This window comes from Bradyrhizobium sp. (assembly GCF_035309285.1).
Taxonomy (GTDB): domain Bacteria; phylum Pseudomonadota; class Alphaproteobacteria; order Rhizobiales; family Xanthobacteraceae; genus Bradyrhizobium.
Genome location: NZ_DATGFH010000094.1, coordinates 1 through 55,529, shown reverse-complemented (window position 1 = coordinate 55,529; position 55,529 = coordinate 1). Strand labels below are relative to the sequence as shown.

Annotated in this window: 53 protein-coding genes and 2 pseudogenes (1 of these 55 running past the window's edge); 23 read left to right on the top strand and 32 right to left on the bottom strand. The window is 64.1% G+C overall.

Annotated elements, in window-relative coordinates; all coding sequences use genetic code 11:
• Positions 1–965: the final stretch of a molybdopterin guanine dinucleotide-containing S/N-oxide reductase gene (locus VKR55_RS18915; protein WP_324405597.1), read on the top strand. It extends 1,345 nt beyond the left edge of the window; only the last 965 of its 2,310 coding nucleotides appear in the window; its start codon lies beyond the left edge, outside the window; its stop codon occupies positions 963–965.
• Between the two features lie 61 nt (positions 966–1,026).
• Here VKR55_RS18915 and VKR55_RS18910 read toward each other — a convergent pair whose 3' ends face one another.
• The 5 genes from VKR55_RS18910 to VKR55_RS18890 all read right to left on the bottom strand — a co-directional run bounded on the left by VKR55_RS18910 (position 1,027) and on the right by VKR55_RS18890 (position 7,367).
• Positions 1,027–2,331 carry a peptidoglycan-binding domain-containing protein gene (locus VKR55_RS18910; protein WP_324405595.1) on the bottom strand — a complete coding sequence of 435 codons (1,305 nt, stop codon included), beginning with the start codon at positions 2,329–2,331 and terminating at the stop codon, positions 1,027–1,029.
• Positions 2,332–3,107: 776 nt separating this feature from the next.
• Positions 3,108–4,484 (bottom strand): MFS transporter, encoded by a 1,377-nt coding sequence (locus VKR55_RS18905; protein ID WP_324405593.1) that lies wholly within the window; start codon positions 4,482–4,484, stop codon positions 3,108–3,110.
• A gap of 42 nt (positions 4,485–4,526) precedes the next feature.
• A complete protein-coding gene (locus tag VKR55_RS18900) occupies positions 4,527–5,546 on the bottom strand; it encodes an amidohydrolase family protein (protein WP_324405592.1) in 1,020 nt (339 codons plus the stop codon).
• 28 nt (positions 5,547–5,574) lie between these two features.
• Positions 5,575–6,807, bottom strand: a complete 1,233-nt coding sequence (locus tag VKR55_RS18895; protein ID WP_324405591.1) for an acyl-CoA dehydrogenase family protein — start codon at positions 6,805–6,807, stop codon at positions 5,575–5,577.
• Positions 6,786–7,367 carry a flavin reductase family protein gene (locus VKR55_RS18890; RefSeq protein WP_324405590.1) on the bottom strand — a complete coding sequence of 194 codons (582 nt, stop codon included), beginning with the start codon at positions 7,365–7,367 and terminating at the stop codon, positions 6,786–6,788. Before VKR55_RS18890 ends, VKR55_RS18895 begins: the two co-directional genes overlap by 22 nt.
• Positions 7,368–7,529: 162 nt before the next feature.
• Here VKR55_RS18890 and VKR55_RS18885 point away from each other — a divergent pair, with 162 nt between their 5' ends.
• The gene (locus tag VKR55_RS18885) at positions 7,530–8,027 is read left to right on the top strand and encodes a MarR family winged helix-turn-helix transcriptional regulator (protein ID WP_324405588.1); all 498 of its coding nucleotides are present in this window, start codon (positions 7,530–7,532) and stop codon (positions 8,025–8,027) included.
• A 67-nt stretch (positions 8,028–8,094) separates the two neighbouring features.
• Here the strand turns inward: VKR55_RS18885 and VKR55_RS18880 are convergent, their stop codons facing one another.
• Positions 8,095–8,292 (bottom strand): hypothetical protein, encoded by a 198-nt coding sequence (locus VKR55_RS18880; protein ID WP_324405608.1) that lies wholly within the window; start codon positions 8,290–8,292, stop codon positions 8,095–8,097.
• A 191-nt stretch (positions 8,293–8,483) separates the two neighbouring features.
• On the opposite strand from VKR55_RS18880, the gene VKR55_RS18875 reads away from it, so the two are divergent.
• Entirely contained in the window at positions 8,484–9,125 is a 642-nt protein-coding gene (locus VKR55_RS18875; protein WP_324405586.1) for a glutathione S-transferase family protein, read from the top strand.
• 213 nt (positions 9,126–9,338) lie between these two features.
• Here the strand turns inward: VKR55_RS18875 and VKR55_RS18870 are convergent, their stop codons facing one another.
• From VKR55_RS18870 to VKR55_RS18855, 4 genes are all read right to left on the bottom strand, one after another.
• Positions 9,339–11,177 carry a tetratricopeptide repeat protein gene (locus tag VKR55_RS18870; protein ID WP_324405584.1) on the bottom strand — a complete coding sequence of 613 codons (1,839 nt, stop codon included), beginning with the start codon at positions 11,175–11,177 and terminating at the stop codon, positions 9,339–9,341.
• A gap of 73 nt (positions 11,178–11,250) precedes the next feature.
• Positions 11,251–11,979, bottom strand: a complete 729-nt coding sequence (locus VKR55_RS18865; RefSeq protein WP_324405582.1) for a di-trans,poly-cis-decaprenylcistransferase — start codon at positions 11,977–11,979, stop codon at positions 11,251–11,253.
• A 32-nt stretch (positions 11,980–12,011) separates the two neighbouring features.
• Positions 12,012–12,392 carry a transcriptional regulator gene (locus VKR55_RS18860; protein WP_324405581.1) on the bottom strand — a complete coding sequence of 127 codons (381 nt, stop codon included), beginning with the start codon at positions 12,390–12,392 and terminating at the stop codon, positions 12,012–12,014.
• Entirely contained in the window at positions 12,379–12,999 is a 621-nt protein-coding gene (locus VKR55_RS18855) for a hypothetical protein (protein WP_324405607.1), read from the bottom strand. Before VKR55_RS18855 ends, VKR55_RS18860 begins: the two co-directional genes overlap by 14 nt.
• Before the next feature lie 184 nt (positions 13,000–13,183).
• On the opposite strand from VKR55_RS18855, the gene VKR55_RS18850 reads away from it, so the two are divergent.
• Positions 13,184–14,416: a S1C family serine protease gene (locus VKR55_RS18850; RefSeq protein WP_324405579.1), complete on the top strand. Its 1,233-nt coding sequence runs from the start codon at positions 13,184–13,186 to the stop codon at positions 14,414–14,416.
• Positions 14,417–14,520: 104 nt separating this feature from the next.
• Here VKR55_RS18850 and VKR55_RS18845 read toward each other — a convergent pair whose 3' ends face one another.
• The 5 genes and pseudogenes from VKR55_RS18845 to VKR55_RS18825 all read right to left on the bottom strand — a co-directional run.
• Positions 14,521–15,258: a DUF899 domain-containing protein gene (locus VKR55_RS18845; protein ID WP_324405577.1), complete on the bottom strand. Its 738-nt coding sequence runs from the start codon at positions 15,256–15,258 to the stop codon at positions 14,521–14,523.
• A gap of 113 nt (positions 15,259–15,371) precedes the next feature.
• A complete protein-coding gene (locus VKR55_RS18840) occupies positions 15,372–15,833 on the bottom strand; it encodes an SRPBCC family protein (protein ID WP_324405576.1) in 462 nt (153 codons plus the stop codon).
• Entirely contained in the window at positions 15,716–16,162 is a 447-nt protein-coding gene (locus tag VKR55_RS18835) for an ArsR/SmtB family transcription factor (RefSeq protein ID WP_324405574.1), read from the bottom strand. Before VKR55_RS18835 ends, VKR55_RS18840 begins: the two co-directional genes overlap by 118 nt.
• A gap of 157 nt (positions 16,163–16,319) precedes the next feature.
• A complete protein-coding gene (locus VKR55_RS18830) occupies positions 16,320–16,622 on the bottom strand; it encodes a DUF3551 domain-containing protein (protein ID WP_324405573.1) in 303 nt (100 codons plus the stop codon).
• A 51-nt stretch (positions 16,623–16,673) separates the two neighbouring features.
• Positions 16,674–17,003, bottom strand: a pseudogene (locus tag VKR55_RS18825) (tripartite tricarboxylate transporter substrate-binding protein); the annotation flags it as partial.
• Between the two features lie 162 nt (positions 17,004–17,165).
• Between VKR55_RS18825 and VKR55_RS18820 the strand changes: the two are divergent.
• From VKR55_RS18820 to VKR55_RS18805, 4 genes are all read left to right on the top strand, one after another.
• Positions 17,166–18,296 (top strand): ABC transporter permease, encoded by a 1,131-nt coding sequence (locus VKR55_RS18820; RefSeq protein WP_324405571.1) that lies wholly within the window; start codon positions 17,166–17,168, stop codon positions 18,294–18,296.
• On the top strand, positions 18,185–19,021 hold the full coding sequence (locus VKR55_RS18815) for an ABC transporter ATP-binding protein (RefSeq protein WP_324405570.1): 837 nt from the start codon (positions 18,185–18,187) through the stop codon (positions 19,019–19,021). Before VKR55_RS18820 ends, VKR55_RS18815 begins: the two co-directional genes overlap by 112 nt.
• The gene (locus tag VKR55_RS18810) at positions 19,018–20,106 is read left to right on the top strand and encodes an HlyD family secretion protein (RefSeq protein WP_324405569.1); all 1,089 of its coding nucleotides are present in this window, start codon (positions 19,018–19,020) and stop codon (positions 20,104–20,106) included. The genes VKR55_RS18815 and VKR55_RS18810 overlap by 4 nt, the downstream gene beginning before the upstream one ends.
• 115 nt (positions 20,107–20,221) lie before the next feature.
• On the top strand, positions 20,222–20,629 hold the full coding sequence (locus tag VKR55_RS18805; RefSeq protein WP_324405567.1) for a VOC family protein: 408 nt from the start codon (positions 20,222–20,224) through the stop codon (positions 20,627–20,629).
• A 307-nt stretch (positions 20,630–20,936) separates the two neighbouring features.
• Here the strand turns inward: VKR55_RS18805 and VKR55_RS18800 are convergent, their stop codons facing one another.
• Positions 20,937–22,265, bottom strand: a complete 1,329-nt coding sequence (locus VKR55_RS18800; RefSeq protein WP_324405566.1) for a DUF2330 domain-containing protein — start codon at positions 22,263–22,265, stop codon at positions 20,937–20,939.
• 2 nt (positions 22,266–22,267) lie between these two features.
• Positions 22,268–23,077 carry an RnfABCDGE type electron transport complex subunit D gene (locus VKR55_RS18795; RefSeq protein ID WP_324405565.1) on the bottom strand — a complete coding sequence of 270 codons (810 nt, stop codon included), beginning with the start codon at positions 23,075–23,077 and terminating at the stop codon, positions 22,268–22,270.
• Positions 23,078–23,307: 230 nt separating this feature from the next.
• On the opposite strand from VKR55_RS18795, the gene VKR55_RS18790 reads away from it, so the two are divergent.
• Positions 23,308–24,885, top strand: coding sequence for an AMP-binding protein (locus tag VKR55_RS18790; RefSeq protein ID WP_324405564.1), 1,578 nt, complete (start codon positions 23,308–23,310; stop codon positions 24,883–24,885).
• A 153-nt stretch (positions 24,886–25,038) separates the two neighbouring features.
• Here VKR55_RS18790 and VKR55_RS18785 read toward each other — a convergent pair whose 3' ends face one another.
• Positions 25,039–26,133, bottom strand: coding sequence for an HD-GYP domain-containing protein (locus tag VKR55_RS18785; RefSeq protein WP_324405563.1), 1,095 nt, complete (start codon positions 26,131–26,133; stop codon positions 25,039–25,041).
• Between the two features lie 410 nt (positions 26,134–26,543).
• Between VKR55_RS18785 and VKR55_RS18780 the strand changes: the two genes are divergently transcribed.
• The gene (locus VKR55_RS18780) at positions 26,544–27,332 is read left to right on the top strand and encodes an alpha/beta fold hydrolase (RefSeq protein WP_324405561.1); all 789 of its coding nucleotides are present in this window, start codon (positions 26,544–26,546) and stop codon (positions 27,330–27,332) included.
• A gap of 108 nt (positions 27,333–27,440) precedes the next feature.
• Here VKR55_RS18780 and VKR55_RS18775 read toward each other — a convergent pair whose 3' ends face one another.
• From VKR55_RS18775 to VKR55_RS18765, 3 genes are all read right to left on the bottom strand, one after another.
• Positions 27,441–28,259, bottom strand: a complete 819-nt coding sequence (locus VKR55_RS18775; RefSeq protein ID WP_324405559.1) for a polysaccharide biosynthesis/export family protein — start codon at positions 28,257–28,259, stop codon at positions 27,441–27,443.
• Positions 28,260–28,507: 248 nt separating this feature from the next.
• On the bottom strand, positions 28,508–29,164 hold the full coding sequence (gene msrA / locus VKR55_RS18770; protein WP_324405557.1) for a peptide-methionine (S)-S-oxide reductase MsrA: 657 nt from the start codon (positions 29,162–29,164) through the stop codon (positions 28,508–28,510).
• 117 nt (positions 29,165–29,281) lie between these two features.
• On the bottom strand, positions 29,282–29,599 hold the full coding sequence (locus VKR55_RS18765; protein WP_324405555.1) for a hypothetical protein: 318 nt from the start codon (positions 29,597–29,599) through the stop codon (positions 29,282–29,284).
• Positions 29,600–30,023: 424 nt separating this feature from the next.
• On the opposite strand from VKR55_RS18765, the gene rpsT reads away from it, so the two are divergent.
• Positions 30,024–30,290, top strand: coding sequence for a 30S ribosomal protein S20 (rpsT, locus tag VKR55_RS18760; RefSeq protein ID WP_324405554.1), 267 nt, complete (start codon positions 30,024–30,026; stop codon positions 30,288–30,290).
• Between the two features lie 858 nt (positions 30,291–31,148).
• Here the strand turns inward: rpsT and VKR55_RS18755 are convergent.
• Positions 31,149–31,298, bottom strand: coding sequence for a hypothetical protein (locus VKR55_RS18755; protein ID WP_324405553.1), 150 nt, complete (start codon positions 31,296–31,298; stop codon positions 31,149–31,151).
• Positions 31,299–31,514: 216 nt separating this feature from the next.
• Between VKR55_RS18755 and dnaA the strand changes: the two genes are divergently transcribed.
• The 6 genes from dnaA to murA all read left to right on the top strand — a co-directional run bounded on the left by dnaA (position 31,515) and on the right by murA (position 40,101).
• Complete coding sequence (gene dnaA / locus VKR55_RS18750; RefSeq protein WP_324405552.1) at positions 31,515–32,945, top strand: chromosomal replication initiator protein DnaA; 1,431 nt, start codon at positions 31,515–31,517, stop codon at positions 32,943–32,945.
• A 275-nt stretch (positions 32,946–33,220) separates the two neighbouring features.
• The gene (gene dnaN / locus VKR55_RS18745; RefSeq protein ID WP_324405550.1) at positions 33,221–34,339 is read left to right on the top strand and encodes a DNA polymerase III subunit beta; all 1,119 of its coding nucleotides are present in this window, start codon (positions 33,221–33,223) and stop codon (positions 34,337–34,339) included.
• A gap of 60 nt (positions 34,340–34,399) precedes the next feature.
• Positions 34,400–34,765, top strand: a complete 366-nt coding sequence (locus tag VKR55_RS18740) for an endonuclease domain-containing protein (RefSeq protein ID WP_324405549.1) — start codon at positions 34,400–34,402, stop codon at positions 34,763–34,765.
• A gap of 106 nt (positions 34,766–34,871) precedes the next feature.
• The gene (recF, locus tag VKR55_RS18735) at positions 34,872–36,008 is read left to right on the top strand and encodes a DNA replication/repair protein RecF (protein ID WP_324405547.1); all 1,137 of its coding nucleotides are present in this window, start codon (positions 34,872–34,874) and stop codon (positions 36,006–36,008) included.
• 345 nt (positions 36,009–36,353) lie between these two features.
• The gene (gyrB, locus tag VKR55_RS18730; protein WP_324405545.1) at positions 36,354–38,789 is read left to right on the top strand and encodes a DNA topoisomerase (ATP-hydrolyzing) subunit B; all 2,436 of its coding nucleotides are present in this window, start codon (positions 36,354–36,356) and stop codon (positions 38,787–38,789) included.
• A gap of 16 nt (positions 38,790–38,805) precedes the next feature.
• Positions 38,806–40,101, top strand: coding sequence for a UDP-N-acetylglucosamine 1-carboxyvinyltransferase (gene murA, locus VKR55_RS18725; protein ID WP_324405544.1), 1,296 nt, complete (start codon positions 38,806–38,808; stop codon positions 40,099–40,101).
• A gap of 39 nt (positions 40,102–40,140) precedes the next feature.
• On the opposite strand, the gene VKR55_RS18720 is transcribed toward murA, so the two are convergent.
• The gene (locus VKR55_RS18720; RefSeq protein WP_324405543.1) at positions 40,141–41,529 is read right to left on the bottom strand and encodes an amidase; all 1,389 of its coding nucleotides are present in this window, start codon (positions 41,527–41,529) and stop codon (positions 40,141–40,143) included.
• Positions 41,526–41,705 carry a hypothetical protein gene (locus VKR55_RS18715; RefSeq protein ID WP_324405542.1) on the bottom strand — a complete coding sequence of 60 codons (180 nt, stop codon included), beginning with the start codon at positions 41,703–41,705 and terminating at the stop codon, positions 41,526–41,528. Before VKR55_RS18715 ends, VKR55_RS18720 begins: the two co-directional genes overlap by 4 nt.
• A gap of 817 nt (positions 41,706–42,522) precedes the next feature.
• On the opposite strand from VKR55_RS18715, the gene VKR55_RS18710 reads away from it, so the two are divergent.
• Positions 42,523–43,932, top strand: coding sequence for an MATE family efflux transporter (locus VKR55_RS18710; protein WP_324405540.1), 1,410 nt, complete (start codon positions 42,523–42,525; stop codon positions 43,930–43,932).
• A 230-nt stretch (positions 43,933–44,162) separates the two neighbouring features.
• Positions 44,163–45,533: an MmgE/PrpD family protein gene (locus tag VKR55_RS18705; RefSeq protein WP_324405539.1), complete on the top strand. Its 1,371-nt coding sequence runs from the start codon at positions 44,163–44,165 to the stop codon at positions 45,531–45,533.
• A gap of 8 nt (positions 45,534–45,541) precedes the next feature.
• On the opposite strand, the gene VKR55_RS18700 is transcribed toward VKR55_RS18705, so the two are convergent.
• The 3 genes from VKR55_RS18700 to VKR55_RS18690 all read right to left on the bottom strand — a co-directional run bounded on the left by VKR55_RS18700 (position 45,542) and on the right by VKR55_RS18690 (position 48,811).
• The gene (locus VKR55_RS18700; protein ID WP_324405537.1) at positions 45,542–46,978 is read right to left on the bottom strand and encodes a serine hydrolase domain-containing protein; all 1,437 of its coding nucleotides are present in this window, start codon (positions 46,976–46,978) and stop codon (positions 45,542–45,544) included.
• A 141-nt stretch (positions 46,979–47,119) separates the two neighbouring features.
• Positions 47,120–48,175, bottom strand: a complete 1,056-nt coding sequence (locus VKR55_RS18695) for a helix-turn-helix domain-containing protein (RefSeq protein ID WP_324405535.1) — start codon at positions 48,173–48,175, stop codon at positions 47,120–47,122.
• 69 nt (positions 48,176–48,244) lie between these two features.
• Entirely contained in the window at positions 48,245–48,811 is a 567-nt protein-coding gene (locus tag VKR55_RS18690) for a GNAT family N-acetyltransferase (protein ID WP_324405533.1), read from the bottom strand.
• An 80-nt stretch (positions 48,812–48,891) separates the two neighbouring features.
• On the opposite strand from VKR55_RS18690, the gene VKR55_RS18685 reads away from it, so the two are divergent.
• From VKR55_RS18685 to VKR55_RS18670, 4 genes are all read left to right on the top strand, one after another.
• On the top strand, positions 48,892–49,809 hold the full coding sequence (locus VKR55_RS18685) for a pirin family protein (protein WP_324405531.1): 918 nt from the start codon (positions 48,892–48,894) through the stop codon (positions 49,807–49,809).
• 163 nt (positions 49,810–49,972) lie between these two features.
• Positions 49,973–50,887, top strand: a complete 915-nt coding sequence (locus VKR55_RS18680; RefSeq protein ID WP_324405529.1) for a phosphoribosylaminoimidazolesuccinocarboxamide synthase — start codon at positions 49,973–49,975, stop codon at positions 50,885–50,887.
• A gap of 104 nt (positions 50,888–50,991) precedes the next feature.
• Positions 50,992–51,798, top strand: coding sequence for a crotonase/enoyl-CoA hydratase family protein (locus VKR55_RS18675; protein ID WP_324405527.1), 807 nt, complete (start codon positions 50,992–50,994; stop codon positions 51,796–51,798).
• Positions 51,798–52,841: an alpha/beta fold hydrolase gene (locus tag VKR55_RS18670; RefSeq protein WP_324405525.1), complete on the top strand. Its 1,044-nt coding sequence runs from the start codon at positions 51,798–51,800 to the stop codon at positions 52,839–52,841. The genes VKR55_RS18675 and VKR55_RS18670 overlap by 1 nt, the downstream gene beginning before the upstream one ends.
• Before the next feature lie 44 nt (positions 52,842–52,885).
• Here VKR55_RS18670 and VKR55_RS18665 read toward each other — a convergent pair whose 3' ends face one another.
• The 5 genes and pseudogenes from VKR55_RS18665 to VKR55_RS18645 all read right to left on the bottom strand — a co-directional run.
• Positions 52,886–53,206, bottom strand: coding sequence for a PilZ domain-containing protein (locus VKR55_RS18665; RefSeq protein ID WP_324405524.1), 321 nt, complete (start codon positions 53,204–53,206; stop codon positions 52,886–52,888).
• Between the two features lies 1 nt (position 53,207).
• Positions 53,208–54,086 (bottom strand): CheR family methyltransferase, encoded by an 879-nt coding sequence (locus VKR55_RS18660; RefSeq protein ID WP_324405523.1) that lies wholly within the window; start codon positions 54,084–54,086, stop codon positions 53,208–53,210.
• Positions 54,087–54,116: 30 nt separating this feature from the next.
• A complete protein-coding gene (locus VKR55_RS18655; protein ID WP_324405521.1) occupies positions 54,117–54,506 on the bottom strand; it encodes a response regulator in 390 nt (129 codons plus the stop codon).
• 367 nt (positions 54,507–54,873) lie between these two features.
• Entirely contained in the window at positions 54,874–55,254 is a 381-nt protein-coding gene (gene flbT, locus VKR55_RS18650; protein ID WP_324405519.1) for a flagellar biosynthesis repressor FlbT, read from the bottom strand.
• 149 nt (positions 55,255–55,403) lie between these two features.
• Positions 55,404–55,529, bottom strand: a pseudogene (locus VKR55_RS18645) (flagellin); the annotation flags it as partial.

Sequence of the window (55,529 nt, the reverse complement as noted above, 5' to 3'; positions counted from 1 at the left end):
ACACGCTTGTGGTGCACGAACTTGGCTGGACCGCCACCGCCCGCCATGCGGATGTGGTGCTGCCCTGCACGATGACGCTGGAGCGTTCCGATATCGGTGCGTCGTCCAACGATCCGTTGGTGGTTCCCATGCGTCCTGTGGCGAAGCCATTCGGCGAAGCCCGCGACGACTATGCGATCTTCTCCGAGCTCGCCGAGCGGCTCGGCGCGCGGCAGGCTTTCACCGAGGGGCGCACCGTGCGCCAATGGCTTGAGTTTCTCTATGAGCCTACGCGCGCAGGCCTTGTGTCACATGGCCTGGCGGCTCCGAGCTTCGACGAATTCTGGAATGGCGAGGGGCTCGACGTGCCACAGAAAATGGACGATGGCGGCCTGCTGCGGGCGTTTCGCAACGACCCCGATGGAGCGCCGCTCAGGACACCGAGCGGCCGGATCGAGATCTACTCATCGACAATCGCCGGCTTCAATGAGCCGGACTGCCCAGGTCATCCGGCCTGGCTCGTTCCAAGCGAAGCACCGACGCGCGCAGCGCCACTGCACCTGATCGCCAATCAGCCGACGACACGCCTGCACAGTCAACTCGATTTCGGCGCCCATAGCGCCGCAGCAAAGCATCGCGGCCGCGAGGTCGCGCGCATGCATCCGAAGGACGCAATGGCGCGCGGCATTGCCGACGGCGACATTGTTCGGCTCCATAACGCGCGCGGGTCATGCCTCGCCGCCGTGCGGCTGACGGAAGACATCAGGCCGGGCGTCGTTCAGCTTCCGACCGGTGCCTGGTACGACCCTGAGGATGCCGAGGAGGAGATGCCGATGTGCGTCCATGGCAATCCGAACGTCCTGACGCGCGATATTGGCACGTCCGCGCTCGCGCAGGGTTGTACAGGTCAATTGACGACGGTTCAGGCGGAACCCTTCAAGCGCAACATTCCACCGATCAAAGCGTACGATCCGCCTTTGGCCTGAACAGGAAAAGCCCCGCCGGAGCGGGGCCTTTCAATCTTGCGGACTTATTTCTTGCCAGATCTTATTTGCCGCCGGGCTTTTGAGCGGGCGCCGGCATGTTGCCGTGGCCCGAAGGCGGGGCCTGCCCGGTCGTGCTCGGCTGAGCCGGTACCGGAGCTGTGCCCTGACCCGCCTGCCCGGTCGTCGACTGGTTGTTCTGCGGCGTCTGTGCGCTCGGCTGTTGGCCGCTCGGCGCCTGCCCAGTCGTGGTCTGCGAGCCGGACGGCTGTTGCTGTTGCATCCCGGTTTGGCCGCTTTGGCCACCTTGGCCGACCGTGGATTGCTGGTTCTGATTTCCGCCCTGACCGACCGTGGACGGTCCGCTCTGGGTAGCGCTTTGGCTGATCTTGTTCGACAGTCCAAGCGCGGCAACTGTACGGGTATCGATAGAGCCGCTCGTCTGCAGACCCTGCTGTCGCTGGAACGTGATCAGCGCTTCACGCGTCCGGTCACCAAATACTCCGTCCGCCTCACCGCTGAGCAAGCCCCTTTCGATCAGAGTCTGCTGCACCACCCGGATCTCGTCGGGGCCCAGATTGAGCGCCGCGAAGCTCTCGTTACCGACAGCGCGTCGGGCGAAGTGAGTTCGCGGCCCGGCCGGGATAACGTCGACCACCCGGTGCGATCGATCGACGATGATGATCTCGTCCTCCACGACAAAGAAGCTGTCGTCGCGGTAGGCCGGGAACTCGTCGATCAGCACCGGGAAGGTCGAGACCGCCACGACTCGGAATCGCGACGGCACCACTACGCCGGTATTGATCGTGAAGTTGATGTTGTTGATGTTAACCCGCGGCACATTGCTGGCAGACAACACCGATTGCTGAATCCTGGTTTGCTGTTGCGCGGTTACGGTCGTGCGACCCGACAGGCTTTGAGCAACAGTCCCCTGAGTCCGGCTTTGGGCTGTATTCGTCTGACTCTGTGTCGCAGCACCGCTCGTCGTGCTCTGGCCCTGTGTCGTGGTGCCGGCCCGATTTTGTGGTTGCGGCTGCGTCTGCTGCGCCTGATTAGGCGCCTGCTTCGGCGTCGCCTGCCCGGTGGTTTGACCTTTCGTCGAGGCGCCGGGCCGATTTTGCGGCTGCGACTGGGTCTGCTGCGGCTGGTTGGGCGCCTGCTTCTGCTGCTTCTGCGTTGCCTGGCCGGTGGTCTGACCCTTCGTCGGAGTGCTGGGGCGGCCCTTTTGCTCCTGCTCACTCTTGCGCGTTGGAGCGACGGAAGGCGCTTTCCCGGCTTCCGATGGACGAGCCTGCTCGGTGGCACGCGGGCTTTGTCCTATGGTCTGACCTTTCTGGGCCTGCCCGTGCTCGGGCTGACCCCGGCCCATCTGCCGCTCGCTTGGGCCTTCAGGTCGCGCTCCTCCTCTCGCTCCCTCTCTTGGGCCTTCGCCTCGGCCGACGGTTTGCGACGGTTCGCCGCGGTGACCACCAGACATGCCTGGCGACATCTGGCCTCCCGCGTGACCTGCTGACGGAGCCGCAGAGGTGCCGCGTTCGCTGCCACCTCCTCCACCCATTCCGCCGCCCTCGCGCATACCTTGCGCTGACGCCACGCTGACACCGGCCAACAGCACGGCTGTCGTTAGCAGGAACCTGCCTTTCACAGTTTTGCTCTCCATAAGAGAAATTCCTCCAGTGCTTTTGCTTTCGCTGGGTGGTGTTCTCGGCGCAATAGATTCGCATCGGTGATCGAACCGTTGCGCTCGCGTCACCCGCGCCTGCGCCCATGGTCTCGTCCGTGCCATTAGCGACATCTACGAGGATATCGTCGCTGAGTCTCCTCGTGCCCGCCTGGCCCGATCGAGCGACGAGCAACGCCGCTGTCCCGAACTCGCGCTGCTCTTCACCGGAAAACGATGGCGCGGGAAACCCGTTCCTCCGGCCTCGCATTTTCAGCGCTTGTCCAACGCTTCGGAACCTTGACGATCCGGAACTCGGCGGCGCATCCGTCTATGCGTCTGACGAAGGTCTCGCATGCGAATGATCAGAACAGGATCGGAACAGGATCAATGTCTCCGCTGCTCCCTATCGTCGCGTCGCTTACTGCGCGACCGCAACATCTCCGATCAGCGGGAAGCGATCGGACGACCGCTCTCCGACTTCCTCAAGGCGCAGGCCGAACCGCCTCTCGCAACGCGCCGGCGGCGCCCGTTGCACCCGCCCGCTCGGCGGCAGGTTGCTCCGCCAGCAGGATAATCGCACCGGCGACAATCGCGGAGAGGCCGATCGAGACAAACATCGGCGTCGGGCTTCGATAGATCTGCTGCAGGCTGCCTGCGACCAGCGGACCCAGGATGGCGCCGACCCGCGCGATCGATAATTCCATCCCCACCGCCGTGGCCCGCACGCTGGTCTCGTACGAATTGGCGGTGAAATTGTTCAGCACGAATTGCGCACCGATGATGCAGAAGCCGGCGAGCGCGACGGCGGTCACGTTGAGAACATGCGTGTTGAACGCAACCAGCGCCAGCACGCTCAATCCGCCGGCCACCCACCAGGCCGCAATCAGTCCGCGGCTGGAGCCGAGCCGGTCGATCAGACGCCCGAGCAGGAGCGCGCCGAGAAAGGACATGATCTGCATCACCGCGCCGAAGCCGAAGCTTGCCGAGAACGTCTCGCCCCTCTGCATCATCACGGTCGGAATCCAGCCGGTGAGACCGAAGATGCAGAACAGGCTAAGGAACGCCGACAGCCAGATCGCAAGTGTCGTGCGCCGATATTTCGCCGTCAGCAGCACGGCAGCCGGATTGGCTGAGGGATGCTGCTGCACCTTCGAGAAGCTGGCAGCGGCGTAGAGTGCCGCACGGTCGGGACGCAGTTTGCCAAGCAGGGCGCGGATCTCGTCGGACCTGTTGCGGAGCACGAGGTATTTCGGCGACTCCGGAAGCTGGACGTGCAGGAACGGAAGCAACAGGAAGGACATCGCTCCAACCCAGTAGAGCGCCTTCCAGCCGAACGCGGGCGTTGCGAACACGCCGACGAGACCAGCGATGGTGCCGCCGAGCGCCCAGCCCAGCGCCACGCCCCACAGCGCATAGGTGTTGGCGGCCCGCCGCGGCGCGAGTTCGTTGATATAGGTCGTGGCGAGCGGCAGCAGCACGCCGAGCCCGAGGCCGGTGAGAAGACGCAAGCCGCAGAACGAGGCGAAAGAATTGGCGAAGAGCGCGGTTAGGAGCGTAAAGATGCTCGTGATCCAGAGTCCGCCCAGGAGTGTGCCGCGCCGGCCCATGCGATCGGCGATCAGGCCGTGGACGGCGGACCCGACAAGGAAGCCGACCAGGCCGCTCGAGATCAACAGGCCCGCCTGGCTGCCCTTCAGTCCCCAGGGTCCCGCCACATAGTGGATGACATAGGCGGGATTGAAGGTGTCGTAGCCGTCGAACAGGGTGAGCAATCCCATGACGAGCCCAAGCCGCCGATGGAATCCGCTGACAGTCGCGCTTGCCAGCTCCTCGTGAACGTCAATCCCGTGATCTGCCATCTCGCCCCTCCCATGTGATTTGTTTGATTTGCTGACGACCGCTTATTCCGCGGCCTGATTGATCCGCCCTCGCGCGGCCGCCGGCATATTCAGCTTGAACAGCTTTGCAGCGTTCTGCCGGCCGATCTTGACGCGATCCGTCTCGCTGATGCTCGCGCTGTTGAACCAGTCGGCGGCGTGATCGACGTTCTCGAACGGCCAGTCGACCGAGAACAGGATGCGGTCGGCGCCGATCTCGAGAATCGCGTCGATCAGCGTCTGCGTGCGGAAATTCCCCGAGGTCGTCAGGTGGAAATTCTCGTTGAAATAATCGCGGATCTTCCGCTTCGCCTTGTGCTTATGCGGCGCCTTGACCCAGGCGTTGCGATGATCGATGCGCCACATGCTGTAGGGCAATCCCTCGCCCATATGGCCGAGGATGATCTCGAGCCTTGGATGTTCATCGAACAGGCCCGACCCGATCAGGCGCAGCGCGTGGACAGCGGTTTCCTGCCCGAAAGCCCAGGTCGGTCCGAGCAGCCATGGGTGCCCGTCATAGATCCGCGAATCCTCCGGCAGCGGATTGCGCGGATGCAGATAGAAGGGAATGCCGAGGCGCTCGACGCTCGCCCAGAATGGACGGTATTGCGGCAGGTCATAATAAACCGGCGTCTTGCCATCGGCGATTTGCGAGAAGCCGTTGACCAGCGCGCCGCGGAAGCCGAGCGTCGTCACGCAGCGCTCGAGCTCGGCGACGGCGAGCTCGGGATCCTGCATGGGCAGCGCGGCAAAGGCCTGGAAACGCGAAGGACGCTTGGCGACCTGCTCGGCGAGATAATCGTTGGCGCGGCGCGCGATCTCGTCGGCGCGCGCTGTCTCCGGGATTGCCTGCACGGCCGGCGCGTTGAGCGACAGGATCATCATCTCGATCCCGTGCTTGTCCATCTCGGCGAGGCGCCGGTCCTGGATGTCGAGCAGGCGGCTTTTCAATTCGGGCCAATAGCTCTCCGGCACGAAGCCCGCCGAATCCGTCAGAGTGTCGGCAATCGCAAAATGCTCCTCGAGTGCGATCTTACCCAGCATGGCGTCCTCCCGAACATGTCCTCGTTGATCAATATTGGCCCTGCGGCGCGAGCCCGAGCGCCAACTGACCATACATGGTGCCGACGGCATCCCAGTTCATGCTGATGTGCCGGCCGACGGCGTTGGCGTCGCGCCAAGCGCGCTGCACGGGATTGGCGAGATCAAGCCCTGCGCCGCCGGTCGAGGCGTTCAGGGCTTCCACCGCGCGCAGGGCAAGGCTCACCGAGAAAGCCTGCCCTCGCCGGCTCGTGATTCTGTCCTCAATGCTGACCGTCCGGCCTGAACGCACAGCCGCCGCCCTTTCGCGCAGGTCGCGCAGCAGCACCTCGCGCGCAGCGTCGGTCGATGCCGCGGCCTCGGCGACGCGGAGCTGGATGGTCGGAAACTCCGCCATTTTGTTGTTGTGGCCGGCGACCGCCCCACGCGTTACGCGCTTGGACGTTCGCGCCAGATAGTCGTCCAGCGCGCCCGCCGCAGCGCCGACCGCGGTCGAAGCGAGGCAGGACGGGATGTTGCACAACATTGGAATCGAAAAGGCGGGATTTTGCGCGTACAGCGCCGCACCCGGCGTCCGTCCGCTCGTCGTTTCTGCAAAGCCGAGCACCCGGTGCGCAGGGACAAACACGTCATCGAGCACGAGAGTCTTGCTGCCGGTGCCGGCAAGTCCGACCACATGCCAGGTATCGTCGATGCGGAAGTCGGAGGCGGGCACCAGCAGGAAGGCCGGCGTCAACGGGCCGCCTTCCGTTTCCGGCGGCAGCAGCGCGGCGCATAGCGCCCATTGCGCGTTGTCGCAGCCGCTCGCAAACGACCATCGCCCGCTCAAGCGGTAACCGCCCTCGGAGCGGGTCGCCTTGGCGGCGGGCGCATAGGAACCGCAGGCGACAGCCGCGGGATCGGCGTCCCAGACGTCGCGCTGCGCCTGTTCCGGGAAGCTCGCGATCAACCATTGGTGCGCGGCCAATAGCCCCGCAACCCATGCCGTCGACGCGCAGGATTTGGCAAGCTCGATATTCAAATCGACCAACACGTCGAAATCGTGCTCATAGCCGCCGAAGGCCTGAGGCTTGACGATGTCGAAATAGCCGATGGCGCGTAGCGCCGCGATATTCTCCACGGGCACACGATAGGCCTTCTCGGTCGCGCCCGCGCGACCGGCAATCTCCGGCTGAACGCCCGCGAGCCGCGCCTTCAACTCGTTCAGCTCGGGGCGCGGCTGCTCGCGCCGGATCCGGTGATTCAATTGTGCCGCCAGAGCCATGTCGGTCCCCGCTGGTTAATGGTTGACGCTGCGCGCATGCAGGTGCCGCCCGGCGCGGCAGTCTCATGCGCGACAGAGAAGCAATATTTGGAGTCCTGGTAGATCAGGGGCTCGATCGGATCATGGACGTTCACGGCTTCCGCCTCGCCGATGAAGATCGTGTGAGTGCCGTAGGGCACGGCGGCAACCCTCCTGCAGAAGATATTGGCCTGCGCTTCCGCCAGATAGCTCACACCATTGGTCGAGGTGAGCCATGTCCCGAGGCTAAAGCGCGCCTCGGGCGGGATCGCGCCACTGAAAGCGGAAGACAGCTCGGCCTGGTCGCGGCGCAGCACGTTTACGCAAAAATGCCGGCCGACCTGCATGATGTCGTGAAGCAGCGTCGTGCGGTTGATGCAGGCGATCAGCGACGGGGGGTTCAATGAAAGCGAGGTAACCGCGGTCGCCGTCATGCCGTGACGGCGGCTTTGGTCGGCCGAAGTGATGACCGACACCGCGGCGGGAAAGCGCCGCATCGCGAGCCTGAAGGACGCTCCCGGACCCTCGGATGTCGCCGACATCGACCGCTCCTTCCCCCCGATTTATAACTTTCCATTACAATAGTTGCATTTGCAAATAAAAGTCAAGCAGAAATTTGCAAATGCAACTTTCTGCTTGGGGCGAGCCGGGCAAATCGGCTAGTGTCGGCGTGCAACAATTGCGACGAGACAGGCGGCAAGCACTTGTACCGATTGACAGACTCCCTGCCCTATCAGCTCAACCGGGTCGGCGTCCGGATGGGTGAATTGTTCTCGCGCCGCATCGCCGGCTACGACGTCACGCTGCCGATGTACCGGGTGATGGCCGCGCTCTGGGAGCAAGGCGATCAGCGGCTCGGCGACCTCGCGGACATGACCTCGATCGAGATCTCGACGGCGTCGCGGCTGATCGGCACCATGAAACGGAAGGGGCTGGTCTCACGCAAGCGGCTCGAGGACAACGCCCGCACCGTTGCGATCAACCTGACCGCAAAGGGCAAGGCGCTGGTCGAGGAGCTGATCCCGATCGCGATGCATTTCGAGGAGGTCGCGATCCGCGGCTTTCCGAAAAACGGCGTTTCGGATCTGAAAACCCTGCTCGCCCAGATTTACTCAAGCCTCGGCTCGATCGAGCCGGAGATCGAGGAGGTCGAAGCCCGCCGCAGAGGGAAGCGCCAATCGTCTCCGGATAAGCGGACGTGACGGACAGTCCGGTATTCACGATTGCTTAACGGCATCGCACGGGCCCATGGACCCGCGCGGTCTCCTCTCAATGATAGGTCTTAACAGCGTAGCGGTCGCGGACCTCGAAATAGGCCTCGAGCTCGGCGATTGCCATGTGCTCCCAGTGCTCGGCCTGGTCCAGCAGCGACCAGCGCTGGAGCGGACGGAAGGCGGCGGTCTGCCGGTGCAATGATGCGATCGCGCGATAGCGGCGCACGTTCTCCAGAATGGCTTCCCCGTTCATCAACATTGGTCTTCCCCGTAACTGTCCCCGTTGTGTTGCAGCGACTTTGGCGGCAACCGTTTTCGAATTGGTTAGCGGCCAGGAGGCAGCCAGGACCCGACGCACGTGTGGTTTCCGAACCCTTGAGGCCGCCCTCGCCACGCGGCATCATGGGAGGTTCCTTAACCAGCAAAGTACGAGCGGAGTCCGCCATGCTCACCGTCCATCATCTCGGCAAGTCGCAATCGGAACGCATCGTCTGGCTCTGCGAGGAACTGGGCATTCCCTATGAGCTGAAGCACACGGTGCGTGATCCGAAGACCATGCTCGCGCCAGCGGACTACAAGGCGCTGCATCCGATCGGGTCGGCGCCGGTCATCACCGACGGCGATCTCGTGCTCGCCGAGTCCGGCGCGATCGTCGAATACATCATCGCCAAATATGGCGACGGGCGGCTTGCGCTACCCGCGAGCCATCCGGATTTCGCACAGTTCCTTTACTGGTTTCATTTCGCCAACGGCACACTGCAGGCCAGCATGGGACGGCTGATGATCCTGAACCGGCTGAAGCTCACCCCCGACAATCCGATGCTGATCGCGACCAAAGCCCGCGTCGATCGCGCCTTCGATCTCATCGAGGCGCGCACGCGCGAAGCCGACTATCTTGCCGGCAAGGAGTTCACCGCCGCCGACATCATGACGGGCTTTTCGCTCACGACCATGCGTTACTTCCAGCCCTATGACCTCGGGCGCCGCCCCAACATTTTGAAGTATCTCGCGCGCATCGGCGCACGCCCGGCCTACCGCCGCGCGATGGAGAAAGGTGATCCGGGCATGGCTTTGCTTCTGACCTGACGTGAGATCAGGCCAATCAGCGCCGCACGGGGACGGTGCTCCCTCTCCCGCTTGCGGGGGAGGGTTGGGGTGGGGGTGCCGCCGCAATGCACAGCGTCCGTGTGGAGAGAGCTTCCCCCACCCGCATCGCATCATTCGATGCGATGCGACCTCCCCCGCTAGCGGGAGAGGTGAAGCGAATCCGCGGATAGGCCGCTGACGAGAATATCCAACCTAACGCCCGAACACCGCGATCATCCCCTCCAACTCCTCGCGCACGCGCGAAAACACCTTGGCGTAGTCGCGGGCCTCGTCTTGCCGGAACAGGCGCGCGGTCGGATACCAGGGGCTGTCGTCGCGATCGAGCAGCCAACGATAATCGGGCGTATGGGGCAAGAGAATCCAGGTCGGGCATCCCTGCGCTGCGGAAAGATGCGCGACGCTGGTGTCGACGGTGATAACGAGGTCGAGGCCGGAGATCAGTGCGGCGGTGTCGACGAAATCCGAGAGATGCTCGGTCAGGTCAAAGATGTCTGTTCGCTCACGCAGCGTTACCTTGTCTTCGGGCCGCGGGTCTTTCTGCAGGCTGTAGAAACGCGCGCCAGGATTGAGGATCGCCGACATCGCCTGTAGCGTGGTCGATCGGTTGCGATCATTGCCGTGCAGGGGATTGCCGGACCAGACCAGCCCCACGCGCAACCGGTCATGCGCGCCGAGCCGCGCCTGCCATTCCCGCACGCGCGCCTCCGGCAGCGGCGGCAGATAGGCGCGTTTGGCGGGAATGGTGTCGAGTCGGGTCCTGAACGCGAGCGGCAGTCCCGACAGCGGGCAGTGCAGATCGAAATCGGGAAGCGCGACGCCCTTGATCTTTGGCAGGCACAGCGACACGCCCTCCATGCCGGTCAGGAGTGGATGCAGCGGCGCCTCGACCTCGAGCACGACCCGCGCACCGAGTTCTGCGACCTTGGCCGCATAGCGCGAATATTGGATGGTATCGCCGAGCCCCTCGTCGCTGTGCAGCAGGATGGTCTTGCCTGCGATCGGCATCTCGCCGAACCAATGCGGCTTCTCGAATTTCCGGTCGACGAAGCCGACCAGCGCGCATTTCCGTCCCCACTCCCGCCCTTGCCAGCCCTCATCGAATTGTCCGATCAGAAGCTGCAGCAGCGCCCGGTTCCAGCGGTAATCGGCGCATTCCGGATCAAGCGCGATAGCGCGGGCAAGATCGGCGAAGGCCTCGTCGATCCGGCGCAGCGCGAACAGCGTGGTCGCGCGATCGTTCAACGCGGGCGGAAAATCCGGCCGCAATGCCAGCGCGCGGTCGAACCAGACCATCGCCTCCTCCTGCCGATCGAGCTTCTGCAGGATCAGCCCGATATTCTTGGCTATCTCCGGACTGTCGGGGGCGAGATCATGGGCCTTGTGGCCATTGGCAAGCGCTTCGTCGAAGCGCCGCAGCGGCCATTGGCAGCGGCTGACGAAATTATACGCTCCCGCCTGGGTCGGATCGATGTCCGCCGAGGTGGTGAAGCGGGCGATCGCCGCCTCGTATCGCTTGGTCTCGAAATAGAGCAGCCCGCTGGCATTCGCCGCCTCGCGATAATCAGGCTTCACCTTGAGCGCCTGATCGAAGCTCAGGATCGCTTCGTCCAGACGCTTCTGCTGCTGCAGCAGTTCGCCCATCCGGAACCAGATCTCGGGCTGGTCGGAGTTGAGCGTGAGCGCGCGGTCAAAGCACCGGATCGCCTCATCGAGGCGGTCCTTGCGCTGCAGCGCCAGGCCGAGATTGCAGAAGTAATCGGCGACGTCGGGGTTCTGCCGGATCGCCATCGCAAACCACTCGATGGCGAGATCGTATTGCTTGGCGGCGATGCAGAGCATGCCCATCAGATGCAGCGAATCGGCATGCCCCTGATCGAGCGCGAGCGCGCTTCGTCCGCATTGCTCAGCTTCGGCAAGTTGCCCCGCCTGCATCAGACGAAGCCCGGTCTCGAACCAGGCGGCCGGCGTATCCTTGCGCGGACTGGTCGCAGCGCTGGGCGGCGCGTCGGCTGGGCTTTGCTGACGGTTCATCAGGGCATGGTCGGCGTGGCCATGCAATCAGCGATAGATGATTCCCCGATTCGCGGAAAGACCGCGAACGGCCTCAGAGGCTCGGCACGGGCTCGAGCGGTGGCGATGCCAGGCCGCCGAAGCGGCGTTCGCGGCGATGGAATGAAGCCAGCGCCGCCGCGAGATTGTCGGCGTCGAACTCCGGCCACATCCGCTCGGTGAAATAGAGCTCGGCATAGGCGCCTTCCCAGAGCAGGAAGTCGGAGAGTCGCTTCTCGCCGCTGGTGCGAATGATGAGATCGACGTCGCGCAGGCCTGCTTCGCCGGTGACGAGCTGCGAGAACAATTCCCGCGTCGGCTCGGTGATGCCGGCGAGCTTCGCCGCGGCGTTGAGGATCGCATCGCGCGAGGAATAGTCGACGGCGATGCGCAGGTTGAGCGTCTCGCCGCGCGCGGTCGCCTCCTCCGCCCGCGCGATCGACGCGGCAATGCCGTCGGGCAGGCGATCGCGGCGGCCGATCACCTTGAGGCGGACGCCGTTCTTGGCGAGGCTTTCGACCTCATTGGCGAGATAGAAGCGCAAGAGCGCCATCAGCGCTGCGACTTCCGCTTTCGGCCGGCGCCAATTGTCGGTGGAGAAGGCATAGAGCGTCAGCGTGCCGACGCCCTGATCGGGCGCGGCCTCCACCACGCGGCGGATCGCCTCGACGCCGGCCTCATGGCCGCGCAGGCGCGACAGGCCGCGCCGCGTCGCCCATCGTCCATTGCCGTCCATGATGATGCCGACATGGAGTTTCGCGGCCAGTCGAGAGTTACTTTGCATTGCAAAGCTCCGGAGCAAAAAAAGGGAAACGGTCAGGTCGGCAGGATGCCGAGCCGGCCGAGCGGCGAGCCTTCCTTGCCGGCGGCCCTTGCGGCGTCGCGCACGAGTCCTTCCAGCACGGCGAGATAGTCGAGAAAGCGGCGGCGGCCGATCCTGGTGAGGCGGCAGGAGGTGTGCGGCCGGTTGCCCTCATAGCCCTTGATCACTTCGACGAGGCCGGCTTCCTGCAGTACCTGCAGGTGACGGCTGAGATTGCCGTCGGTCAGGCCGCAAAGCTGCTTGAGGTCGGCAAAGGCGAGCCCCTTGGGATGAGCCATCAGCGAAGTCAACAGGCCAAGCCGCGCCTTCTCATGGATCACGCGGTCGAGGCCGACATAGGAGAACGGCGCGCTGCTCGTCTCAGCCTTCGACATCACTCACTCCGGAGGCAAAATAGATGATGGTCGCCATCAGCGACTGCCCGATCACGAATGGCAGGCCCATCGTCCAGGGCGACAGTTCATGCGTCTGGCTCGCGATCAGAAGCACAGTGAAGCCCGCGACGAAATACCAGGCGCCGGCGAGCGCGACACTGCGCGGCAGCGTGCGGACCGAGGCGAACACGCCGAGCGAGACCAGCACCTGCCACAGTCCCGGCAGCAGCCACAGTGATTCGGCGGCAAATTTCCAGAGCACGAAGGCGAGCAACACGCCGGCCACCGCCGAGGGCAGGAACTGCTCGACGGCCTGGTGGATCATGGCATCCGCAAGGCCCGAATGATGCCGCCGCCGCGATCGCGCCACCATTTCTGTGAAGATCATCAGGGCGGAGAGCCCGGCCGCAATTGCCCAACCAAACAGAAATGCAAGGGGATGATGCGTCGGATCGTCGAGCCAGGCATATTGTGCGCCCGCCGTGATCAGTGCGACGAAGGCGGTCGCAAAAATCGCCGCCGGTCCGTATCCGGCAAACGCAGTGCCGGCGGCAAGCTGGCTGCGAATGGCGATGATGTCGGCCAACGCCTTGTCGAGATCGCGCATCTCTTCGGTCTGCACGCGGTTTAAGTCCCCTGACGCCCAAGTCACTTTGTACCGCAAAGTATACAGAACCGGAGCGCCGGCGCAAGTGCCGTGCGGCACATGGAACACGCCGGACTACCCCCGGTTGCCTTAAGCCAAGGCGTTCACGTAGAATGTCTCTGGGCTGTTGGCTGGGGGCTGTCGTATGCGTAAACTGTTGTTTCTTGCATGTCTTGTGCAGATGGCGATCACGTCGGTCGCCAACGCCGCCGGGCCCTACGGCAATATTCATGTCGGCAACTGGACGGGCGGCGCTTTCACCAACGACAGCAACGGCGCCTTCTCGCATTGCGGGGCGACTGCAAGCTATGGCAACGGCGTCATTCTCGTCGTCGGCCAGAACGTCAGCAATTCATGGCTGCTCGGCTTTGCGAGCCCCGCCTTTCACCTGAACAAGGGCGCCTCGGTTCCGATCGACGTCACCTTTGACGGGCAGACGCAAGCAAGGTTGTTTGCGACCGCCACCTCCGGGATCATGGCGACCGCGATCCTGCCGCCGAACGTCGCGCACGCGTTCCAGAAGGCGAGCCTGATGGTCGCGGTGTCGGGCGGGACGGTGCTGAATTTCAACCTGACCTCGACGGGGCCGCTGCTCGCGGTGCTCGCCCAATGCGTCCGCACGGTCAAGGCCGGCGGCATCAAGAGTGCGGGCGAGTTCACGGTGCCGAAGGTCGTCGCGGCGAAGGCCGAGACCCCGAGCGCCAAATCAGCCAGGACCGGCACCCAGACCGGCACCGGCTTTGTCGTCTCGGCCAGCGGGCATATCGTCACCAATCATCATGTGATCGACGGCTGCATCGGCGATATCAAGGGCAATCTCACCGGCGAGGCTGCCGCTACCTTGCGAGTGGTCAACAGCGATGAATTCAACGACCTCGCGCTGCTGCAGGGCCCTGCGGAATCGTTCAAGGCGCACGTCAGGATCCGTGATCGCGCGATGCATTCCGGCGATTCGGTGGTCGCGATCGGCTATCTCTATCATGGTCTCCTGACGTCGGATTTCACGGTGACGACCGGCATCGTGAGCTCGCTGAGCGGGATGCTGAACGACACGCGCTTCCTGCAGATCAGCGCCGCAGTGCAGCCCGGCAACAGCGGCGGACCGCTGTTCGACACCTCGGGTGATGTCGTCGGCGTGGTCTCCGGGAAACTGGACGCGCTGAAGATCGCCCGCTACACCGGCTCGATCCCGGAAAACATCAATTTCGCGATCAAGACCGGCGCGCTCCGAGATTTCCTCGACAACAGCGTTGTCGCTTACGAAACCGCAGCCCCCGGCACCGAGCTCAAGACCGCCGACATCGCAGGCAGCGCGCGCGCCTATACGCTGCTGATCTCCTGCAAGGCCAGCGAGCCGGCGGAGACCGCGCGGCGGTGATGCAGATCGTAGGGTGGGTTAGCGAAGCGTAACCCACCTCTTCTCTATCCGCGGCAGCAGAAGAGGTGAGTTACGCCTTCTTCGGCTAACCCACCCTTATGTAATCAACTATCGCAACAGCCCGCCTTGCTCGCTTCCGGCTGATACTGGTCGCGCAGGCGCACCCAGTCCATCGGATAGGGCAGACCCTCCTCGTGGCGGCCGAGCGGCGTCAGGTCGAGGTAGTGGTAGGCGGCGTTCATCATGTCGAGGCCGCGCGCGTAGCAGGAATAGGTGTGGAAGATGTTTCCGGCTTCGTCGCGGTAGAACACGCTGATGCCCGGCAACTCCTCGCCGTAGAACCGCGTGGTCCCGAAATTGTATTTCTTTTCACCCTTGTCGATCTGCTCGCGCGTGTAGGTGACGCCGTAATCGGCGTTGAAGTCGTTGCCGCCCGACGAGACCCAGTCGAAGGTCCAGCCCATCCGCTTCTTGAAGGCATCGAGCTTGGCGACGGGCGCGCGCGAGATCGCGACCATGGTGGTGTCGCGCGCCGCGAGATGCGGAACCAGGCGCTCGTAACCGTCGGCCCAGAACGAGCAGCTCTTGCACGCTGCGTCCCATTCGGGAGCGAACATAATATGCTGAACGACGAGCTGAGGCCGGCCCTTGAACAGATCGCCAAGCGTCACCTTGCCATTCGGCCCTTCGAACACATAGTTCTCATCGACCTTGACCCAGGGCAGGTTGCGGCGCTCTTCGTTGAGCGCCTCGCGGGCGCGCGTCAGTTCCTTCTCGCGCGCCATATGCGCCTTGCGGACTTCGATCCATTCTTGCTTCGAAACGATCTTGTGCGGTTGCATTTGACGCTCCTCTCGTTGGCTATTTGGACCGTCATTCCGGGGCGATGCGAAGCATCGAACCCGGAACCTCGAGATTCCGGGTCTGGTCCTTTGGACCATCCCGGAATGACAGATCAGGAAACGAATTCATCCAGCTTGGCGAACAGCTCATTCCAGCCGCGGGCGTGGTTGTCGCGCGCGGTCTCGTCGACGAACTGCGCGTGATTGAAGACCAGGAGCGTGCCGCCGGCTTCGAGCTTGAACTCGATCGTCACCAGCGATTCGCGCTCCGGCGTCGAATGCCACGCCCAGGTGAATTGCAGCCGCTCGTTCGGCACGACATCGCGATAGAGGCCGCCGACCTCGCAATATTCGCCGTCGTTCTTCTCGAACTGGATGCGGTAGCGCCCGCCGACACGGACATCGAGATCGGCGTGCAGGGTGCCGGGCTTCGCCGAAGCCGGCCCGAACCACCGCACTAGGTTTTGCGGCTCGGTCCAGGCGGCGTAGACTTTTTCCGGCCGCGCGCGGATCCGGCGTGTGAGGGCGAGGCTGGGACGCTCGGCGAGCTTGGGGGCAGTTGCTGGTTGGGCCATGGATCTTCCTCCACAAAAGCAGCAAGGCGGTCGAGATTCTCGGACCAGAAGCGTGCGTAGCGATTGAGCCAGTTCATCGCCTGCTCCATCGGCTGGGCGGTGAGCCGGCAGGCCACCGTGCGGCCGGTCTTCTCCCGCGCGATCAGGCCGGCATCCGACAGCACGTCGAGATGCTTCATGATCGCGGGCAGCGACATCGCAAAGGGTTGCGCCAGCTCGCTCACCGACAGGCTTTCCTGCTCCCCCAGCCGCGCCAGCAGCGCGCGCCGCGTCGGATCGGAAAGCGCCGCAAAGGTGCGGTCGAGCGTCTGGTCCCGATACTTAACCATGTGGTTTAGTATAAGCGAAGGCAGCGGCATGTCAAGCAAGCCAGTCGAACACAAAATCGTGCGTGCTGAAAACCGGCGGTCGAGAGCGCGCCGGCCAAGGCAAACCGACCCGCCCGATCAGATGGGTCGCTTCACGTCGCCAGGAACAAAAACCCTGTCAGCGATAATAGTAATGGTGGTGATAGTAGTGGCGACCCCGCGGCTGTGGTGACCCTTGCGCGCCGAACGCCACGTACGGGTTCACGCCGCAATAGGCGTAGCGCCCGGAAGCGCTCGCCATGCACTGTTTATAGCTCGTGTAAGAGCAGTCGCCGGGATAACCGACGCCCCTGCCCTGCACGCACCAGGGGTAACATAGGCCGCCGCCGGCGCGGACGTCGCCAACGTCGCCGCACCGGCCGCGGCCACCGCCAAACTTGCCAATACTAGTTTTCGCATGAACGTCTCCTTCGCGCCGCATGGCGCTTATCGCTCTGTCGCGATCATACAACGTGCAAGGCAGTTCGGCAGTTCACTCTACCTTGAGGCCGGCGAATTCGACGACCTTCTTCCACTTCCCGGTTTCGGCGGCGATCTCGGCGCCGAACGCCTCAGGTGTTTCGATCAGGGGCGCGCCACCGAGGTCCTCGAACTGCTTCTTGATGGTGGGCTCCGCCAGCACCGCGTTGACCTCGGCGTTGAGCTTGTCGATGATGTCCTTCGGCGTCTTGGCCGGCGCGCCCATGTCGAACAGCGCGCTCGCCTCATAGCCCTTCACGGTTTCGCCGATCGCCGGCACATCGGGCAATTGCGGCGACCGCTCCGCGCTGGTCACGCCGAGCGAACGCAGCGTGCCGGCGCGTTGGCGCCGCAATGGCTGTCTTGAGCCAGATCAATGCCGGGCGCGCTGCATTGCGGAAAGTCTCGAGGCAACAAGCGAGACGTGAAGATGTCTGTGCAAGGCATTGGTATTCCCGAGCCACAATATCGGCGTCTTGCAGTGATGCCGCGTTGGCGCTCGGGCATGACTCTGCTGATTGCGTGGCGCAACCTCGTTCATGATCGCGTGCGCCTGCTCGTGACACTGATCGGAATCGCATTTTCGACGATCCTGATGGGGCTCGAGCTCGGCATGCTGCTTAATTTCCTGCACACGACATCGACGATCGTCGATCACGCCAATGTCGATCTCTGGGTGACCGCCCACGGTGTGCGTTCGGTCGACCTCGCGACGCCGCTCGAGGAAAGGCGGCGCTTCCAGACCCTTTCCGTCGCAGGTGTCGCCGCCGCCGAATCCTATCTTCTGCAATTTGCCTTTTGGAAAAAGCCTGACGGTGTTCGCGAGACCGTCATCATCATCGGCGTCGATCCGCACGCTGTCATGGGGTTGCCATGGGCGATTGAGCCCGGACGAAGCGTCCATGACGCGCTGTCGATACCCGACGGCGTGATCGTCGACCGCCTTTACGCCGAGAAGCTCGGAATCGATCACATCGATCAGCTGGTCGAGATCAACGATCATCGCGCACGCGTAACTGCATTCACCAACGGCATTCGTACCTTCACGCAGTCCCCTTACGTCTTCACCTCCCTTCGTACGGCGCGCCTCCTGACAGGCCGGGCAGACAAGGACATCACCTATGTCCTGGTCCGGCTTGAAAAGGGGCAAAACCCCGAAGCGGCCGCAGCCGCGCTGGCCACCCGCATGCCCGACGTGGACGTGTTGCAGCCGACCCAGTTTTCCAACAAGAGCCGCACCTATTGGTTGTTCACGACCGGCGCCGGTACAACCTTGATCGCCTCGTCCGTGCTGGCGTTGATGGTCGGCGTGGTGATCGTGGCACAGACGCTCTACGCCAGCACCATGGACCGCTTGCCCGAATACGCAACCATCCGCGCCATGGGTGGCCCGCGGAGCTATCTGTACAAGATCGTGATCAAGCAGGCGGTGGTCGGCGGACTCCTGGGATACGGCGTCGGCATCACCCTCGTCCTGACCCTCGCCTATCTCGCCCGCCACAGCAGCGCCGCACCGCAGGTGCCGTGGTGGATGGCTGGCAGCATCGCCGGCATCACGATCCTGATGTGTGCCGTCGCTTCACTGGTGTCGCTCAACAAGGTCATATCCATCGACCCGGTCAAGGTGTTCCGATGACGGATGCGGTCGTCACCGCTGCCGATGTGACCCACACCTTCGGCTCCGGGCCGACGGCCTTCACCGCGCTGCGCGCGATCGACCTCGAAATCCGGAAAGATGAGGTTCTGCTGCTGATGGGTCCCTCCGGCAGCGGGAAAACCACGTTGCTTCATATTCTCGGCTGTCTGCTGCGACCGACCGCCGGCGTCGTGACGCTGCAGGGCGAGCCAACAGGCTCACTCAATGAGGATCAGCTCGGCGCACTGCGCCTGCAGCATTTCGGTTTCGTCTTTCAGGCCTACAACCTGTTTCCGGTGTTGACCGCGACGGAGAACGTGATGGTCGCACTCGATCTCATGGGCGTGGCCGGCGACGCTGCGCGCGATCGCGCCCGCGAGCTGTTGACGCTGGTCGGTCTGGCAAATCGTCTTGATGCCTATCCGTCCGAGCTCTCCAGCGGCCAGAAGCAACGCGTGGCGATTGCCCGCGCGCTCGCCGGTGATCCGCAGATCCTGATGGCGGACGAACCGACGGCGGCCCTCGATGCCGAAAACGGGCTCAAGGCCATGGAACTGTTTCGCATGCTGGCGCATCGCCAGCACCGCGCCGTCGTCATCGTCACCCACGATCCCCGGATCGTGCATCTGGCGGATCGAATCGTTCGCATCGAAGATGGTCGAATTGCTCCGGAATCCGCCGCAGCAACGGTGTCTCCGGCACTTGCAATGGGAGCCGCGCCATGAACAGCTCTCTTCGTAACTTCCGTAGGGTTGCCGTCGTAACCGCGCTCAGCGCCATGGCGGTCGTACTGTCTTCGGGATTGCCCGCAAATATGCAATTCCCGGTATGGGCTTCGCCAGCGCGCGACCCTGCGCCGGGCCATCACCTGGTTGCGGCGCCCGGCCTGGTCGAGCCGATCGGCGAGGAGCGCGAGGTCGGCTCGCAAGTGATCGGCATCATCCAGCAGATGCGCATCGACGAGAATGACGAGGTGCGCGCGGGCCAGATCATTGCGGTGGTCGACAATGCCGAGCAGGTCGCCCGCCTCGCTTCGGCGCGGGCCGAACTGGCGCTGCGCGAAGCCGAGCTTGAGCGTACCCTCAACGGTGCTCGCGTCGAAGAGCGGCGCGAGGCTCGCGCGACCCTGGATGAGGCTGAAGCCAATCTCGATATGGCCCGCCGCGACTATGCGCGCCGCCTGCCGCTGACCATCAGCGGAACCTCGCCGCAGTCGGCGCTCGACCTCGCGACCTCGACGCTGCACGCTAGCGAGGCGCGCCGCGCGGTCGCGGCCGAAAGGCTTGCGCTGATCGAGGCCGGTTCGCGCGCGGAGGACATCGCCGCTGCGCGCGCGCAGGTCGATCTCGCAAGAGCGAACGTTGCGCTTGCCGAGGCGCTGCTCGACAAGACCTTCATTCATTCGCCGATTGCCGGAACCGTTCTGCGCCGCGAGCGCGTCGCGGGTGAAGCCGTCACCAACGTGCCGCCGACCCCGATTGCGATCATCGGCGACCTCCATCGGCTGCGTGTCCGGGCCGAGGTCGACGAGACCGACGTGGGTCGGGTGTCGGTCGGCGAACCTGTCGCGATCACGGCAGACGCCTTCCCCGATCAGAAATTCAGCGGCACCGTTTACCGCGTCCTGTCACGGATGGGCCCCAAGGAGGTTCAGACCGGACGCCCGGCCGACAAGGTCGACACCAAAGTGCTGCAAGTGCTGATCGATCTCGACCCGGGCGCAAAGCTCCCGGTCGGCCTGCGCGTCGACGCTTTCTTCGGGTCGGACGAGCCGTCGGCCGTGAACAGATCGGCGACCGGTTCGGGTTAGCACCACCCGAGCATCGTCCGGCAAAGGGCCGGCGTTGAACCAAGGGCGAACGGCGTTGTAACAGTTGTAACAAACGGGAGGCGAGCAGCCTGTCACCTTGACGAAAGGACAAGCCATGGCGATCAAGGTCAATGCGATCGATCACATCGTCATCAACGTCAGCGATGTTCAACGCTCGGCCGAATGGTACGCAAAAGTCCTCGGCATGGAGATCAGGGTTTTCGACCCGGGCGAAGGCAAGGCCAGGCGTACGTCGCTGGTGTTCGGCAACCAGAAGATCAACGTCCGCCCGAAGAATGCCGACAAGGTCGAATGGTTCACCGCGGATCACGAGGCCGCGGGCAGTGACGATCTCTGCTTTCTCACCGCGAGCACGCCGGACGAGGTCGTCGCGCATCTCAAGGCACATGGCGTGACGATCGAGGACGGTCCGAGCAAGAGGCAGGGCGCGCGCGGCACTCTGCTCTCGGTCTATTGCCGCGATCCCGACGGCAGCCTGATCGAGATTTCGTCGTATGAGTGAGGCGCACTGATAGGCGGAAACCACGTGTTCCGTCGTCATTGCGAGGAGCGAAGCGACGAAGCAATCCAGACTGCAGCCACGGCCGCGGTTTGGATTGCTTCGCGGAGCCTGTCATCGGGCCGCGCTTCGCGCGGACCCGTTGGCTCGCAATGACGGAGCGAGAGCCCGGCCTGAAAGCAGAAATCGTAGGGTGGGCAAAGGCGCGACAGCGCCCGCGCCCACCATCGCATCAGAAATGGTGGGCACGCGGAGCCTGTCATCGGGCCGCGCGTTCGCGCGGACCCGTTGGCTTTGCCCACCCTACTCACTACTTCACCTGAACGGGCTCTCCCGTCGTCGCCATGCGCGCCTCGACCTCCTTCGGCGCCCAGCCGGCCAGCTCTTCGAGATTCTTCGCCTCCTGCGCAAAGCGCACCGGCAGCGATTGGCGATAGGTCTTCGCTGCCTCGCAGGACGCGTTTCCGTGCCAGGGATGATGCTGTACGTAGCGTCCCTGGAAATTCGTGCGATCCCTGGTCTCCAGGAACACAATATCCTCGGGGAAGGTATTGGCGTCGTAGCGCACGTGAAGGCGCGTCACATAGACATTGGCGCCGGAGCTGACGCCGAAGCGACCGAACGGGGCGTCGTTGTCACTGCCGATCCAGCGCGCACCGAGCTCGGCCAATTCCTTGTTGGACATTGGATCGGCCGCGCAGGGATCGCACCACGCCATATCCCAGGCATATTCGACAAACACCGCATGCATGTTTTCCTTGGCAACCGCGCGCTCGAACAGCGCCTTGTAGAACGGGCCGAACTCGTCCTTGACATAGAGCGGCACGTCGATGTCGGAGGGCACCTTCACGGTGCGGTAATTGGCGCTTTCGACGCGCCCGGTCTTGGTCAGCGCATAGATGATGAGGTCCTGCGGCCCCCTGGCGTTCACCGTGCCGAGCCGCAGCGGCACCATGAATTTGGGACTCTGATAGCGCACCTGCAGCGGCCGGAGATAGCCCTTGCCGAGCGTCGCCATGCGATCGACGTTCACCTTGGCGACGAAGAAATGCATGTTCTGCCTGATGTAGCTGCCGAGCACGGCCTCGGCACCCTGCGGAATGCGGTAGTTATTGTCGGTGAGCCAGCGCACCAGCCCGTCGCTCTCCGTGGCGGAAAGGATCAGCACGTCATATTCTGCGACGTCATAGCTGGCCTCGATGGTGACGCCATAACTCCTTTCCGCCATTGAAGCGCTTCGCGCCAGTTGCGGCGGCGCCGGCATCGCGGTCGCAACCTGCACCGGCGGAGCGCAGGGATCCTCGTCGTGATATTCGACGAGCCGCGGCGCGGTGTAGTGGTCGAGATGATCGATGGTCTTGGGATCGACCACGCCGATCTGCTTGCGTTCGATGATGGTCGGCACCGGGACTACGAGCGCAAACTCCTTCACGTCGCCCTCGAAATCGCTTGCCATGGTGATCGAGGTCTGGTCGCCATCGCGCGACAGCACCACCTTGGATGAGGTGTTGAACAGCTTTGCATCCGCCTGCGCGACATAGAAGCCGCAGAAGGCATTCGCCGGCACAATGGCGAGGTTGGCGAGGATCGCGATTGCGGCAACGCCGCACTTGAAGCCATGGGCAACAGTCCTGGTCATCTTCAGGAAACTCCTTGGGCTGCGCCGGCGCGCCAGGTGAAGCGCCGCGCGGGAATCAAACGATCGATCAGCAAGGTCAGGGGAGAAAGCAGGATCAGGGCGAAATAAAGCGCAGGCCGCATCTGCATGAAGAACGCCATGTAATGCGCGACGGCGGCGACCGCGAAGGCGAACAGGAAGCGGCCGGCGACCGAATCCGGGGCAGTGCGCGGGTCGGAAATCATGAAGAAGGTGAAGATCAGAAGCGAGCCGCTCTGCAATTGATGGGCGGGAATGGCAAGCGGGTCGCCGAGCCAATATGCTCGCGCGAACAACAGCGCCGCGTGACTTGCGAAGAAGAACACCGCGATGTCGGCGCGGCGCGCAGCCGACAGCACCAGTATCGCGAAGCAACAAGTCAGCGCCGCCAACCAGATCTCGGCGCCCCATTGTCCAGGCGAGATCCAGACGCCGTTCGAGGTGAGAAGCAATATGACGATCGCAAGCCCCGCCGGGTTGAAGATGTGCTTGCCGTCGATCCGGAGCAGGAATTTGGAGCCGATCGCGATGACACCGGCCGCGGCGTCAAGCCAGAGCGCATCGGCGCGCAAGAGCAGGCCGAGCGAGAGGCCGGTGATCATTGGCGAACGCCAGTCGAAGGGGCTGCCAGCGAGGCGCGCGCAGAGGGCTTGCGTCAACAATGCGGCACCGATGGCGACGGCGCAGGGCAGCGGGCGGGCGCCGAAATCGATCCGGACAAAATTGATCGCGAGCAGTGCGCCAAGGGCTGCGATCTGGAAGTAGCGCGCGTCAGGTAACGACCTTGCCGTCATGGACGCCCCTCCGGCATCAAACTCCGTGAATATCGCCGTCGCCTTGTCGGAACTTAGCTGCATTTGCAATTGCGGCGGGAGTTGGATCAGCCGGTGAACGCAAGCCTGCTGTTTGATCTGAGTCACACTTCGATCGGCGTGCGACAATTTGCCCGTTGCCAGGTTCGGTGGCAAAACAGCGGCAACAAGGATGGCGGCCGCCAGGACGGCGAAGCCGCACGGGAGGAAAGATGAACGAGCTTGCAGCCGCGCAGGGTGTCGTCGGCCCCTTCACCGGGCTGGACGTGCCCTGGCTTCTCAAGATGCGCGCGGAGGTCAGGCGCGACCATCCTTTCCTGATCTGGGCCCCGTTCGACGCGCCGGCACGCAAATGGTCGTACGGAGAATTCCACGACCGCGTCGGCGCCCTTGCCGCGGGCCTGGTCAGGCGCGGCATCCGACAAGGCGACTTCGTGCTGATCCATCTCGATAATTGCATCGAGGCGATGCTCGCCTGGTTTGCCTGCGTCGAGCTTGGTGCGATTGCGGTGACGACCAATACCCGCTCCGCTGCGGCCGAGATCGAATATTTCGCCGGCCATTGCGGCGCGGTCGCCGCCATCACCCAGCCCGCTTATGCCGAGCTTGTCGCCGCCAATTGCAAGGGCCTGCGCTGGATCGCGGTGACCTCGCACGATGCGGGCGCGCCGGCAAAGGCCGTCTCGCGCGGCGACCGCTTTGACGCGCTTTTTGCCGACAGCGCCGATCGGCCGCGCCGCTTGACCGATCCGCTCGCGCCTTGCAGCGTGCAATATACCTCCGGCACGACGTCGCGGCCCAAGGCGGCGCTGTGGACGCATGCCAACGCGCTGTGGGGCGCCAAGGTCAACGCCGCGCATCAGGATCTGCATGCCACCGACGTGCACCAGACCTATCTGCCGCTGTTTCACACCAATGCGCTCGCCTATTCGATGCTGGCGAGCCTCTGGGTCGGAGGATCTTGCGTGATCCAGCCGCGCTTTTCCGCGAGCCGCTTCTGGCGCGTCGCACTGGAGCACGGCTGCACCTGGACCTCGACCATCCCCTTCTGCATGAAGGCGCTGCTCGAGCACGAGATTCCGAAGAGCCACGAATTCCGGCTCTGGGGCACCGCGGTGAATGAGCCGCCGGCCTTTGCCGCGTTCGGCGTCAAGATCATCGGCTGGTGGGGCATGACCGAGACCATCACTCACGGCATCGTGGGCGAGGTCGATCAACCCAACATTCCGATGTCGATCGGCCGCGCGGCGAGCGAATATGCGATCCGCATCACCGACGATGATGGTCGGCCGACGCAAGTTGGCGACACCGGCAACCTCGCGATCAAGGGGGTGCCCGGATTGTCGCTGTTCAGGGAATATCTCCATAACGAAAAGGCGACGCGCGAGAGCTTTGACGAGCACGGGTATTTCCTCACCGGCGATCGCGTCACGCTGCTCGAGCGCGGCGCCATCAGGTTCGGTGACCGCGCCAAGGACATGCTGAAGGTCGGCGGCGAGAACGTCGCGGCGAGCGAGATCGAGCAGGTGATCGCGGTCGTCCCTGGCGTGCGCGAGGCCGCCGTGGTGGGCAAGAAGCACCCGATGCTGGACGAGGTGCCGGTGGTGTTCATCATCCCGCAAACCGGCCTCGACAGGCTGCCACAGGATCTGCACGACACCGTCATGGCCGCCTGCCGCAGCAACCTCGCGGATTTCAAGGTGCCGCGCGAGATTCGTTTCGTCGACGAGATGCCGCGCTCGACCCTGGAGAAGGTAGCGAAGGCGGAGTTGCGGAAGATGCTGGCTTAGCGAGTCAACGACCCTAGTTCCCGTCATTGCGAACCAACGGGTCCGCGCGAAGCGCGGCCCGATGACAGGCTCCGCGAAGCAATCCAGAGTCACGCAAACGGTCTGGATTGCTTCGTCGCTTGCGCTCTTCGCAATGACGAGTTTTAACGAGAGTCAATACGCCCCGAATGCGACCGGGCGGAAGGCCTGCAGCAATTGCTGGTCGAGCTTGCCGCCCATCGACTCCATGATGCTGAACGCGCGGGAATGGGTGAAGGGCAAGCGGTAGGCGCGCCTCTCCACCAGCGCGGTATAGATGTCGACGATGGTCGTCAGCCGGACGATGTCGCTGATCTGACCGCCGGAAAGACCGTTGGGATAGCCGGAGCCGTCGAGCAGCTCGTGATGATGCAACACCACGTCCAGCATCTCCGGGGGGAAATTGCCTTGCGCCTTGAGCGCGTCATAGCCGCGCTGCGGATGCCGGCGTATCTCCAGCTTCTCCGGCTCGCTAAGCTGACCGGGCTTGTCGAGGATCTCAACCGGCACGAACGCCTTGCCGACGTCGTGCAGCAGGGCTGCGCGGGTGAGCCGCCGCTGGTCCTCCTCGCGCATGCCGAGATGCTGCGCGAAGGCGACCGCAAATCCGGTGACGAACAGGCAGTGCCGATAGGAGGCGGCATGGTGGCAGCCGACCGTGGTCAGCCATTCGCGCAGCGAGGAATGCTTGATCGCCTTGAGGATCTTGGTTTCCGCCTGCTGCACCTCCTCGAAGGTCAGCACCCCGCCCCTCGGCAGCTTCTCGAACATCTTGACGAAAATCGCATGCGCGGCGGCGACGCCCCGGTTCAGCATCTTGCCGCGATCGCTCGCATCATAACGCTCGCTGTCCGGAAACGCGGCTTGGATGCGCTGCAGGATCGCGTCGCGATCGAGCGGCCGCGAGATCGTATCGGTGGCGCCCAGCGCCCAGGCCTGCATCGAGGCGTGGTGCAGCGCGTCCGCAAGCACGAACAGCCGCGGCATCTGCATATAGGCATCGGCCTGCAACTTCTTGCGGACGGCCTGCACGCTCTCGGGCGAGCGCAGGTTGATGTCGACCACGACGCCGGAGAGGCCGGACGGCGTCACCGGAATGTCCGATGTTGCGACCATGTCGACGTCGCCGACGGATTTCAGGATGTCGGCGAGTTCGCTGCTCTGGTCGGCGCGGTCGGAAGCCAGGAGCAGGCGGCGTTTGGGCGAGGTCTGTGTGGCTGTGGCGCTCATGGGAACCCGATTGGCTCGCAGTGACAACGCGCCAAGCCTATCCAGCAACCTGTTCCACTCGGATTAAGAGGCATCGTGAACTTCGACTGAGCACAATCGCTAAAATCTTAAGGATTGCTCAAAGCAACTTCAGGGCGTAGCGGCGTCAAAAGAAAAATCCGCCGGAGTTTTTCCTCCGGCGGATCGTTTTTACCCGAGATGAGAGCGCGCCCTACGCTTTCATCGCTGCCTTTACCGCTTCCGGAGTTGTTGTGCGCCGCGACAACATCGCGGTCGTAAAATCCGCAGAGCGGAATAGGCGCCCACGCCTTGCAGGGATTGCGATGCGGCGGCGCGCGGTTGGGCGTTCACAGCCGCAAAGATGTCGCGCTAGAATAACGTCAGGGCTGGAAACATGCAGGAAGCGCGCGATGGCGAAGATCGACCGCGACGGAATAAAGATCCACTACGAGGTCTACGGCGACGGCCCTCCCCTGATCCTCACCCACGGCTATTCCTCGACGTCTTCGATGTGGCAGGGCCAGGTCGACGCGCTCTCGAAGCGGCACAAGCTGATCCTGTGGGACATGCGCGGCCACGGCCAGTCCGACTATCCCGACGATCCCAACGCTTATAGCGAGGCGTTGACCGTCGGTGATATCTCGGCCCTGCTCGATGTGGTCGGCGCGAACAAGGCGATCGTCGGCGGACTTTCGCTCGGCGGGTACATGTCGCTCGCGTTCTATCGCGCGCACCCGGAGCGCGTTTCGGCGCTGCTCATCATCGACACCGGGCCCGGCTTCAAGAAGGACGATGCGCGCGAGGCCTGGAACAAGCGTGCATGCGACACCGCCGAGCGCTTCGAGCGCGAAGGCCTCGACGTCCTGAAATCGGCCAGCCGCGAGCGCTCGACCGTCAGCCATCGCAACGCCAAAGGCCTTGCGCTTGCGGCGCGTGGCATGCTGACCCAGCGCGACGCACGGGTGATCGAGGTGCTGGGCGAGATCAAGGTGCCGTCGTTGGTCGTGGTCGGCGCCGACGACACGCCCTTCCTCGCCGCCTCCGACTACATGGCGGCGAAAATCCCGGGCGCGAAGAAGGTGGTGGTCCCCGCCGCCGGCCACGCCGTCAACATCGACCAGCCGCAGGCCTTCATCGATGCGGTGCTGCCGTTCCTCGATGGACTGCCGATAGCTGAAACTCGTCATGCGCGGGCTTGACCCGCCTGCGGGGCCGAAGCCCCTTCGGCGCGGCGAAGGCCCGCGCATCCATCCAAGAAAGAGCTCTTTGGGGAGATGGATTGCCGGGTCAGGCCCGGCAATGACAACTCAGAACCAGCGTTCGTTGACCTGGACAGTGTCGCCGGGGCTCATGGCAGTGCCGAGCGGCACGACATATCGCGCGACACCACTGGAATCGGTGTGCGTGAGGGTAACGAAGTCGCGCTTGGCGCGCGGTGAGAAGCCGCCGGCGATCGCGATCGCGCTCTCGACCGTCATGTTGGGCACGTACGGATATTGGCCCGGTGCCTGCACCTCGCCGAGGATGAAGAACGGCCGATAGGAATCAATCTCGACCGCGACCGAAGGCTCGCGGATATAGCCGTTGCGCAGTTTCGCGGTGATCTCGGCAGCGAGCGACGCAGGCGAACGTCCGCGCGCGGCGACCTGGCCGATCAAGGGCATGGTGATCGAGCCGGAGGCGTCGATGGTGTAGGTGTTGGTGAGGCCGTCCTGCCCGTAGACGACGACGCGGAGCTTGTCGCCGGCGTCGAGCCGGTAGCCCGCGTCATATCTGACCGGCGCGGAAGGCGGCGCGGCAGCATAGGCATCGTAAGGCGTCGACGCCGCGGCTGACGGCGGCGCGTAGGCCGGCGGCGGAGTGTAGGCGGGAGGCGGCGTGTAGGCTGGCGGCGGCGCGTAAGCGGGAGACGGCGCGTAGGCTGGGGCTTGTGCGTAGGTGACAGAACGAGAAGCGCCGGCGAGAGCCCGGCGAAGCGCCGCGATGGCGCCGCCGCCATCGCTAGCCGGCTGAGGTGCCGCATAGGCGTTGGGCTGGCCGTAGGTCATGTAGTCGAGGTCGTTTTGACCCTGCGCCAGCGCCCCCGGCAAGGCCGCGACCAAGGAGCCGGCCAGCGCAGTGACCATGATCGACCATCGAAACGCGCGCGCAAACCGCACCGGAGCCATCCCTCACAACGAGATCGCTCCAGTCTTGCACCTGTTATGGTTAACAAAGGGTTTCGATCGCGGCGGCGCGAGGCTGACTGCCAATAGCCGCAGGTCATTCCGCAGCGATGCGCCAGCATCGAACTATGGTGCGCAATTGCACACCTGAGAATCTCGAGATTCCGGGTCTGGTCCTTCGGACCATCCCGGAATGACGGCATCGCAACTCAGGCCGACACACCGGCCCCGATCGGGCACGACACGCCGGTGCCGCCGAGCCCGCAATAGCCGGCCGGGTTCTTGGCCAGATATTGCTGATGATAGTCCTCGGCGAAGTAGAACGCGCCGGCCGGCACGATCTCGGTGGTGATGGCGGCAAGACCTTTGGCTGAGAGTGCCTTCTGATAGGAAGACTTCGACGCGTCAGCCGCTTTGCGCTGCGCCTCGCTCGAGGCGTAGATCGCGCTGCGGTATTGCGTGCCGACATCATTGCCCTGGCGCATGCCCTGGGTCGGATCGTGGCTCTCCCAGAACGTCTTCAAGAGGCGATCGTAGGCGATTGTCTTCGGATCGAACACGACCAGCACTACTTCGGTGTGACCGGTGCGGCCCGAGCAGACTTCTTCATAGGTCGGGTTCGGCGTATGGCCGCCGGCATAGCCGACCGCGGTGACGTAGACGCCATCGCCCAGCTCCCAGAACTTGCGCTCCGCGCCCCAGAAGCAGCCGAGCCCGAACACCGCCTGCTCGAGCCCTTCCGGATAAGGCGGCTTGAGCTTGTGGCCGTTGACGAAGTGGGTGGATGCGGTCGGAATCGCTTGCGCACGGCCCGGCAACGCTTCGGCTGCACTGGGCAGTGCGGTGGTCTTGCGCATGAACAGCATGGATTTTCTCCGGGCGGGACTCTTGCTGGAGCGAAAGACGCGTCCAGCCGGCAGCCCATTATATAGGTGTTTACGCGAGGCGACGCAGCCCCGTTGCACCCCTCGCTCAGCGGGCGGTCAGTCCCGGGAATAGCCGATCAGGGGTTTGCGCGGGCGGAACAGGATCATCAGGACAATCCCGACGATCCCGAGCACGGCAAAGACCGGCTGGTCGAGCACCACCTTGACGATGCTGGTCCAGAGCCACGGCGCCTTGCCCTCGACCCAGGCCCGGAACGCCGCCTGGCTCGCCTGGTTCATGTCGTTCCAGAACTGGCCGAAGCGGGTGAATTGCAGGCTCTGGTCGGCGACCCAGCGCGCCCCATCATAGACCATGAAGATGAATCCGCCGGCGAGCAGCAACAGCCCGACCAGTCGGAAGAAACCGCGGATCATGTGCTACCCACTCCCCTGATCGTTGCCCCAAAACTCACCCGAAAGGCGCCCTTGGCCTTACCGGGGTGATTGGGGAAATTCAACCTCATCAGTAGTTTAACGGCCATTTGCGACCGCACTTTATGGCCCCGACGCGCGCCATAAGGCGTTGACGCTGCAAAACCCTGCCTCTATAAGGGCGCCAATGGCGGTGGGCGCAATCCCGCCGCCGCGTTTCTTTGAGCCTTGCCGGGCGCTTGCGTTGGACTTGCCTGCTGCGACCCGCATCTCAAGGGCGTTCCGAACAACCTTAAAGCGTCGATCACGTGGTCGAGCACGATCCGGAAAAGTGGTATCGTTTTTCCGATCATGCTCAATGGAAGCGGCCGACGCGCTTATCCGCGATTGAACAGCAAGCGGTCTCCGCTAGAGGAATTTTGAGACGATGGCCAACACCACTTCCGCCAAGAAAGCGACGCGCAAGATTGCCCGCCGCACCGTGATCAACAAGTCGCGCCGCACCCAGATGCGCGGCGCCGTCCGCAATGTCGAGGACGCGATCAAGCGTGGCGACCGCGACGCTGCCGTGAAGGCGATGGCGCGTGCCGAACCCGAGTTGATGCGTGCAGCGCAGCGCAACATCGTTCACAAGAACAATGCGAGCCGCAAAGTGTCTCGCCTGTCGCACGCGATCGCGAAACTTGGCAAGTAGGTCTTCGCGCGACCTCCGCTGACGAAAAATCAAACGCGTCACCAAGCCCGGCCCTCGCCGGGCTTTTTCTTTTTCTGTCATAAAATCATCTTGCGAGCGCGCGCGATGCGAGTACAATTTTCGCGTGCCCGTATTTTGCCGGTGCGGTTTGCGCGCGCCCCGTAGTTTTACCTGGGTTGCAATTCTGTCGCACCGGAAACGCAGCGCCGTCACAAGAAATGCCTGTCCCATTTGGTGAAAATGGAATTCCATTCGAGCTTGCTCAAAAGCGACATGCGCGGGTTACCCGAAAAAACAATCGCGAAAAACTTCGTTTCGCTAATCACTTATCCACATAGCGACTCGAAGCATTTCGAAAATCGGCCGTTCACCAAGCAAACGTAAATATTTTATGAAAAATTTTTGCGACTGCGGCAGGATTTGTGACACGCGCGATTCCTCACGGTGATTCAAAAACTTGCTTTCGCAGTCGGCGACAGCAGCGCTGCAACACCGCGAAAGACTCGGCCGCGAGCGGTGATCAAACTGATTGCGAGAAATTTCGCATTGTGTATTTCTTAATGGCTCGCGGCGCCCACGATCTTTAGACCAGCGCGGTTTTGGAAACGGGGCGGACGTGCAAATCGGCGGCGGTGTGCGCGTTGGCGACGCTTTCCAAGCGATTGTCGGACCGTGACCCATGGCGACATGGGTAACGGAGAACTGCGTCTAAGTTTCTCGGACCCTGGGGCCTACGCGCCTCGCCGGTCGAACGAGAGGGATGGATTCAGTGGCCCGATGAAAGCGGAGGCTGCGACCCTGCGAGCGGGTAAGGTAGTTGCGGGTGAGAGAAGCGGCGTAGCGGCTGAACAGACCGGTTCAGACGTCGTGGACCTTGGAGCAGACTTGAGAGGACAGCTTGTCGGGAGCAATTCCGGCAAGGACGGGGAGGTTGCAATGGCCTACGTAAGCATCACGATATTTGACCGAAAGAAATTTTCGAGCCACGTCACTTTCGATGCGATCCATCTGCGCCCTCCGACGCGCAACCCCGACAATCCGTCGAGTACTCGCTGACCTCGCGGAAACCTTTCTGATCCTGACATCGTTGACCTGACCGCGGCGTTGCGCCGAACGGCGGAGCCATGTCCGGTGATGGAAAATTCGCTTGAGGTCGCGCCGCGGCAGGAAACCTGCACGGCGTTTCGCAGGACAGGGTTTCTTCTTTTGGAAAAGTTTAAGGCAATGACAAATTCGGAACACGAGCGCTGGACGCGCGTCAAGGGTCGGTTGCGGACGAGTGTCGGCGAGGACGTCTATTCGAGCTGGTTTGCGCGGATGGATATGGAAAGCGTGCAGCAGGAGAGTATCCGTCTCTCGGTTCCCACCACCTTCCTGCGAAGCTGGATCCAGGCTCATTATGCCGAGCGCGTGCTGTCGTGCTGTCAGGCCGAGATGCCCGAGGTGCATCGCATCGATCTGACGGTCCGCTCGCCCGCGCGCAGCCTCGCGCCCGCCAGGGAAGCCCCGGCCGCGCTCGAGGCGCGCCGCACAGAGCCGCGCGACAGCCGTCCAGCCGCCGAGCTGCGCGCGATCGCGTCCGCACCGGTATCCGCCAATCATGACGCGCTCGGCGGCTCGCCGCTCGATCCGCGCCTGACCTTCGCGAGCTTTGTCGTCGGCCGTTCCAACACGCTGGCGCATGCGGCCGCGCGGCAAGTGGCCGAAGGTCGCCGCGGCGATCCCGTGATGTTCAATCCGCTCTACATCCATGCCGGCGTGGGCTTGGGCAAAACCCACCTGCTGCAGGCCGTAACCTGGGCCGGCAATGCGGCGGGCGAGCGCAAGGTGCTGTATCTGACGGCCGAGAAATTCATGTACGGCTTTGTCGCGGCGCTGAAGACGCAGACCGCGCTTGCCTTCAAGGAAGCGCTGCGCGGCATCGACGTGCTCGTGATCGACGATCTGCAATTCCTGCAGGGCAAGTCGACGCAGGCCGAGTTCTGCCACACGCTGAATGCGCTGATCGATGCCGGCCGCCAGGTGGTGATCGCCGCCGATCGTCCGCCGTCGGATCTGGAAAGCCTCGACGACCGCGTGCGTTCGCGGCTCGCCGGCGGCCTCGTGGTCGAGATGGCCTCGCTCGGCGAGGAGCTCCGGCTCGGCATCCTGAAGTCGCGCGTCGCAGCGGCGCGCGCACATCATGCGAGCTTCGATGTGCCGGAGCCGGTGCTGGACTATCTCGCCCGCACCATCACCCATAATGGCCGCGACCTCGAGGGCGCGATCAACCGCCTGCTCGCGCATTCCAAGCTGAACAATCAACCGGTCACGCTGGAGATGGCCGAGCGCGAGGTGCGCGACCTGATCCGCCCGCAGGAGCCGAAGCGGATCAAGATCGAGGACATCCAGCGCGTGGTGGCGCGGCAATATAATGTCAGCCGCTCCGACCTGTTGTCCTCGCGCCGGACCGCCAACGTGGTGCGTCCGCGGCAGGTCGCGATGTACCTGGCGAAGACGCTCACGCTTCGCTCGCTGCCGGAGATCGGTCGCCGCTTCGGCGGACGCGATCACACCACGGTGCTGCACGCCGTGCGCAAGATCGAGGCGCTGGTGGCCAAGGACAATGCGCTGTCAGAGGAAGTCGAATCGCTGAAGCGCCAGTTGCAGGAGTAGTTCCCGTCATTCCGGGGCGCGCGCAAGCGCGAACCCGGAATCTCGAGATTCCGGGTCCGGTCCCTTGGACCGTCCCGGAATGACAATTTCGATCGATCCCGGCCGATTGCCGCAAAACGGGGGGAATCGATCCGCCGCTCCCTTGAATTAGCGTCCCATCCGCGCCACTTTACGCCCCCCGAAAGCCCCTCAAGAGGGCTTAAGGGTGCCATCAGCCGCGGCCCACCCGCCCGGCATTCCCACGACATGCTCTGTTGGATCGGGCGGATATAGCAATGAAGGTCACCGTCGAACGCGCGCAACTCCTGAAGTCGCTGGGCCACGTCCACCGCGTGGTCGAGCGCCGCAACACCATCCCGATCCTGGGCAATGTCCTGTTGCGCGCCGAGAACGCGCAATTGTCGCTGAAGGCGACCGATCTCGACCTCGAGGTGACCGAAACCCTCGCCGCCGAGATTGCGAGTGGCGGGTCGACCACCGTGCCCGCGCACATGTTCTACGACATCGTGCGCAAGCTGCCCGACGGCTCCCAGATCGTTCTCGAAAGCGACGGCGACCGCGCCGTGATGGCGATCCGCGCCGGCCGCTCGCGCTTCACCCTGCAGACGCTGCCCGAGAGCGATTTTCCGGATCTCGCCGCCGGCGACATGTCGCATTCCTTCACCCTGCCGGCCGCCGACGTGAAGCGGCTGATCGACCGCACACAATTTGCGATCTCGACCGAAGAGACGCGCTACTACCTCAACGGCATCTATCTGCATTCGGCCGGCAGCGCCAAGGCCGCGACCTTGCGCGGGGTTGCCACCGACGGCCATCGCCTGGCCCAGGTCGACCTGGTGCAGCCGAAGGGCGCGACCGGCATGCCGGGCGTGATCGTGCCGCGCAAGACCGTGGGCGAGGTGCAGCGCCTGATCGAGGACAATGAGGCGGAAGTCGCCATCGAGCTGTCGCCGGGCAAGATCCGCTTCACGCTCGGCAACGTGGTGCTGACCTCCAAACTGATCGACGGCACCTTCCCCGATTACGGCCGCGTCATCCCGCAGAACAACGACAAGGAGCTGATCGTCGACAAGGCCGATTTCGCCGCCGCTGTTGACCGTGTCTCCACGATTTCGAGCGAACGCGGCCGCGCCGTCAAGCTCGCGCTGTCCGCCGGCAAGCTCGTGCTCAGCGTGACCAATCCGGATTCCGGCAGCGCCACCGAGGAGCTCGAGGTCGAGTACGCCGCCGACCCGCTCGATATCGGCTTCAACTCGCGCTACCTGCTCGACATCGCCGCCCAGATCGAAGGCGAGGTCGCCGTGCTCAAGCTCGCCGACCCCGGCTCCCCGACCCTGGTGCAGGACAAGGACAACAAGAGCGCGCTGTATGTGCTGATGCCGATGCGGGTGTGATGTACCCTCTCCCCTTGTGGGAGAGGGTGGCTTCGCGAAGCGAAGCCGGGTGAGGGGTTCGTGCCGCAGGTACCCAAGCATCGGTCGACTTCGAAGCGCATCCGCGACTTCGCAAAAGCGATGCGTCGCGAGCCGACGGATGCTGAAGCGCGGATGTGGACATTGCTCCGTGATCGGCGGCTCGCGAATTTCAAATTTCGTCGCCAATTCCCGTTCCAAAACTACATTCTTGATTTCATTTGTTTCGACCAGCGCCTGGTCATTGAAATCGACGGTAATCAACACGCCTCTTCGAAGCGTGATGCAACGAGAGAGGCGGCTCTGGCGGCTGAGGGCTTTCAAATCGTGCGCTACTGGAACAATGACGTGTTGCAGCAGTCCGCGGCTGTATTGGAGGACATCCTTGCAAAGCTCGCCGAGCGGTGAGATACCCCTTACCCGTCGCCTCGCTCCGCGAGGCGCCACCCTCTCCCACAAGGGGAGAGGGGCAGAAGCGCGGCGATGACAACTCAAGCGCTCCGCGCCAACCAGCATGACCCCATCCCGCATTCATCGCCTGACGTTGACGCATTTCCGCAACTATCGCGGCGCGAGCCTTGAGGCCCGCCGCGACATGGTGGCCCTCGTCGGCCCGAACGGCGCCGGGAAGACAAATTGCCTCGAGGCGATCTCGTTCCTGTCGCCGGGCCGGGGCTTGCGCCGCGCGACGCTGGAGGATGTCGCCGACAACCAGGGCGACGGCGCGTGGGCGGTATCGGCCGAGGTCGCGGGTGCGCTGGGGTTGGCGACCCTCGGCACCGGCATCGAGGCGCCGCGGGGCGAGGCGTCCACGGGCCGGCGCTGCCGCGTCGATCGTGAGACGGTGGGTTCGGCGTCAGCCTTTGGCGATCATCTGCGCATGGTGTGGCTGACGCCCTCGATGGACGGCCTGTTCATGGGCGCGGCCAGCGAGCGGCGGCGCTTCTTTGACCGGCTCGTGCTCGCCATTGACAGCGAACATTCAAGCCGCGTCTCGGCGCTGGAGCGGTCGCTGCGTTCGCGCAATCGCTTGCTCGAGGTCCGCAATTTCGACGACCACTGGTGCGACGCGATCGAGCGCGAGACCGCGGAGCTCGCGGTCGCGGTTGCCGCAACCCGCGGCCAGACCGCGGTGAAGCTCGCCGCGATGCTGCGCGCCCGCGGCGAAGCCTCCGCATTTCCGTCCGCGCAAATCGCGCTCGACGGCTGGATGGAGAACGCCCTGCTCTCCGAGCCCGCGCTTGCGGTCGAGGAGCGCTACCGCAAGATCCTGCGCGAGAGCCGCGTGCGCGACGCCGCCGCCGGCCGCACGCTCGACGGGCCGCATCTCACCGACCTTGACGTCGTCTATGCGCCGAAGGCCATGCCGGCAAAGGACGCGTCCACCGGCGAGCAGAAGGCGCTCCTGATCGGGCTGGTGCTGGCGCATGCGACGCTGGTGGCCGAGACCACCGGCATCATCCCGCTGCTCCTGCTTGACGAGGTGGTCGCCCATCTCGATCCGGGCCGGCGCACTGCGCTGTTCAACGAGCTTGCAAAGCTCGGCGCGCAGGTCTGGCTCACCGGCGCCGATCCCGCAGGCTTCGCCGAGCTCCGCGCCTCCGGCGACGTCTTTGACGTCGAGAACGGGCGCGTCACGCGGCGCGCATGATCCGCAAGAGCGCTGCCCCGCACCTCGATGGCAGGATGGGCCCCGGTTTCCGGAAAACCATGCCCTCGGGCCTTCTGTCGCCGCTGCCATACGGCGCCGGGCCGGGCGGCTTGTGGGCTCAAAAACGAGCCGTCAGAGAGGTTCGAAACCAGCCGCCGGAACACGGTTTTCCAAGGCTTGCGAATCGGCTTTTTCGAGCCTTGAAGAAACGTTAAAAAACCCTATCTCATCAGTATCTTACGGGTCACGACTTTGCGCTAGGCGGAACCCTTTTTTCGTGGCACAAATAGCTCTGATCAGCCCTCGTCGCGCGTGGCTCGATCGGGACACCCTCAAAGGCCTCACATGACTGAACCAGCCCGGCAAACCATTGCCGACAACGAGCCCCCTGTCGCGAGCGAATACGGTGCGGAATCGATCCGGGTGCTGAAGGGCCTCGACGCGGTCCGCAAGCGCCCCGGCATGTACATCGGCGACACCGATGACGGCAGCGGCCTGCACCACATGGTCTATGAGGTCGTCGACAACGCGATCGACGAGGCCTTGGCCGGATACGCGACGCGCGTCGAAGTGACCCTCAACGCCGACAGTTCGGTGACGGTGCGCGACGACGGCCGCGGCATTCCCGTCGACATCCACAAGGGCGAAGGCGTCTCGGCGGCCGAGGTCATCATGACCCAGCTCCATGCCGGCGGCAAATTCGACCAGAACTCCTACAAGGTGTCCGGCGGCCTGCACGGCGTCGGCGTGTCTGTGGTGAACGCGCTCTCGAGCAAGCTGCAGCTTCGGATCTGGCGCGACGACAAGGAGCATTACATCGAGTTCGCCAATGGCGATTCCGTTGCGCCCTTGAAAGTGGTCGGCGCGGCGCCGGGCAAGCGCGGCACCGAGGTGACGTTCTTTGCCTCGCTCGAGACCTTCAAGAACATCGACTATGATTTTGCGACGCTGGAGCATCGCCTGCGCGAGCTCGCCTTCCTCAATTCCGGCGTCAACATCGTGCTCTCGGACATGCGCCACGCGGTCGAGAAGCGCGAGGAGATGCACTATCACGGCGGCGTCGAGGAGTTCGTCAAATATCTCGATCGCAACAAGAAGGCGATCGTGCCCTCTCCGATCATGGTGCGTTCCGAGAGCAACGGCATCGGCGTCGAGGCGGCGCTGTGGTGGAACGACAGCTACCACGAGAACGTGCTGTGCTTCACCAACAACATCCCGCAGCGCGACGGCGGCACGCATCTCGCTGGTTTTCGCGGCGCGCTGACGCGCCAGGTCAACGGCTATGCCGACGTCAACGCGAAAAAGGAAAAGATTCAGCTCACCGGCGATGATTGCCGCGAAGGCCTCACCGCGGTGCTGTCGGTCAAGGTGCCCGATCCAAAATTTTCATCGCAGACCAAGGACAAGCTGGTCTCCTCCGAAGTCCGTCCGGTGGTCGAGAACGTGATCAACGAAGCGCTGGCCGCCTGGTTCGAGGAGCATCCGTCCGAAGCAAAGGTGATCGTCGGCAAGGTGATCCAGGCGGCGGCGGCGCGCGAAGCCGCCCGAAAGGCGCGCGAGCTGACGCGCAAGAGCCCCTTGAGCGTCTCTTCGCTGCCCGGCAAGCTCGCCGACTGCCAGGAGAAGGATCCCGCCAAGTCCGAAATCTTCATCGTCGAGGGCGATTCGGCCGGCGGCAGCGCCAAGCAGGGCCGCAACCGCGAGTTCCAGGCCATCCTCCCCTTGCGCGGCAAGATCCTCAATGTCGAGCGCGTGCGCGCCGACAAGATGTTGTCAAGCGAGCAGATCGGCACGCTGATCACCGCACTCGGCGCCGGCATCAGCGACGACTTCGCGATCGACAAGCTGCGCTATCACAAGATCATCCTGATGACCGACGCCGACGTCGACGGCGCCCATATCCGCACGCTGCTGCTCACCTTCTTCTACCGGCAGATGCGCGAGATCATCGACCAGGGCTATCTCTATATCGCGCAGCCGCCGCTCTATAAGGTCAGCCGCGGCAAGTCCGAGCAGTATCTGAAGGATGAGCGCGCGCTGGAAGATTACCTGATTACGACCGGGATCGACGAATGCGTGTTCAAGCCGGCCTCCGGCGACGACCGCGCCGGCCGCGACCTGCTGTCGCTGGTCGAGGACGCCCGTATGATCCGCGCGGTCCTGCGCAACCTGCACAGCCGTTACAACCGCACTGTGGTCGAGCAGGCCGCGATTGCAGGCGTATTGCGGCAGGAGATTTTTGGCGATCCCAACAAGGCGGCAGCGGCCGCCGACTACATCGCCAAGCGCCTCGATGCGCTCGCCGACGAGGTCGAACGCGGCTGGACCGGACGGTTCACCGAGGGCGAGGGGTTCCTGTTCGAGCGCACCGTGCGCGGCGTCAAGGATGCCGCGATCCTCGATCACGCCCTGCTCGGTTCCGCCGATGCCCGCAAGCTCGACGATTACGCGCCGCGGCTGCAGGAAGCCTATGCGCGAAACGGCCTCCTGCGCCGCAAGGATACGGAGACGCCGATCCACGGGCCGGTGGATCTGTTCGAGGCGGTCACCGAGGCCGGCCGCAAGGGGCTCAGTCTGCAGCGCTACAAAGGTCTCGGTGAAATGAACGCCGAGCAGCTCTGGGAAACCACGCTCGACACCGAAGCGCGCTCGCTGTTGCAGGTGAAGGTCAAGGAGGTCGACGAGGCCGACGACATCTTCACCAAGCTGATGGGCGACGTGGTCGAGCCGCGCCGCGAATTCATCCAGGATAACTCGCTGTCGGCCAACGTCGACGTATAGGGGGCCGAGAGATCACATGCCGCCCATCCAATATATCGTAGAGGGCGGTCACCGGCTCAGCGGCGCCATCGAGCCCTCCGGCAACAAGAACGCGGCGCTGCCGATCATCGCGGCCGCGCTGCTCACCGAGCACCCGGTCACGCTCGACAACGTGCCGCGCATCCGCGACACCGAGACGCTGGTGGAGCTGATCCGCTCCGTCGGCGCGTCGGCCGAATGGCGCGGGCGCAATCGCCTCGCGATCCACGCCAAGGACATCCGCGCCGCCGATCTCGACCCGGATCTGTGCGCGCGCATTCGCGCCTCGATCCTGCTCGCCGGCCCCCTGCTCGCCCGCTGCGGCGAGGTGGCGCTGCCGCCGCCCGGCGGTGACGTGATCGGCCGGCGCCGGCTCGACACTCATTTCCTCGCCTTCGAGCAGCTCGGCGCCACCGTCACCTCGACCAACAAGCTGGTGTTCCGTGCCAGGGAGCTGCGTGGCGCCGACGTGTTCCTCGACGAGCCCTCCGTCACCGCGACCGAGAACGCGCTGGTCGCGGCGGTCGCCGCCAAGGGCACCACCTACCTGCGCAACGCCGCCTCCGAGCCGCATGTGCAGGATCTCGCGCATTTCCTGGTCGCGCTGGGCGCCAATATCGAGGGCATCGGCACCAACACGCTGGTGGTGCACGGCGCCGCGCGGCTCGGCGAGGCCAGCTACTCGATCCAGCCCGATCACATCGAGGTCGGCTCGCTGATCGGGCTCGCCGCCGTGACGCGCTCGCCGATGCGCATCGTGCGCGCCGGCGTCGAGCATCTGCGCTCGATCCGGATGGGCTTTGAGCGGCTCGGCATCGTCTGCGAGGTCGCAGGCGACGACCTGATCGTGCCCTCGGAGCAGACGCTGAAAATCAAGGACGATTTCGGCGGCCACGTGCCGAAGCTCGAGGACCAGCCTTGGCCCGCCTTCCCGGCCGATCTGATGTCGATTGCGATCGTCACCGCGAGCCAGTGCGAGGGCGTCATCCTGATGTTCGAGAAGATGTTCGAGTCCAGGATGTTCTTCGTCGACAAGCTGATCTCGATGGGCGCGCGGATCGTGCTGTGCGACCCGCATCGCGCGATCGTTGCCGGCCCGAGCCGCCTGCACGGCGCCTCGATGATCTCTCCCGACATCCGCGCCGGCATGGCGATGCTGCTCGCCGCCGTCTGCGCCGAGGGCACGAGCACGATCAACAATGCCGACCAGATCGAGCGCGGCTACGAGCGCATCGAGGAGCGGCTGAACGCGCTCGGCGCCAGGATTACGCGCGTGCCGGCGCGGGAGCGGTAATCGCTCGGAAGCGCAGATCCACTGTCAGCCCACTCACTGCTAGGAAACATCAGGACGCTTGTCGCGCCATGGCGTCGCACGCTCGAGGGCATGGGCGGTCCGCAGCAGAAGAGGTTCGCAGAACGGCCTGGCTACGATCTGCATCGCGACCGGCAACCCGCCTTCACCAAATCCGGTGCAAACGGACATAGCCGGGTAACCGGTCACGTTGAATGGAATGGTGAAGCCCGGCTTTTCCAGCGTGGCCCATTTCGGCACGGCCCGGATCTGCGGCGCCTCTGCCGGTTGCGCCGCGGTCACGAGCACATCGACATCCGCCATCGCCGCCGTCATCTCCAGGCACAGCTCGCGCCGCCGCCGCAGCGCCTGGACATAATGCTCCCCGCTCACCAGCGCGCCGAGCGCGAAGCGATCGCGGACCAGTTCGCCGTAATCGTAGAATCGTGTCGTCAGCCACGGCTTGTGGATCGCATAGGCCTCGGTAATCAGGATCAGGATGCCACATGCGTGATACTCGACGAGCGGCGACAGCGTCACGTCCGTGACCGTTGCGCCGAGTTCGCGCAGCACGGCCAGGCTATTCTCGATGCCCGCGCGTGTGGCGGCGCTGGCCACATTGTCGGTCTCGTGAAAGTGGCGGATCAGGCCCACCCGCAGGCCCTTGGTGCCGTCGCCGATCCCGGACGTGAAATCGGGGATCGGGCGATCCACACTCGCCGGATCGCCGGGATCATGTCCCGCCATCGCCTGCAGCAGGAGCGCGCAGTCCTCCGCCGTCCAGGCCATCGGCCCGGCATGGTCGAGTGTGAAGGAAAGCGGCAGGACTCCGCGCCGACTGACCAGGCCATAGGTCGGCTTGATCCCGGTGATGCCACAGAGCGCTGCAGGCAGGCGGATTGAGCCGCCGGTGTCGGATCCCGTACCACCCAGCACGAAGCCTGCGGCGACCGCGGCGCCTGTCCCGCTGCTGCTTCCTGCGGTGAAGTGATCCGGATTCCAGGGATTGCGCGCCGGCGGCCATGGCAGGTCGAAGGACGGCCCGCCCATCGCGAATTCGTGCGTGGCGAGCTTGCCGATCAGCACCGTGCCGGCGTCCGCGAGTTTGCGCACGCTCAGCGCATCTTCGGTCGGAACGTTGTGCTCCAGAATGCGCGAATGCGCCGTCGTTCGTATCCCGGCCGTGTTGTAGATGTCCTTGTGGCCGATCGGGATGCCGTCAAGCCTGCCCCTGGCCTGGCCGCTGCTCCAGCGCTGCTCGGACGCGCTTGCATCAGCCATCGCCCGTTCTTCCGTCAGCAGCAGAAAACTGTTCAGCCGATCGTCCGTCGCTCGGATCCGGCGGAAGCAGTCCTGCATCAGCTCTACCGGCGACAGCTTGCGCGCCGCAAACAGCCGCGACGCCTCGGCGATGGTGAGCTGCGGCGTCATGTGCGCTGCTCCGGATAGAACACGACGGCCGGTTCCGCCTCCACCGGCTTGTCGCGCGTCACGCGGGCGATGAGCGACTCAATATTGGCACTCGCGCGGCGCAGCTCGGCCATTGTCTCGGGCCTTAGTTGCAAGCCGCTGCGGCTGATCGCGGCCTCGAACTCATTGTCTGTCATGTGTGGTCTCCTCGTCCAGGCAAGCTTGCGGCAGACTTCACCAATCTCATCGGTACATCGATCTGAAGAGCGTCGTGAGAGGCGCCGATTCATTCCGCGGTGTGCACGCTAAACCATCTGCACGACGCAATTTGCACATGGCCGCCATGCACAAATTGCCCGTCGTGTTACTTTGTCGCAGCATCCTGCTATTGCGGAAAAACGGAAATGATCCCATTCTCCGCGGCATCCCGCCTCGACACGAGGGACGTTACGGCCAATCGTCACGAAACGTGGGGCGGGGATGCGGTGGACGCAGGTCGCGCGCAAGGACGAAGCGCGTGATGCGTTCGACGAAGCCGTGTGGTCCCGACACCCCGATGCCGGTGTCAAGCGCGCAATCTGATTGCGGGCGACGGTGACTACAAAGCCCGGTACGCCGAGGAGAGCACGGTATAAGTCGTCAAACATCGCGCGGGGAATGCCGGACGTGTTCGGTTGTACCTGTGATTAACTCGTGTGCGTTCTCTTGATTGTTGCTGCACACGAGACCGCGGGTGCAACGGCGCCCGGCATTCCCTGCGCCCTTCGATTTTTGAGGGTGGCATCTAGCATAGCCCGGACATTTCATGTCGCGGGAACGCGGGATTGTGCCCTCGTCGTTGCGAGCGAAGCGAAGCAATCCACATCGCCGTTGCGGACACAGCATGGATTGCTTCGTCGCGGAGCCTGTCATCGGGCCGCGCGTTCGCGCGGACCCGTTGGCTCCTCGCAATGACGGCATCAAATTCGTTCCAACTCTCCATCCTTCCGCCATGCGCAGTGCTATTGTGGTACCATGACCCTCTCAGACAAGATCGAGCGCACCGCTGCCGCGCTTTCCGCCGCGCCGAGTCATTTTTCGGCGGAGCTCTCCGAGACACTGCGGCTCGCCGCCCCGATGGCAGCGACGCAGCTCGGGCAGATCGCGATGATGACGACCGACCTTGCCTTCATCGGCCGGCTCGGCGAGGCGTCGGTTGGGGCCGCAGCGCTCGCTGGCACCATCTATTTCGTCGCCTTCACCGTGGGCCTCGGGTTGATGTCGGCGGTGTCGCCGCTCGCAGCCCAGGCCTTCGGCGCGGGCGATGTGCGCATGGTGCGCCGTTCGCTGCGTTCGGGCCTGTGGGCGGGGCTCTTGATCGCGCTGCCGATCATGGTCTTCCCGCTGCGCGGCGAAGCGATCCTGCGCGCGCTCGGCCAGGCGGAGGAGCCCGCGCAGCTCGCGCAACACTATCTGTTCGGCCTGGTCTGGGGCGTCGCGCCCGCATTGTGGTTCATCGCCATCCGCGGCTTCATGGGCGCGGTGAAGCGGCCGGAGGCGATCCTCTGGATCACGCTGGCCGCGATTCCGCTCAACGCGCTCCTGGTCTATCTGTTGCTCTACGGCGAGTTCGGCCTGCCAAAGCTCGGCCTGTTCGGCGCCGGCCTTGCCACGTCGACCGTCAACGCTTGCACCTTCCTCGCCGGCCTCTGCTTCGCCACGCGGGTGAAGCCGTTCGCCAGCTACCATATCCTGGCGCGGCTCTGGCGCATCGACTGGGGCCTGATGCGACGGCTATTCGTGATTGGCGCGCCGATCTCGATCGCATTCCTGCTGGAATATGGCCTGTTCTCGTCCGCGGCGCTGCTGATGGGGATGATCTCGACCACGGCGCTGGCCGCGCATCAGATTGCGCTGAACGTCACCGCCATCCTGTTCATGATCCCCTACGGCATCAGCATGGCGGCGACCGTGCGGGTGGGCCATGCTGTCGGCTCTGGCGACGTCGGCGGCGTGAAGCGCGCCGGCCAGATTGCAATGGGGCTCGGCATTGTCATCGCCGTCGTGCTGACGATCGCCGTGATCGCGCTCCGCTTTGCCATCGCAAAACTGTTCCTCGGCGAGGGGCTTGCCGATGCCGATACTGCCATCGCGCTCGCCGCCTGGCTGCTCGTGATCGGCGGCACCTATTTCGTCACCGACGCCCTGCAGACGATTGCCGCCGGCGCGCTGCGCGGCATGAACGACACCCGCGTGCCGCTGTTGTTCGCCGCCGTCAGCTATTGGGGAATCGGCTTCTGCTCGGCCTATGCGCTCGCCTTTCACACGACGCTCGCCGCGTCCGGCGTCTGGGTCGGCCTGTCGCTCGGCACCCTCGTCTATGCCAGCTTGTTGGTCTTGCGCTTCCACCTGCTGGCAGGCCGGCTGCAAGCCCGCGATGCGTAAAAGCAAGGGTCAGATGCGCCGCAACGGGCGTTGACGAGGTGTTATGCGAGTTCTACGAAATGTCTCAACGCGATCTGAGGAATTTCCCCGTCATTGCGAGCGAAGCGAAGCAATCCAAATTTTGACAGCGAAAAATGGTCTGAATTGCTTCGTCGCGGAGTTTATCATCGGGCCGCGCTTGCGCGGACCCGTTGGCTCCTCGCAATGACAGAAAAACATGAGGCAACGCCATGGCGCATGAAACCGAAACGCTCGCAGGCTATGTCGCCGAATTGAAATTCGAGGACATTCCGCCGGAGGTGCTGGAGCGCGCCAAGGTGCTGACGCTCGATTTCCTCGGCAGCGCGATCCGGGCCCGGCGTGACGCGGAATCGACGCCCTCGCTGCTCAAGATGCTCGAAGCGCTGGCGCTCGACGGCAAGGGCGAGGCCACCGTGTTCGGGGACGACAAGACCTGGACGCCGGCGGTCGCGGCGCTCTTGAACGGCGCGCTCGGGCATTCCCTTGATTTCGACGATACGCATGCGGACTCCTCGTTGCATGCGAGCGCGCCGGTGGTGCCGGCCGCGTTTGCGGTCGGCGAGATGATGGGCTCGTCCGGGCGCGATGTGCTGACCGCGATCGTTGCGGGCTATGAAGTGTGCTGCCGGCTCGGCAATGCGCTCGACCCGACCTCGCACTATGCACGCGGTTTCCACCCCACCGCGACCGCGGGCACCTATGGCGCCGCGGCCGCCGCCGCAAAGCTGTTCGGCCTGCCGCAGGAGAGGATCGTGGCGGCGTTCGGCGTCTCCGGCAGCCAGGCCGCGGGTTCGCTGCAGTTTCTGGTCAACGGCGCCTGGAACAAGCGCTACCAGGTCGGCGCTGCCGCCATGAACGGCGTGATCGCCGCCACGCTCGCGCGCAACAACTTCGTCGGCTCGACCGAAGCGGTCGAGGGCAAGCACGGTCTGCTCATCGGCTACAGTGACAATCCGCATCCCGACAAGGCAGTCGCGGGCCTGGGATCGACCTACGAGACCATGAAGATTGGCGTGAAACCCTATCCAAGCTGCCGCTACACCCACGCCGCGCTCGACGCCATCATTGCGATGCGGCGCGAGCACAATCTGACGCCGGACCAGATCAAGCGCGTCGAGATCGGCCTGCATCGGAACGGCATTACGCTCACCGGCGACGCGCCCACCAAGCGGCATCCGACCTCGATCGTGGGCGGACAGTTTTCCATGTTCTTCACCGGCGCGGTCGCGCTCGACCAGGGCGGTTTTGGCTGGGACGACTACGAGCGGATCGGCGATAAGGGGATCGATGCGCTTGCCGACAAGTTCGATGTCGTGCAGGACGACCGGCTCGAGATCGGCCGCAGCCATCCCTTCGGCGCGCGCGTCTCGATCACCACCGACGACGGCGTGCATGAGCGGCTCAATGCCGATCCGTCCGGCGAGCCCAATTCGTTCCCGGACGCAGCGGCGATGCAGCAGAAATTCCTGACGCTGGCGCGGCCGGTGCTGAAGGGCCGCGCCGACCAGTTTGCCGACGCGATCCTCTCGCTGGAGCGCTTCGATCGCGTCGAGAAGGCGACGCAACTCGGGAGGCAGTAGGATCGTTGCTACTCGTTACTGCCTGCCAGCCTCGCGCTGCCCGTCGTCGCCGCCACCACATCGCTGACAAGCTGCGATACGCCATCGGCGCCAAGCGGCCAGTTCACGGTGCGGCCAAGGCGGACGACGACGAGACGCTGCGACGGAATCACGATCACATATTGGCCGATCGATCCCTTGGCGAAAAACGCATCGCGCGGCCAGCCGTGCTCAATGCGGTAACGGGCGCCCATGCTGTCACCGAGGTTGGTCCAGAAGCCTGCGCCGTAACCGACAAAGGCATTCGGCGTCGGCGAAGCCGCATAGCTCGCCCAGCCCTCGGGAAGGATGCGTTTTCCCCCGACGATGCCGTCGTCGAGATAGAGCATGCCGAAGCGGGCCCAGTCGCGCGCGGAGGCGAGCATCTGGCTCGACCCTTCCGGCGTGCCGGCGCCGTCGAATTCGATCGTCACATGGCGCATGCCGAGCGGGCCGAACAATTCGGTCCTCGCAAAGCGCAGAAAATCGGCCGGCTTGCCGCCGGTGGCGTCGAGAATGAGCTTCGCGAGGATGAGATAATTGCCATCGTTGTAGTTCCAGGTGCTGCCGGGCGTTGTTTCGAGCGGGGCGGCCTCCGCGAAAGCCGCCATGTCAGTTTCCATGAACTTCATCCGGTTGACCTGCTCGAAGGCCGCTCCCAGCGACGCCTGCAGCGAACTGCCAAGCGCAAGGCCCGCGGTGTGGCGCAGGAGTTCATCGACGGTGATCGCGCGGCGGGGATCGTCGGGGCTCCGCCACGCCGCGACCGGCGCGGGCTGGTCGAGCTTCAACTTGCCCTGGCGCACCAGGATGCCGGTGAGCGCGGACATCACCGACTTGGTCGCGGAGAAGCCGAGCAGCGGCGTATCGATGCCGATACCGTCGGCATAGCGCTCCGCGATGATGCGACCGTCCTTCACTACGACGATGGCGCGGGCGCGCTTGAGCGGCGGCGCCTTTGGCTCGGCGAAGGCGCGGTCGAGCGCAGCCGCAAGCGCCGCGCTCTGCGGCGCAACGACCGAGGGACCAGCGATCTCGGGCAACAGCGGCACCTGCGGTCGGTCATTGACTGGCGGCAGCGCACTGTCGGCCACCGCATCGCCATGGTCGAGATAGCAACCGAGCGCACCGCGATAAACCGCATGGCTCCGGCCGAGCCCGAGCAGGCTCACCCTGACGTCCTTGCGTGCGCGATCGATGCGATAGTCCATCGCCCACGTAATCAGCCCAACGCCCGGCATCGCCGCCATGGTCTCGACGAAATTCTTTTCGGGATCGAGGCCGGAAACGAAGGTCTCCGAGCACAGCACGTTGGCAACAAAGCCGGTCGCAACCTTGGGCACGTCGTGGGCGCGGACAGCGGCGGCCGCCAGCGCGCCGAGCGCGGTGGTGGCGGCAAGGGCAAGGATCATTCGTCGTCGGGTCATGGCGGTCTCCGGCTGAAGTGTTGCCGGTCACAAGCCACGGCCCGAGGGGACGCGCTCGCCGGATTCGGAAATCAGCCTCGCCGCAACCTGGAACGGGCTCGCCGATTCCGAAATTATATCGTTATTACAACTATTTATGGATCAGGCTGCAGTGGCCTTGAGCTTGCGGTATTCGCTTGGGGTAACGCCGGTCGTCGCCTTGAAGGCGCGGTTGAACGGCCCAAGCGACTGGAAGCCGGCATCCATGGCGATGGTGATCACGGGCACCTCGGCCTGCGCCGGATCGGCGAGCGCGGCCTTGGCCTCCTCGATGCGGCGCTCGTTGAGGAAGACATTGAAGTTGCGATAGCCGAGCCGCTGGTTGATCAGCCGCCGCAACCTGTATTCGGGAACCGACAGCCGCGTCGCCAGTGTGCCGATCGTGATGTGGTCATGGCGATAGATGCGCTCATCCGCCATCAGGCGCGTCAACGCATCGATCAGCCTCTGATCGGCGGCGGCGGTCGCATCGACGACCTTCGCCGGCGCAGGCGCTTCACGCGGCGGCGGAAACAGATCGCCGGCCGTGACCTGCATCATCGCGCAAATGATCGCGGCGACGATGGCCGCGAGCACGGCGATATTGGCAAGGTTGGCGATCCCGGCGGCGTCGCTGGGGAGCGCCAGCATCTGCAGAATTGCGTTGAGGCCGCCATAGAGCGCGGCCGCGGCGACGATGAAAATGCGCAGAGTTCGGCGGCCCTCCACGAGGTCCGCGGACCACGATGCCACTGTCTGAATGACGGCGAGAATAATGAACCCGAGCGCGATCATATTGACGGTCGTGATCGCGAGGCGCGCACTACCGCTCCGAGCGATCCACAGGCAATTGACAAAGCTGAAAGCGGCGACCGCGAGCCAGATCAGCCCATGCCACCAGCGCAAGGCGAAGGCATCATCGCACAGCGCGCGGCAAAACAGCCAGAACACCACGACATTGCCGGTCGACAGCGCGATCAGCGGTCCATGCCAGGCCGTGAGTGGCGACGGTGTCCCGATCGCCGAGGTCGCGGCATGGGCGGCAGAGCCGAGCGCAAAGGCGATCGCAAGCCGGCCGGTGACGACATTCCTGAAATCGCGGAACAGCGAGGTGGCGAGCACCAACAGCATGGCGACGGTCGCGGCGCGCAACGCAAGGTCGATGGTGGCAAGCGGCATCAGATCGGCTCGATCGCGAATGTAACGATGATTCTAATGGAGATCGCCGGCCGGTTCAAATTGGCTGAGCTAGCCGTGCCATTTGCCGCGGTGCGTGATCCAGAGATCGCAGGCGTGGCCGAGCAGAATGGTCTCGCCGTCCTTGGTGGCGCCGAGCCGCCGCGCCACCGCTTGCGACGCACTGTTCTCGGCATCGATGCAGTGAACGATCTCATCGAGATCAAAGGTCGCGAACGACCAGTTGATCGCGGCCCGCGCCGCCTCGACGGCATAGCCCTTGCCGCGAAACGCATTGGCGATGCCCCAGCCGACCTCGAAGCCGGGCCAGACCGGCGGATAGAAGGGACCGACACGGCCGACGAACTTGCCGGAGCCCTTCTCCTCCACCACGAACATGCCAAAGCCATGCAGCACCCAGTGTCCCGCCATGATCGCGGCATTGCGCCAGCCGGTCATCGGCTCGGTGACAGGCTTGCGGTCAGCCGTGATGAAGCGCGCGCTGAGCGGGTCGCCAAGCATGGCCGTGTTCTCGGCGATATCGGAGGCGCGCCATTGCCGCAGGATCAGGCGCTCGGTCTCGATCCCCGGCCAGTTCGGTTGCGGCAGCGTGGCGCCGGGTTTGAGCGGAGGAATCATGCTTTCGTTATCCTGTTCGTCGCCGTGACGACGGACCATATAATTGCTGCTAAGGTCCCGCCAAAACTACGGAGGCGCAAATGAGCTGGCAACCTTCCGAAGATCCAATCCTCGGCGATCCCAGGACATGCGACGCGCTTGAACTCATCATCGTGCCGCGCACCCGCGACCTCGGCGACGGCTTTGCCGTGCGTCGCGCGCTGCCACATGGCCAGCGGCAGATGGTCGGCCCCTTCATCTTCTTCGATCATTTCGGCCCGGTGCAGTTCGTCTCCGGCAAGGGCATGGATGTGCGGCCGCATCCGCATATTGGCCTTGCCACAGTCACCTATCTGTTCGACGGCAGCATCATGCACCGCGACAGCGAGGGCAACGTCCAGGAGATCACGCCCGGCGCGATGAACCTGATGACCGCGGGCCGCGGCATCGCCCATTCCGAGCGCACACCGGATCTGCAGCGAAAGACAGGACAGCACATGCTCGGCCTGCAAAGCTGGATCGCATTGCCCGCCGGGAAAGAGGAGATTGCGCCGTCGTTCCAGCACTACGCCGCAGGCGATCTCCCGATGATTTCCGAGCACGACTTCACGGCGCGCGTGATCGCAGGACGGGCATTCGGCATCACCTCGCCGGTCGAAATGATCTCGCCCTGGTTTTACACCGAGGTCACCGCCGCGGCGGAAGCGAGCATCCCGCTCGACCCCGACCACGAGGAGCGCGGGATCTATCTGGTCGACGGCGAAGTGGAGATCGCAAGCGAACGGTACGAAGGCCCAAAGCTCCTGATCTTCCGGCCCGGCGACCGCATCACCGTGAAGACGGTCAAGCCGACGCAGATGATGTTCCTGGGTGGCGACGCGCTGGAAGGCCCGCGCCATATCTGGTGGAATTTCGTCTCCTCGAGCAAGGAGCGCATCGAGCAGGCGAAACAGGATTGGAAAACCGGCCGTTTCGCCCCCGTTCCGCAGGAACACGAGTTCATTCCGCTGCCGGAGTAGCGCATGATCCGGACCCGGAGGGCCGCGTTAGCGCAAAGTGTGCAGCGGTTTTGCGAAAAGATCATGCGCCGACAAAAAACCTGGGCTATTTCCGACTCTCCCTCTCCCCTCCCCCCGCGGCCCGCGCTTGACGCGTGCGGCCTATGACCTGAAAGTTCTGCCGATGACTGCGATGCGTGCCAGTGAACTCCCCTTGCCGAAGATCGGACGCGGCAAGGTGCGCGACATCTATGCGGTCGGCGAGGATCGTGTGCTCCTGCTCACCACTGACCGCGTCAGCGCGTTCGATGTGGTGATGGCGGAGACGATCCCAATGAAGGGCGCGGTGCTGACGCAGATCAGCGCGTACTGGTTCAACGAGCTCAAGGATGTTGTGCCGCATCACATGATCTCAGCCAATGCCGACGAGATCATCAGCGAAGTACCGGCGCTGAAGGACCATCGCGCCGACATTCTCGGCCGCGCGATGCTGTGCAAGCGCACCACCGTATTCGCGATCGAATGCGTGATCCGCGGCTACATCTCGGGCTCAGCCTGGAAGGAATATGCCGCAAGCGGCACGCTGGCGGGCGAGAAGCTCGCGACGGGACTTGTCGAAAGCGCCAGGCTCGAGCCCGCGATCTTCAGCCCGGCGACCAAAGCCGAGAGCGGCCATGACGAGAACATCACGATTGCCCGCATGCGCGAGGTGGTCGGCGTTGAAGTGGCCGCCACGCTCGAGCGCATGACCCGCGCGGTCTATACGCGCGGCGAGACGCTCACGCGCGAGCACGGCATCATCATCGCCGACACCAAGTTCGAATTCGGCCGCGACAAGGACGGACGCATCATCCTCATCGACGAGGTGATGACGCCGGACTCATCGCGCTTCTGGGCTGTCGATGCCTATAAGCCGGGTAAGCCGCAGCCAAGCTTCGACAAGCAGCCGTTGCGCGATTATCTCGACGCCGAGCGCCGCGCCGGGCGCTGGAACGGCGACGCCCCCGCGCCGCCGCTGCCGGCAAGCGTCGTGGATGCGACGAGCCAACGCTATCTCGAAGCCTATCGCAGGGTGACGGGACGGGAGCTGAAAATCTAGCTCGTCATTCCGGGGTGGTCCGCCAGGACCGAACCCGGAATCTCGAGATTCCGGGTTCACGCTTCGCGTGCCCCGGAATGACTACAAGAAAAAGGGAGGCGCAAATGTCCGAACCCGATGCCGTACTGGTTGAACGCGATGGGCCTGTTACCATCGTCTCCATCAACCGTCCGCATTGCCGCAACGCCGTCGACGGCGCCACGGCACGAAAACTCTACGACGCGTTCCTCGCCTTCGACGCCGACGCGGATGCTTCCGTTGCGGTCTTCACCGGCGCCGGCGGATATTTTTGCGCCGGCGCCGACTTGAAGGCTGTCGCCAAAGGCGATCGGGAGAAGAAGCGCGAGGTCGGCGGCCACAACACCATCGCGCCGATGGGTCCGAGCCGCTTGCGCCTGTCAAAACCCGTGATCGCGGCGGTCGAGGGCTTTGCGGTCGCGGGCGGCATGGAGCTCGCGCTATGGGCCGACATGCGCGTGGTCGCTGAAGATGCGACCTTCGGCATCTTCTGTCGCCGCTTCGGCGTGCCCCTGATCGACCTCGGCACCATCCGCCTGCCGCGCTTGATCGGGCATTCTCAGGCGATCGACCTGATCCTGACCGGACGTCCCGTCGGCGGGCCCGAGGCGTTGCGGATGGGGCTCGCCAATCGGCTGGTTCCCGGAGGCGAGGCTCGCGCCCACGCGATCGCGCTGGCCAAGGACATCGCGCGCTTTCCGCAAGTTTGCCTGCGCGCCGACCGCGTGTCCGCGCTGCGGCAGTGGGATTTGTCGGAGGAAGAGGCGATCGCCGCGGCGATGCGCGGTGGGCTGGAGGTGATCGCTTCCGGCGAGACGCTGTCAGGGGCGACGCGCTTTGCCTCCGGCGCCGGACGCCACGGAGCATTTGGCGAAAAGATGGGAAACGGCTGATGACCTCGTTGCAAAAGTTCGAACCAAAAACCTTCGTGATACCCGAGTTTCGATTGCAAAGCGGGCGCGTCATGCGCGACGTGACGGTCGCCTACCGCACGCTGGGCACGCTCGCACCATCACGCGACAACGTGGTACTCGTTACGCACGGCTACACCAGTGGACCCCAGATGATCAGCCCGGGTGGGGTGACCGGCGAAGGCGCCTGGAGCCAACTTGTCGGTCCCGGCAAGCCGGTCGATACCAACCGCTACTTCGCAATCTGCCCCAACATGCTCGGCTCATCCTATGGATCGACCAATGCGGCGAGCATCGATTCCGCCACGGGCAGGCCGTACGGACCGCGATTTCCTGACATTACCGTCAGCGACATCGTCGCCACGCAGCGATTGCTGCTCAACGATTTCGGCGTCGACAAATTCGTCGCCGTGGTCGGCCCGTCCTATGGCGGATACCAGGCTTTTCAATGGGCGATCGATTATCCGACAGCGATGCGGGGGATCGCGCCGGTCGTGACCGCGCCCAGCGTGTCGCGCGAGCGGTCGGAGGCGCGTGCCGCAAATTTTCGCGCAACACTATCGCAAAACCCGAACTGGAACGGCGGCGATTACTACGACGCCGGCGGCGTCCTCGACACCATGATCGATATCCGCGTGGCGACACTGAAAACCTACGGCATCGAGGCGAGATTGAAGCAAAGCATGACCGATCCGAAGGAGATCGAGGCCGCGATCCGCAAGGAAGCCACGCAGTGGGCCAAAGGCTTCGACGCCAATTCGTTGATCATCCTGGCGAACGCGCTGCGAGGCTTTGACGTGACTCCGCGTTTTTCAGATATCCAGGCAAAAGTGCTGTTCGTGTTGTCACGCACCGACCAGCTGTTTCCGCCGGACATTGCGCCCGGCGTGATGAAAGGGCTGAAGAGCGCCGGCGTCGATGCCGATTATTTTCTGCTCGATAGCGATTTGGGCCACTCAGCGTCTGGCCTCGACGCGCACAAATGGGCGCCGCGGCTACGCGCGTTCATGGAGAGCCTCAATTAGCCTCGCGCGTTTGCCGATCGGGAGCTTGCGTAGGCGGCTCCGTGCTAGGCGCCCATCATGGAGTCCTGGCTGGCGCCCGGCCGCTTCTTCTTGTTCTTGCCTTTGAGGAACTGGACATCCATCTCGGTTCCGTTCACGCGCACGAGCTCGCAGCGGCGATAGGCCAGACCGGTCGACGACAGCAGCAGGAAGAACTCCTTGAGATTGAGGCCCTGGATCGAGCCTTCGACCGTGAGGATCGCATCGTTGTCGGAGATCGCGTTGAGCTGGCAATCGCGCCGCCAGGTTCCGTCGATGGCCATGATGCAGACATCATAGCCGCGACTGAAGGTGACGCGATCCACGCCCTTGTTGTCTTCTGCCACGCTAGCCCCCTGCCATTGCGAGCCTCGGCGCGGCCATGAGCGAGATTGCAGGCCTCGCCTGCGGCGCGCGCATTTGGCCCGACCGATAAAGACTGCGCCGGTCGGCAACCGGCTTGAACGCTTCCGTCAAGCCCACCACGGTCTCGGCCGCGCCCAACACCAGGAAGCCATCCGGCTCGACGATGCGCGCAAGGCGGCTGAAAACATTGGCCTTGGTCTCCTGATCGAAATAGATCAGCACGTTGCGGCAGAAGATCACGTCGAAGCTGCCGAGCTGCGAGAAGTCGTGCAGCAGGTTGAACGACCGGTGCTGCACCATCGCGCGCAGCTCGGGATTGATCTGCCAGAGCTCGCCGATCTGCTTGAAGTATTTCACCAGCAACTGGATCGGCAGACCGCGCTGCACCTCGAACTGGCTGTAGATTCCGGCCCTGGATTTCTCCAGCACGTCTTGCGACAGGTCGGTCGCGAGGATCTCCACGCGCCAGCCCGAAAGCGCCGTGCCCATCTCCTTCAGGCACATCGCCAGCGAATATGGCTCCTGCCCGGTCGAACCGGCCGCGCACCAGATCCGGATGCTCTTGCGGGTCGCCCGCGCCTGCAGGATCGCGGGCACGATCGCATCGCGGAAATGCTCGAACGGGACCTTGTCGCGGAAGAAGAAGGTCTCGTTGGTGGTCATGGCTTCGACCACCTCCGCGATGAAGTGGCTCGCACCGCTCTTCATCTTCTGCACGAGATCGCTGATGCCGGAAAGGCCGGCTTTCCGCGCGATCGGCAGCAGGCGGCTTTCGATCAGATATTGCTTGTCCGCGGACAGATCGAGACCGGAATGGTCCTTCAGCAGTTTACGCAGGTACTCGTAATCGGGTGGGGTCACTCAAGGGCCTCTTGCACGCAGGCTGAAGGGTCAGGTGGTTTCAGGCAACGTCAGGTCAACCAGACCGACTTCCTGGAACTTGGCGGCGACAATGTCCTTGTCGAACGGCTTCATGATGTATTCGTTGGCGCCGGCATCAAGGGCGCGGGCGATGTGGTCCATGCCATTCTCGGTGGTGCAGAACACCACCCTGGGCGCATCGCCCCCCGGCATGCCGCGCAATTGGACGAGGAACTCGTAGCCGTCCATGACAGGCATGTTCCAGTCCAGCAGGATCGCCTCGGGGAGCGCCTGCCTGCAGGCCTCCAGCGCCTTCGAGCCGTCCTCGGCTTCGATGACATGAAAGCCCAACGCCTCGACGATGCGCCGCGCGACCTTGCGCACCACACCGGAGTCATCGACCACAAGACATGTCTTCATTTCTGTCTTCACCCTGTTCAGCTCGCAGGCCGCATCACGCGGCGAGGGAAGTCGTCTCTCGCGAACTCAGCAAGCGATCGCGCTGCGGTCCGAACAGCGCCGCATGACTACGCCAGACCGGACGGGATCCGGCCGGGCCGGTATCCTTTCCTGGCGCGCTGGGCAGGCGTATCCCGCCCAAGGAGTTCAATGGGCTCCCTTGTTCAATCGATAACTGTGCCGGTTTGTCATTCCCGTTAATTTCGATCTCCGTGCTAATACGGATGAACGGGCACAGCTCTTGGGCGCGCCGCGATAAGCCGCTCGCCGGGGGGTTCTGCATGGGACGGATGGGCGCCGCCTGCTGCGGGCCCCGGAGATCATCAGGTCAGGCGGCCGGACACGCCTCTTCGCGCTTCATCAGCTTCCCGATCTCCTTCAGCGCCTTGTAGAGCGCGCCGGCGGAAACATGACGATTGATGGTGGCGATCGCCTCGGCAGAGCCCGGACAGGCCTGCTGCAACTCCCGGATCAAACCAAGATAGGGCGCCCGATAGCGCGGAATATCGTTCTTCAGATACATCGTCTGAACGCAGTGATAGAGCCGCTTCGCCGGGGTATCGGCAGTCTCCGCCGTGACGGTGTCTTTCTCGCGGAGGACTGGCGCGTCACCGTCCACCAGGAACGAGGTACGCGTGCCCGAGTTGATGATGACGCTCTCACCGATGATGATGCGTTCGAATGGTTTCAACTCGACCCGGAGCGGCATCGTCGTTGTCATCCACTGGGGGAGCGGCGCCCGGTGTGGCCGCATCAGACGGCTGGTGTCCGCGTCGGCGTCACTGATTTCGGATAGCCATCAGGTGGAAGCGGCGGGGATTGCCCCGCCGCTCCGATGATGTGGTCGATAGCTCAGGCTTAGCGCAGGAGCTGCAGCACGCTCGCCTGCGACTGGTTGGCCAGCGCCAGCGCGGAGACGGCGATCGACTGGCGGGTCGAGAGCGCCTGGCTGTTGGCCGCCTCCTCGTTGGTGTCGGCCAGCGT

What these genes read in the sequence shown, in the direction of transcription:
- VKR55_RS18685 (WP_324405531.1), top strand. Translation starts at nt 48,892, where the DNA reads ATGAGCTGGCAACCTTCCGAAGATCCAATCCTCGGCGATCCCAGGACA.
- VKR55_RS18720 (WP_324405543.1), bottom strand. Translation starts at nt 41,529, where the DNA reads ATGACGCCGCAGCTCACCATCGCCGAGGCGTCGCGGCTGTTTGCGGCG.
- gyrB (WP_324405545.1), top strand. Translation starts at nt 36,354, where the DNA reads ATGACTGAACCAGCCCGGCAAACCATTGCCGACAACGAGCCCCCTGTC.
- VKR55_RS18790 (WP_324405564.1), top strand. Translation starts at nt 23,308, where the DNA reads ATGAACGAGCTTGCAGCCGCGCAGGGTGTCGTCGGCCCCTTCACCGGG.
- dnaA (WP_324405552.1), top strand. Translation starts at nt 31,515, where the DNA reads ATGACAAATTCGGAACACGAGCGCTGGACGCGCGTCAAGGGTCGGTTG.
- VKR55_RS18680 (WP_324405529.1), top strand. Translation starts at nt 49,973, where the DNA reads ATGACTGCGATGCGTGCCAGTGAACTCCCCTTGCCGAAGATCGGACGC.
- VKR55_RS18875 (WP_324405586.1), top strand. Translation starts at nt 8,484, where the DNA reads ATGCTCACCGTCCATCATCTCGGCAAGTCGCAATCGGAACGCATCGTC.
- VKR55_RS18675 (WP_324405527.1), top strand. Translation starts at nt 50,992, where the DNA reads ATGTCCGAACCCGATGCCGTACTGGTTGAACGCGATGGGCCTGTTACC.
- VKR55_RS18800 (WP_324405566.1), bottom strand. Translation starts at nt 22,265, where the DNA reads ATGACCAGGACTGTTGCCCATGGCTTCAAGTGCGGCGTTGCCGCAATC.
- VKR55_RS18695 (WP_324405535.1), bottom strand. Translation starts at nt 48,175, where the DNA reads ATGCCGCTTGCCACCATCGACCTTGCGTTGCGCGCCGCGACCGTCGCC.
- VKR55_RS18835 (WP_324405574.1), bottom strand. Translation starts at nt 16,162, where the DNA reads ATGGTTAAGTATCGGGACCAGACGCTCGACCGCACCTTTGCGGCGCTT.
- VKR55_RS18805 (WP_324405567.1), top strand. Translation starts at nt 20,222, where the DNA reads ATGGCGATCAAGGTCAATGCGATCGATCACATCGTCATCAACGTCAGC.
- VKR55_RS18880 (WP_324405608.1), bottom strand. Translation starts at nt 8,292, where the DNA reads ATGAACGGGGAAGCCATTCTGGAGAACGTGCGCCGCTATCGCGCGATC.
- VKR55_RS18785 (WP_324405563.1), bottom strand. Translation starts at nt 26,133, where the DNA reads ATGAGCGCCACAGCCACACAGACCTCGCCCAAACGCCGCCTGCTCCTG.
- VKR55_RS18715 (WP_324405542.1), bottom strand. Translation starts at nt 41,705, where the DNA reads ATGACAGACAATGAGTTCGAGGCCGCGATCAGCCGCAGCGGCTTGCAA.
- VKR55_RS18780 (WP_324405561.1), top strand. Translation starts at nt 26,544, where the DNA reads ATGGCGAAGATCGACCGCGACGGAATAAAGATCCACTACGAGGTCTAC.
- dnaN (WP_324405550.1), top strand. Translation starts at nt 33,221, where the DNA reads ATGAAGGTCACCGTCGAACGCGCGCAACTCCTGAAGTCGCTGGGCCAC.
- VKR55_RS18705 (WP_324405539.1), top strand. Translation starts at nt 44,163, where the DNA reads ATGGCGCATGAAACCGAAACGCTCGCAGGCTATGTCGCCGAATTGAAA.
- VKR55_RS18810 (WP_324405569.1), top strand. Translation starts at nt 19,018, where the DNA reads ATGAACAGCTCTCTTCGTAACTTCCGTAGGGTTGCCGTCGTAACCGCG.
- VKR55_RS18795 (WP_324405565.1), bottom strand. Translation starts at nt 23,077, where the DNA reads ATGACGGCAAGGTCGTTACCTGACGCGCGCTACTTCCAGATCGCAGCC.
- flbT (WP_324405519.1), bottom strand. Translation starts at nt 55,254, where the DNA reads ATGCCGCTCCGGGTCGAGTTGAAACCATTCGAACGCATCATCATCGGT.
- VKR55_RS18850 (WP_324405579.1), top strand. Translation starts at nt 13,184, where the DNA reads ATGCGTAAACTGTTGTTTCTTGCATGTCTTGTGCAGATGGCGATCACG.
- VKR55_RS18840 (WP_324405576.1), bottom strand. Translation starts at nt 15,833, where the DNA reads ATGGCCCAACCAGCAACTGCCCCCAAGCTCGCCGAGCGTCCCAGCCTC.
- VKR55_RS18865 (WP_324405582.1), bottom strand. Translation starts at nt 11,979, where the DNA reads ATGCAAAGTAACTCTCGACTGGCCGCGAAACTCCATGTCGGCATCATC.
- VKR55_RS18910 (WP_324405595.1), bottom strand. Translation starts at nt 2,331, where the DNA reads ATGGGCCGGGGTCAGCCCGAGCACGGGCAGGCCCAGAAAGGTCAGACC.
- VKR55_RS18670 (WP_324405525.1), top strand. Translation starts at nt 51,798, where the DNA reads ATGACCTCGTTGCAAAAGTTCGAACCAAAAACCTTCGTGATACCCGAG.
- VKR55_RS18905 (WP_324405593.1), bottom strand. Translation starts at nt 4,484, where the DNA reads ATGGCAGATCACGGGATTGACGTTCACGAGGAGCTGGCAAGCGCGACT.
- VKR55_RS18690 (WP_324405533.1), bottom strand. Translation starts at nt 48,811, where the DNA reads ATGATTCCTCCGCTCAAACCCGGCGCCACGCTGCCGCAACCGAACTGG.
- VKR55_RS18860 (WP_324405581.1), bottom strand. Translation starts at nt 12,392, where the DNA reads ATGTCGAAGGCTGAGACGAGCAGCGCGCCGTTCTCCTATGTCGGCCTC.
- VKR55_RS18765 (WP_324405555.1), bottom strand. Translation starts at nt 29,599, where the DNA reads ATGATCCGCGGTTTCTTCCGACTGGTCGGGCTGTTGCTGCTCGCCGGC.
- VKR55_RS18775 (WP_324405559.1), bottom strand. Translation starts at nt 28,259, where the DNA reads ATGGTCACTGCGCTGGCCGGCTCCTTGGTCGCGGCCTTGCCGGGGGCG.
- murA (WP_324405544.1), top strand. Translation starts at nt 38,806, where the DNA reads ATGCCGCCCATCCAATATATCGTAGAGGGCGGTCACCGGCTCAGCGGC.
- VKR55_RS18870 (WP_324405584.1), bottom strand. Translation starts at nt 11,177, where the DNA reads ATGAACCGTCAGCAAAGCCCAGCCGACGCGCCGCCCAGCGCTGCGACC.
- VKR55_RS18855 (WP_324405607.1), bottom strand. Translation starts at nt 12,999, where the DNA reads ATGCGCGATCTCGACAAGGCGTTGGCCGACATCATCGCCATTCGCAGC.
- VKR55_RS18700 (WP_324405537.1), bottom strand. Translation starts at nt 46,978, where the DNA reads ATGACCCGACGACGAATGATCCTTGCCCTTGCCGCCACCACCGCGCTC.
- VKR55_RS18755 (WP_324405553.1), bottom strand. Translation starts at nt 31,298, where the DNA reads ATGGATCGCATCGAAAGTGACGTGGCTCGAAAATTTCTTTCGGTCAAA.
- VKR55_RS18845 (WP_324405577.1), bottom strand. Translation starts at nt 15,258, where the DNA reads ATGCAACCGCACAAGATCGTTTCGAAGCAAGAATGGATCGAAGTCCGC.
- VKR55_RS18820 (WP_324405571.1), top strand. Translation starts at nt 17,166, where the DNA reads ATGACTCTGCTGATTGCGTGGCGCAACCTCGTTCATGATCGCGTGCGC.
- VKR55_RS18710 (WP_324405540.1), top strand. Translation starts at nt 42,523, where the DNA reads ATGACCCTCTCAGACAAGATCGAGCGCACCGCTGCCGCGCTTTCCGCC.
- VKR55_RS18655 (WP_324405521.1), bottom strand. Translation starts at nt 54,506, where the DNA reads ATGAAGACATGTCTTGTGGTCGATGACTCCGGTGTGGTGCGCAAGGTC.
- rpsT (WP_324405554.1), top strand. Translation starts at nt 30,024, where the DNA reads ATGGCCAACACCACTTCCGCCAAGAAAGCGACGCGCAAGATTGCCCGC.
- recF (WP_324405547.1), top strand. Translation starts at nt 34,872, where the DNA reads ATGACCCCATCCCGCATTCATCGCCTGACGTTGACGCATTTCCGCAAC.
- VKR55_RS18900 (WP_324405592.1), bottom strand. Translation starts at nt 5,546, where the DNA reads ATGCTGGGTAAGATCGCACTCGAGGAGCATTTTGCGATTGCCGACACT.
- VKR55_RS18830 (WP_324405573.1), bottom strand. Translation starts at nt 16,622, where the DNA reads ATGCGGCGCGAAGGAGACGTTCATGCGAAAACTAGTATTGGCAAGTTT.
- VKR55_RS18895 (WP_324405591.1), bottom strand. Translation starts at nt 6,807, where the DNA reads ATGGCTCTGGCGGCACAATTGAATCACCGGATCCGGCGCGAGCAGCCG.
- VKR55_RS18890 (WP_324405590.1), bottom strand. Translation starts at nt 7,367, where the DNA reads ATGTCGGCGACATCCGAGGGTCCGGGAGCGTCCTTCAGGCTCGCGATG.
- msrA (WP_324405557.1), bottom strand. Translation starts at nt 29,164, where the DNA reads ATGCTGTTCATGCGCAAGACCACCGCACTGCCCAGTGCAGCCGAAGCG.